This is a genomic window from Sedimentitalea sediminis (assembly GCF_042687825.1).
GTDB lineage: Bacteria > Pseudomonadota > Alphaproteobacteria > Rhodobacterales > Rhodobacteraceae > Sedimentitalea.
In genome coordinates this window covers 1-57671 of record NZ_JBHUQE010000020.1, presented here as the reverse complement: position 1 = coordinate 57671, position 57671 = coordinate 1, and the positions used below count along the sequence as shown (strand labels likewise).

Here is a 57671-nt window from a genome sequence, read left to right as displayed (position 1 = left end):
AGCGCATTCAGGGTTGCGGCGGCCGAAACGATGGCCGTTCCGTGCTGGTCGTCGTGAAAGACCGGAATGTTCATCTCTTCGCGCAGGCGCTTTTCGATGGCAAAGCACTGNTCGTCGATCTTTTTTCCGACCAGCTTCAGCGCATTCAGGGTTGCGGCGGCCGAAACGATGGCCGTTCCGTGCTGGTCGTCGTGAAAGACCGGAATGTTCATCTCTTCGCGCAGGCGCTTTTCGATGGCAAAGCACTGCGGCGCCTTGATGTCTTCGAGATTGATGCCGCCAAAGGTCGGTTCAAGCGGGCGAACCGCGTTGCAGAACGTGTCGACATCCGTGGCGTCGACCTCGATGTCGAACACATCAATGCCCGAGAATTTCTTGAACAGCGCCGCCTTGCCTTCCATGACCGGCTTGGACGCCAGCGGGCCGATATTGCCCAGGCCCAGAACCGCCGTGCCGTTGGAGATCACGGCGACCAGATTGCCGCGCATGGTGTATTCGCGGGCTTTCAGCGGGTCGGCGGCAATCTCTTCGCACGGGATCGCGACGCCGGGGCTATAGGCCAGGGCAAGGTCCTGTTGGGTCGCCATGGGCTTGGTGGGGACGACCTCGAGTTTTCCTTTCGGATCAACAGAGTGATAGTCGAGCGCATCACGTGACAACTGATCTGACATTGAATAATCCTTTTAAGTTTCCGGTGCCCGGCCTGTTCCAGGCACCGGAAGTTCCGTCCTATTTTGTTATGATTTCCGGCCCCATGAAGGTGTTGGGGAGGAAGGTTGAAAGGAACGGAATGTAGGTGACCATGATCAGGAAGACGAAGAGCACGGCCAGGAACGGCAGGGCGGCACGAACCACACCCATCATCGGCATGCCGGCGACGCCAGAGGTCACGAACAGGTTCAGTCCGACCGGTGGTGTGATCATGCCGATCTCCATGTTGACCACCATGATGATCCCCAGGTGGATCGGGTCGATGCCCAGTTCGATGGCGATCGGGAACACCAGCGGCGCAACGATGACCAGCAGACCCGAGGGCTCCATGAACTGACCGCCGATCAGCAGGATCACGTTCACAACGACCAGGAACATGACCGGTCCAAAGCCCGCGTTCAGCATGGAATTGGCGATGGATTGCGGCACCTGCTGTTCGGTCAGCACATGTTTCAGGATCAGCGCCGTGGCGATCACGAACAACAGTGTGACCGTCAGTTTGCCTGCCTCAAACAGCGTGTGCTTGGTGTCGGCATGGATGAACGCGGTGAACAGTGCGTGCGGCTTTTTCATCAGGCTGATCTTTTCGCCGCCCTCGGGGGCCGCCAGCGGCCCCATGTCCTTGTAGATGAAGCAGGCGATCAGAAAGGCATAGACGGCAGCCACGGCGGCGGCTTCGGTCGGCGTAAAGATACCGCCATAGATGCCGCCGAGGATGATGACGATCAGGAACAGGCCCCAGCCGGCTTCGCGCCCGCTTTTGACAACCTCGCCCCAGCCCAGCCAGTCGCCCTTGGGCAGGTTCTTGACCTTGGCCATGACATAGATCGTGACCATCAGCAGAAAGCCGGCCAGCAATCCGGGGATAACACCGGCTAGGAACATGCGACCGACCGAGACTTCGACCGAGGCGGCATAGACCACCATCACGATCGAGGGCGGGATCAGAATGCCCAGCGTCCCGGCGTTACAGATGACGCCCGCGGCGAAGTCCTTGGTGTAGCCCACCTGCCGCATGCCGGCGATCACGATCGAGCCGATGGCCACAACGGTTGCCGGCGAAGACCCGGACAGCGCTGCGAACATCATGCAGGCGAAGACCCCGGCAATCGCCAACCCGCCGGGCAGATGCCCGACACAGGCGATCGAAAACCGGATGATCCGGCGGGCCACGCCGCCCGTACTCATGAAGGAGGAGGCCAGGATGAAGAACGGGATCGCCAGCAGGGTGAAATGGCCTTCGAATGCCTCAAACAGTGTGCCTGCGACCGATGCCAGCGTTGCATCCGAATAAAGCAGCAGGAACAGGATGGAAGACAGCCCCAGGCTGACAGCGATCGGCACGCCGATCAGCAGCAGGCCGACCACCATTGAAAATAGCAGGATAACGTCCATCAGTCATGCTCCCCCAGTTGTTCGCGGACTTCCCGGATTTCGTCCTCTACCTCGTGACTGGCGACCAGGCGGTCGGTCTCGCCGCGCCAGATTTGCCCGGCTGCCTGCACGAACCGGTAGGTCAGCAGCAGCATTGAAATCGGCAGCACCACATAGGGCACGACTTTGGGCAGTTTCTCGTAGCTTTCGCCGTAGTTGATCGCGTCCTCCAGAAAGGCGAAGAGACCGATCATCGGAACGTCCTGAACCTCGTAAAAGGATTGGCTGCGGAATTCCTGTTCGAAACCGGTCGGGAACCAGCGCCCCGAGGTCGGCGGCAGATCGGCGAACACCGCCCAATAATCATAGGCCCCCTTGAGCATGAACACCGAGAACAGCAGACAGGCGGCGACGGACACGATGGCAAGCACTCGTGCCACGGGCGGCGACACCATGTTGATGATTGCGTCCACACCCAGATGCGAATGTTTCTTGACCGCATAGGATGCACCCAAAAGCACCAGCCAGCCGAACATGAAAACGGTCAGTTCCAATGCCCAGAGAATATTTGAATTGAAACCGAACCGGGCGATGACGTTCGCAAAGGTGATAGCCGTCATGAGCCCCAAAAGGATCGCGATCAGCGTTTCCTCGATCCGGTCCACAAAGGTATGCTTGTGTTGCATTTCCTCATGTCCCTGATTTTATTTGAAAAGGAGACGGGCCAGTTCGGCCCGCCTGATAGGTAGGCGCGCAGTCACGTGCCGTGATCACATCGCCGCGTTGATCGCTTGTGCGGCGTCAATGTTCTCTTGACCGACATCGTCGGCGAATTTTTCCCAGACGGGTTTCATCGCATCCACCCAGGCTTGACGCTGCTCGGGGGTCAACTGGCGCACGACACCGCCGGCGTCGATGATCGACTGCTTGGCGGCTTCGTTCACCGAGGTCGCGGCCGCGTTCCGTTCGTTGCTGACTTCGGTCAGGATCGTCATGAACTGGTCGCGCACATCGGCATCCAGGCTGTTGAACCAATCGACATTGGTCACGACCAGATAGTCGATGACGCCGTGATTGGTCTCGGTCACACCATCCTGAACTTCGAAAAACTTCTTGCCGTAGATATTGGACCAGGTGTTTTCCTGCCCGTCGACAACGCCCTGCTGCAGTGCGCCATAAACTTCGGAGAACGCCATTTTCTGCGGGCTGGCGCCGATGGCTTCCATCTGAGCCACCAGAACATCCGAACTTTGCACCCGGAATTTCAGGCCCTGCGCGTCGAACGGATCAACCAGCGGTTTGCTGGCGGACATCTGTTTCATTCCATTGTGCCAATAGGCCAGGCCCTTCAGGCCGCGCCGCTGCATGCTGTCCAACAGCGCCTGGCCGTTTTCGGAGCCCTGGAACGCGTCGACCGCAGCGATGTCCTTGAACATGAACGGCAGATCGAAAATCCGGAACTTCTTTGTGAATTTTTCGAACTTGGAGAGCGAAGGCGCGGCCAGCTGCACCTCGCCCTGCAGCATCGCTTCGAGCACTTTGTTGTCGTTGTACAGCGTCGAACTGGGAAAGACCTCCATGCAGGCTTTGCCGTTCATTTCCTCGTTGACGCGCTTTTCCAAAAGCGATGCGGCGATCCCTTTTGGGTGCTTGTCGGTGTTTGTCACATGGCTGAATTTGATGACGACTTCGCCGGCTTCGCATCCGGCCAGTACGGCCGTCGGTGCAGCGAATGTAGCTGCGATAATTGCAGCGCTGATATATGTTCTCATTTTTCCTCCTCTGACGTTAACGGTTCATCAAACGTCATGTGCATTAGAGAGGGCAGCGCCGAAGTTTTTGCCTAGACCTAATTTTGTGGCTTTTTTTATCGCTATAAAACAATGAGTTACAAAGTGCGCGGTTGCGTGAATCTCGGTTTTTCCGGGATTTCGGGCAAACGGCAGGTTGACGGATCTGCATTGGCGGCAGAGTTTGGATGCCTGCTCAGAGAGGGGTGAGTGCGCATGGAACAGGCGTTATCCAAGCTTCTGCTGGTCTATCTGTCATGCACCGGATTTGCGGGATATTTCTTCTATTCGACAACCTTCGAAGACCGGCTCGACCAGGCTTCGCAGATTGGTGAAACACGCGTCGAACAGGCCGCTGAACGTCTGGACAACCAACTGTCGCCCTTTCGCATACTGGTTAACGCGCTGGCCTCGGATCCCCGGGTAAAGCGGCCCCTGGAAACCCCTGAAGATGTGCAGAAACTGGAATCGCTGTTCATCCAGTACAGGCTGACCTACGGCATCGCCAAAATCGAGGTCGTCGACGCCCAGGGTCAAACCCTGGTGTCCACCGATCCAGGAACCGAGTCGCATTTCGGGTCGAACCGGTCTGCGTTGACTTCAGCCTTTTATGGTCAACTCGGTCTGGATCACGTGGTGACGGAAAATTCCCGGCACTTTGTCCTGGCCCGTGGTGTGGCTTCCGGCCCGGCCCGGCCCAGCGTGGCCATCGTCTTGTGGGTCAGTATCGCCGCGCTCGAGTTTGACTGGGCGATTGTGCCGGAAATTATTGTTTTTGCAGATAAAAACGATCTGGTCGTTGCGTCGAATCGCTCGGGTCTGTTGTTGAAGACACTGCGGCCCAAACTTGGATCGCGCAGGGATAACGAGAGCTTTCCTGCGCACGAAATTCAGAAGATCGGCGACCACACGATCTGGCGTTTTCCCTCCAAAAACAGCCTGCCCCGCGAGACGCTTTTCATCGAACGCGGTGTTCCGCGCGAACGGTTGCGGGCAATCGGATTCATCGACACGGCGCAGGCGCGCAGAGAGGCAAAGATACTGGCCCTATTGGCTGTCGCCACGACGACGGTGGTCGCGGCGGCCCTGTTGCTATTGCTGATTTGGCGTCACCGCGTGGCCGACAGAATTGCTATGGAAGAGGCCGCGAATGCGAAACTGGAGGAACGGGTCGAAGAACGAACCGCAGAACTGGTCGAAACCCAGAATCAGCTCATTCAGGCCACCAAGATGACCGTGCTTGGTCAGATGTCTGCGGGGATCAGCCACGAAGTGAACCAGCCCCTGGCCACGATCTCGAATTTTGCGGAAAACGGCAGCCGTCTGCTGAATGTCGGCCGGGATGCTGAGGCAAAGCAGAACTTTGAGCAGATCGCGGAACAAGCAGGCAGAATCGGCCGGATCATCAAGAATCTGCGCGCATTTGCCCGTGATGAAACCATCATTCTGGAAAGGGTGAATTTTGGGTCATGCGTGAAAGAGGCTCTGGCGCTTGCGTCGAACGCGCTTGAAAAAGCAGGGGTTTCCCTGTTCGTAGACATCCCGGATAGCGCGTTGGCGGTCGATGCCGGACGGGTTCGGTTGCAACAGGTCGTGATGAACATCGTCACAAATGCGATTGACGCCACGCGCAATCGCGACAGACCCGAAATCCATATCCGGCTCTGGAAGGAAGACGGTTCCGTTTGCCTGAGCATTCGCGACAACGGTACCGGGATCGAAGAACCGGACCGCGTTTTCGAGCCTTTCTACACCACCAAGAGTCTCGGCGCGTCCGAGGGTCTGGGTCTGGGCCTGTCGGTCTCTTACGGCATCATCGGAAGTTTCAATGGCGAGATTTCCGCGCATGACCACCCATCCGGGGGCGCGGTTTTTCTCATTCGCCTGCCGCTTTCTGAGAGAAGGAAAATTACATGATAAACAAAGTTCTGATCATCGAAAACGACATCGCATTGTGCAAATCGCTGACCCAGATGATCGAGTTGGCCGGACTCGCGCCTCTGCCCATGGCCAGCTTTGTTCAGGCGCGCCGAAGCATTCGCGCGGATTTCAATGGTGTCATTCTGACGGATATCCGCATGCCCAGGCAGGACGGTTTCGACGTGCTGAGTTTTGCGCAGAACGTGGATTCCGATCTGCCGGTCATTCTTTTGACCGGTCACAGTGATGTTCCAACGGCTCTGCGGGCAATGAAAAGCGGCGCCTATGACTATCTCGAAAAACCCTGCAGCACGGATCAAATGGTCGAGGTCCTGGAGCGGGCACTGGAACACCGGGCGCTGGTGCTGAAATCCCGAAAAATCCAACGGGTCCTGATGCGCAGCGATGTTGCCGCGATTGAGTTTCCCGGCGAATCCAGCGCGACCGCAACGTTGCGCGACACGCTGCGAAGCGTCGCGCACGCAAACATGCCGGTCCACCTGTGCGGACCGGACGGTGTTGGCAAACGCACCGCTGCGCACACGATCAACCGGCTCGCCGAAACCGCGCGCCCGTTTGTTCAGATCAACTTTTCGGGCGCTGCAGACACCGCGGTCAGCATTCCCGGAGTTCCAGAGAAACCCTTTGATCTTTTGGCAAAATTCATCGATCTCGCCACCCCCGATCAACAGCGGCAATTGATCGGCCTGATCCAAAGCAACCCGCAAATGCGCCTGATCACCTCATCCACCCGGGCGCTTGCCGATATTCGAAACAACATGGTGGTGGATGAACTGGTGGCGATGGATGGGGTGGCCGAAATCACCGTTCCCTCGCTGAACGAACGCCGCGAGGATCTGTTGGACATTTTCGAAACGATCCTGCACCAGACGGCAAACCGGTTGAATGCCGAGATACCCGAGCTTCACTTTGGGCTTGTCAGCGATATCATGGCCCGTTCGTGGGCGGGGAACCTGCCGCAGATGCGGACCTATGCCACGTCGATCCTGCTGGGCGGAAAACTGTGCAACGCGCCGGGCGACAGCCCGACCCTGGCCGAGCAGATGGACGCGTTCGAGCGGCTGGTTCTGAGCGAGACCCTGAAACAATGCAACGGCAGCGCGTCCGAGTCGGCCAAGCTGTTGGGCATGCCCCGAAACACGTTTTACGACCGCATTTCCCGCCATGGTATCACCCCAAAGCATTTCCGCAACAAGAACGCGAGGTAGTTCGCGTATGTATCTGGCCAATAACTGGGTTTCAGGTTTTCAGGTGGCCGTTTTCGGTCTGCCAACCCTTCCCGTTATACGGTCGGCTCTACCCTCTGATGAACCGGACGGGACCCCTCTGCCCCGCCCGGCGGCCGTCAGCTTATTCTGCCGGTTCCGCAGCCGGCGTGACGGCCTTTGCACGGACACCGTCGCGGTAAAGCGCCTTTGTCAGCGCCATGCACATCAGACCCATCACCATCGTGAACGGCAATGCGCCGATGATCATGGCATTGCGCAGGGCTTCCATCGGGTCGGCCCCGCCGGACTTGCCTGCGATCAGCAGCGTGCCGATCACCGCTGTCAGGATCAGACCCCAGACGATCTTGTGCTTGTTGCCGACCTCCTGATCGCCGCCTGACATGATGGTATTCATCACCAGAATGCCCGAATCCGCCGAGGTCACCAGAAAGGTCATGATCAGCACGACGCACATGATGGTGATCCCCGACAGGAACCCGCCCGAGATCATTTCGCCCAGGGTGACGAACAGCTTGGCGGTGTTAGAGGCCCCGACGATGGCTCCGTCCGCCCCGCCGGTCAGTTCCAGATCGATGGCGGTGCCGCCCAGGATGGCCATCCAGGCAAAACAGACCAGCGACGGCGCAAAGACGCAGCCGACGATGAATTCGCGCACCGTGCGCCCGCGTGAAATGCGGGCCAGGAACAGCCCGACAAAGGGTGAGAACGCGATCCACCAAGCCCAGTAGAAGGTCGTCCAGCCGGCCTGCCACGCAAATTGGCGTCCGGGTTCACCTGCGGCATAGGCTGCCGTCAGAACGTCTTCGGACAGGCTGGCCGCCTCGCCTTCCAACCCCGAACGGAACCCTTCGAACGATCCCCAGGCATTGGTGGCGCCGCTGCGCAGCGCATCGGCATAGGGGGCGGCATCCGCCGGCAGCGCCGCTTTGAATTCTGCGGCAGATTGCGGCCCATAGGCGCCAAAGCTGATCGAAACAAAGTGCAGGATATAGTCGACGAATGCCGTAGCATAGGTGGTCATCGCGAACAGGAACGAGCCAAAGATCACAAAGGTCAGCAGCAGGATCAAGGACAGGACCAGGTTCAGGTTGGACAGGTATTTGACCCCGCGCCCGACGCCGGAAACCGCCGAGATGATCGACAGGCCCATGATGACCAGCAACCCGGCGATCAGCCCGACCGTGCCCGGCGCCGGTGTCTCGCCGCCCATGTTCATCATCCATTCCATGCCGGTGATCGCGTACATGCCGTCGATGAACTGCGAAACGCCAAAGCCGATGGTGACCGACACGCCCAGGATCGTCGCGACCACGCCCAGAACATCGACGACATGTCCCAGCAAACCGTTCATCAGACGCCCGAACAGGGGTGTCAGGGCGGTGCGGATGGTCAGGGGCATATCCCGCGTATAGGCGTAATAGGCCAGCGACAGACCGGTGACGACATAGATCGACCAGGCATGCAGACCGTAATGCGCGAATGTATAGCGATAGGCCGAGGTCAGCGCCTGTTCGGTGTTCTTTTCGACCTCACCGGACAGCACCAACGGGTTCGATCCCCACAGACCCAGAGGTTCGGCGGTGGCAAAGACCATCAGTCCAACCCCCAGACCGGCGCCGAACATCATCGAGAACCAGGAGAAATTGGAAAACTCAGTGCCCTCTCCGGGGCGGCCCATGATGCGTTTTCCGGTTTGCGGCAAGGCGGCAATCACGATCAGGAAAAAGGCGAAAAATCCGACGATGACGATGTAGAAGCTGTTGAAACCTTCGAGGATCTTCCAGTTCAGACTGCCCAGCACGCCGTTGGCATTGGCCGGCCAGACCAGCGCCCAGATCACCAGAGCGACCATGATCGCCTTGCTGAACAGCGCGATCTCGACACTGTGGCCTTCGTAGAATCCCTTGGTGGATCGTCGGATTTCAAGATCCGTGAATGGTGGTTTGATGGACATTCTTTACCTCCCTTGTCTCGCTGTTTGCGCGCCGACATCAGCGGTCGGATCAGCGCAGTTTTTTGCGGAATCCGTTTTCCGCCTAGTGGCTCGCCGCGATTATTTCCCTGATCTTGCGCAGCGTCTCTGTGTTGACCGGCACGCCGGTCCGTTTCGCCCGGTGCCGATGGTTCCGACGTCCGTCGCCGGGCAAGTGTGCATTGTCCTGGCTGCAGATGGCTTGCACCAGATCGGACATTCGCGTCGCAAATACGTCGCCCGACGCCGCCCTGGGGTCGATGGCGATGAAAAGCTGGCCGGTGCGCGGCGGCCCGCCGGCCGTGCCGGAAAAGGGCGAAGCGTGGATACCCAGCTGTCCGCCGGACAGCGCGGCCGCCAGAACCTCGACCAGCAGCGCGATGCCGACCCCCTTGTAGCCGCCCGAAGGCGCCATCGACCCCTTGAGTCCGGTGGCCGGGTCCGTGGTCGGATTGCCCTCGGAATCCAGCGCCCACCCGACCGGGATCGGCTTGTTTTCGCGGGCATGTTTCATCACCTCGCTTTTGGCGATGGTACTGGCGCTCTGGTCGATCAGAATGCTGGGATCGCCGTCTTCGCCGGGCACGGCGATGGAAATCGGGTTGGTGCCGACCACGGGCCGCGCGCCGCCGGATGGTGCGATCGAGGCCGGGGCGTTGGTGAATCCCAGGCCCAGCAGCCCTGCCTGTGTCAACCGTGCCGTGTGATACCCCAGTACGCCGCAGTTATAGCTATTGTGTATCGCCAGCGCGGCAATGCCCTGTTCACGCGCCAGCGGGATCAGCCGGGCAAAGCCCATGTCAATGGCGGAATGGGCAAACCCCGTCGCCGCATCGGCACGCAGCAAACCCGGGCGCGGCTGCGTCAGGGTCGGTCTTGCGTCTCCGTCCACCTTGCCGCAGACCACATGTTCACAATAGATCGGGATATAGGCCAGCCCGTGGCTGGCAACTCCGTCGGCTTCGGTTGCCGCCGTCGCCACGGCCAGCGGTCGGGCATTGGCCTCGGATGTGCCGGATGCGACCAGCGCGCGAAAGGCGAGGTCTTCGATGTCGGCAAGGCTCAGTCGTTCGGTGTCGCTCATGGCATCCTCTGGTCAATCATTGTCGGACAGGCCGGCACCGGCCCCCTTGCGCCGCGATTCTTCGCTGGCCGGGGCAAAGGTTCGGCCTGCGAACCGGTTCAGGGTCGCGCGGATCTCTGCGCGCGGGTCTGCGCGGCTGCCGGTCCGGTTCGGTTGGGTCATTGCGCCGCCCGCCGAGACGGTCAGTTCCTGCGCGAAACCGTCATTTGCCAGGCCGTGCAAGGCCAGAGATTGGCCATCCGTGGCTGCCTTTGCCGCGCCCCAGGAAATATGGACAGGCACCCGCAGATGCCACGCGCACAGGGCGGCAAAGGGCAACAGCAAAAGCGGCCGCACAAGGGAAGCGATCTGCAGGTCGCCCCGGCCCAGAGAATCGGCGCGGTCCGACAGGGCGGCACCGGTGATTAGCGGGCATAACTGCCCTCCCCGCGCCCGCCATCCGGTGCCGCCCGGACCGGCATCGGGCGTCCAGTCCGCCAGGTCTGCGCCATCGGTCCGGGTAAGCAACGCGGCCAGTTCGGCGCAGCCATCGATCCCTTGCGCGCACAGCCAGCGGGTGGCTTTCGCGGCCTCTTCCGCCAATCCCCAGGGATAGCCGGCGCCACGCGCGGCCCGTTTGGCCAGAGCTTCGACCTCGTTCAGCGACAGGCTCATGCTTCTGCCTCCGGATAGACCCAGAGATCGGCGGTTTCGGGCGTCAGATCTTCGGGATAGGGCGCGCCGGCATACATGGAGATGCGCACCCAGCGGTCCGAGCGCGGGTCGAAATGGGTGGCGCCGAAAAACGACAGCTTGGCACGCAGCATGTCGATGGGCAGCAGGTCCTGGCCGATGGTGTTGTCGCGGATTTCGCCATAGGGCGCGCGGCGGCTCATCTGGGCGCGGCGGACGGTGTGCCGGTATTCCGGCCGAACCAGCAGAAAATCCGCCACCGTCGCGCTGTCCTCGACATCCGCCAGCGCCGCATGGGCCGCCGCCGCGTCCCGCGCCGGGGCCAGCGGCTGCTCATAGTCGGCAATCGGCTCTTCGAAACGTTCGCCCAGCCGGGGTTCCAGCTTTTCCGCAGAGACATACCAGGCGCGCGCGCAATTCTCGCGCGCCGTCCAGTCGATGTGCAGCGCCCAGCCGAAACTGGTCTCGATCAGACCGCGCAGCGCGCCGACCGTCATGGCGCCGTCGATGCGAAAGGCGATCGGGTTGGCGTCGGCCATGTCGTCGGCCAGTTCATCGACCAGGGCCCCGTAAGGTTCCAGGATCAGCGAGGCGACAAATTCCTGCCCCTCTTCGCTGCATCGGCTTTCGGCCCAATCCATCAGCCGGTTCCACGGCTGGTCGCTCTGCAGGTCGTCGCCTCGGACATGGTCGCTCAGCGCGTCGATGTCGCGGCGCAGTGCCGCCAGCCGCTCGATCTGGATCGGATGTTGCGAGCGCCAGGATCCAACCGAAGCGTCGGCCCGTCCCAGTACGGCCCGAAAGGCCGCCGCCGCCGCGGGTGTTGCGGTTTTTATGGCGCAGACCCGGGCGATCGCCTCTTCGCGCGCCATGATCCAGTTGTTGAACAGGACCGCATGGTTGAGGATGAACGGCGCCATGCCCAGACCGGTCGAATTACCAATGCCCAGTTGCCGGGCGATCACGGGGTCCAACTCGACAGTCGCAGCCCCTCCCCGGGCGCGGGCCATGTGCTGCACCAGATCGCGCACAAAGGTCCGGGTCAGATAGACCGACAGCATCTCGGCCTGAAACGGCACCCGCATCTCGGGCCGCGCCGCGATCTTTTCGCGGTCCGCCGCGCCGAACTTGCCCGATCCGTAGACCGCGGTGGTGCGCATCAGATAGCCGACATCGCGGATCTTGTCGGCATCCGGCTGCCGGCCCGACGCCAGCCGTTCGACCACATGGGTCCACAGGCGCACCGAGCGGTTGGCCCGCGACAGGGACAACTCGCTTTCCGTGACGCGCCCGGCCTCTTGCAGCGGCACGTTTTGCGACAGACGGTCGATGTCCTCTGGGGTGGGAATGCCGTCAAACAGCGCAAAAGTCGCGTCCCAGGCGGTGGCGATCACGCGGTCCGAACGCATCTCGTCAGGCAGATCATGGGCAAAGGCCACCAGCGAATAGCTGCGCGCGGGGCCGGTGGCGGTATAGACCGCATGGCCGACACCGCGGGTATCGATGTCAAATACAGGCCGGTCAAAAACCCAGCTGTCACGGGCCATGCGCCGGGTCAGAACCCGCATGAAACTCAGGCGGCACTGGTGCAGCGCGCCCAGACGCCGCAGGCGCATGACGCGTGCCGGGTCGCGGCGCAGGTTATGCGTCGCCCCCGACATCATTTTCCGCCGGGGCCGAAATTATCGGCAAAGAACCGGTACCAGTTCCGCCCCATGATGCCGACGATTTCGGCGTCGTCCATGCCGACCGCGCGCAGGCCGTCCGCAAGGTTTCCAAAATCGCGGTTGTCGCGGAACCAGGTGGGCATCGGCGGAAACCCGGGGTTGCTGGCCGAGCCCTCGCCATAGTCGATCTCGTTGCTCCAGCGCCCCACACGCATCCATTCCACCACGCTGTCGGGCTGGTCCTGGCACAGGTCCGAGCCGATCCCCAGATGCCGGGTTCCGAACCGGTCGGCGGTGCGCGCGATCATCTCGCAAAAACTTTGCAGCGTGCAGTCGGATTTATCCCGCAGATGATGCGGATACAGCGAAAAGCCCAACATGCCGCCATTCTGGGTCACGGCGCGGATCACGTCGTCTTTTTTGTTGCGCAAAGCCGGCGCCCAGTCATGCGGGTTCGCATGCGTGATGGCGATCGGGCGCGCGGACAGATCGGCAGCCTGAATGGTCGAACGGTCGCCGGAATGGCTCATGTCCACCACCAGGCCGACACGGTTCATTTCCCGGATGACCTGTCGCCCCATCCGGGTGATGCCGGTATCCTCGGTCTCGTAGCAGCCCGTGGCCAGCAGCGACTGGTTGTTATAACTCAGTTGCATGAACCGCGCACCCAGCATGTGCACGATCTCGACCAGACCGATATCGTCCTCGATCGGGCTGGGATTCTGAAAGCCGAAAAAGATCGCGGTCCGGCCGGTTTCACGCGCGGTGTCGATGTCGCTGGCCGATCGCCCCGGCAGGATCAGATCCGGGTGACGCTGGAACCAGCGGTTCCACTGCTCGATATTCAGAACCGTTTCGCGGAAATTCTCGTGATAGGCGATGGTCACATGAACCGCGTCCAGCCCGCCGTCGCGCATCTGGCGAAAGATTTTTTCCGACCAGTTGGCATATTGCAGGCCATCGATCCGCATCAGACCGGCGCTCCGGCGCTGATATAGGCGGTCTTGACCGTCGTATAGAACTCGGCCGCCGCCCTGCCCTGTTCGCGCGGCCCGTAGGAACTGTCGCCGCGGCCGCCAAACGGTACATGATAATCGGTGCCTGCGGTGGGCAGGTTGACAGTGACGACCCCGGTGCGCGCGTTGCGGCGGAAATGCGTGGCGCGCGCCAGATCGCGGGTGACGATCCCCGAGGTCAGACCGAAATTGGTGTCGTTGACCGTGGCAAGCGCTTCGTCATAGCTGCCGACCCGGATCACCGAGGTCAGAGGCGCGAACATTTCCTCGCGGTTGATGCGCATCTGGTTGGTGGTGTTCAGGAACACTCCGGGGGACATGTAGAACCCCTGTTGGGGCCGCTCCAACCGCTCCCCGCCACAGGCCAGTTCTGCGCCTTCGGTGCGGGCCAGATCGACATAGGCCAGATTCTCGGCCAGTTGCTGTTCGCTGACCACCGGGCCCATCTGGGTGTCCTCGGCCAGCGCATGGCCGACTTTCATAGCCTGCGCGCCGGCCACCAGCTTTTCGACAAAAGCGTCATGGATCGCATCGTGCACGATCAGGCGCGACGAGGCGGTGCATTTCTGGCCGGTGCCGCCAAAGGCGCCGCCCAGGGCCAGCGAAACCGCCAGGTCCAGATCGGCATCGTCCATCACCGCCAGAGCGTTCTTGGACCCCATTTCCATCTGCACCTTGGTCAGGTTCTGAATGGCCGCAGCGGCAATCCCCTTGCCCACGGGCACCGACCCGGTAAAGGAAATGGCGTTGACCAGCGGGCTTTCCACCAGCCGCTGGCCCACCGCCCGGCCTGCGCCCATAACCAGCGAGACCAGACCGCGGGGGATATCCTGACGCGCGATGATCTCGCACAGCGCCACGGCCGAGGCCGGGGTCAGATTGGCGGGTTTCCAGACCACGGCGTTGCCATAGCAGAGCGCGGGCGCGATTTTCCACGACGCGGTTGCCGTGGGAAAGTTCCAGGGCGAGATCACCGCGACGACCCCGACCGGCTCGCGCCGGACGTCGATCTCGACCCCGGCGCGGACGCTGTCAGCGTTCTCTCCGATCTGACGCAGGCATTCGGCGGCGTAATAGGTAAAGAACTGTCCGGCGCGAAAAACCTCGCCCCGGCCCTCGGCCAGCGGTTTTCCCTCTTCACGACTGAGCAGCTCGCCCAGTTCCCCGGAACGGGCCATCAGTTCGGTGCCGATCGCCATCAGCACGGCCTGCCGGCGTTCGGGACCATAGCTGGCCCATTCCGCCTGCGCCTCTTGTGCCCGCTGCAGCGTCGCGTCCAACTGGTCGGCGCTGGCCTGAGCGAACCGGCCGACCAGATCGGACAGGTCCGACGGGTTGCGGTTCTCGATCTCGGATTCGCCCGGCAGCCATTCGCCGGCAATGAGATTCAGGTTGGTATCTGCCATGACATATCCCGCGCAAGTGATGGGATATCGTGGACTTTGAGGGTTATATCAGTCAAACTTAAATAACTGAACCATATTTCAAGGAAACTGAAATTGGCAATCAAGATCGCAATGCTGCGCTGTTTCAGCACCGTGGCGCAGACGGGCAACCTGGCCGATGCTGCAATCCGACTGGGGCGCACCCAATCGGCTGTTTCCATGACGCTGAAACAGCTCGAGGAACATCTGGGCCGGCGCCTGTTCGAAAACGAGCGCAAGAACCGCCTGACGCCGCTGGGCGAAGAGGTGTTCGAACTGGCTCAGCAGCAGCTGCGGCAATTCGATGACACAATCAACGCCATACAAGCAACCGCCGGCGCGCCGCAAGGGCTGCTGCGCATCGCCTCGGTGCCGTCGGTTGTCGATCTGGTTTTCCCCGCCGCCATCGAGACTCTGACCCGGCGGCATCCGGGGCTGAATGTCGAACTGCGCGACGCCGACACCGAAATGGTGATCGATGCGCTGTTGCGCGGTCAGGCCGATCTGGGGATCGCGTCGGGTCAGCCGCAGCTGAACGGGATAAGGCAAGAGTTGCTGTTTAAGGACCGTTTCGGCCTGATCTGCGCACCGGATCACCCACTGGCGCGACAGTCCCGAGCGCCTGGCATACAGGACGTGATCGCCGCGGGTTTCGTGCGTAACAACCTGTGCCGCCTGATCGAGACGCCCGAAATCGCCGATGCGCTGTCCTCTGCTCGGGTCACGGCGCACAACACGCTGTCGCTGATCAGCATGGTACGCTCGGGCAAATGGATCACGGTTTTGCCCCAGACCGTCTTGCGGATCATGCCGGACCATCTGGTTTTTCGGAACATCAACGGGCTGACCGACCGCCGCTCGGTATCGTTGCTGATCCGCGAACGGTCGCCCTTTCCCCATCTGACGCAGGAACTGGGTGACATGCTGCGCGCGTTTGGCTGGTGAGACGGACCCCAGCCGCGCGCATTGACAAACCCAGGTGCCGACCCTACGAAGCCACGTCCTATTGTCGGCCCAAATTTCAACAACTTGATGGTGCGCCCTTGAAAAAGCCCGGAATTGCCCCCCCGGTAAAGAAAGCCCTGGAAATTTCGGAAAACGGCGTCGCCTTGCATTTTTTGTCCCAGGCCTCGATGCGCGCCGTCAAGGACAAGGTCTGCGTCCTGTCGCCGGGCAGCTTCAGCGACAACAGCAAATACATTTATTCCTATCTGCACGGTAATCTCAAAAAGATCGACCCGCGCCTGGAACTGTACTGGCTGTGCCACTCGGCAAGCGAAGTCCAAGCGCTGCGCGCGGTCGGCGTGAATGCCTATCAGTTCGGGCGCACCACGCCGATGCTGAAACGGCTGATCGAAACCAAATACGTCTTTGTCTCGACCCACCATCTGGCGCATTCCACCTATTGCTATCTGCAAATGGCCTTGTCCGGGGCCACAAAAATCCAGCTTTGGCATGGCGTGCCAGCCAAGAAAATCGCCTATCAGCTGCTGGATACGCAGCCGGTCAAGGGCTTTCCCTTTTATGCCTTTGACTGCCTGTCGGCCGACTACGTTTCGGCCGAGTCAAAGTCGGTGAAGCCGCGTTATCGCGAGGCATTTCCGAACGCCAAGATCATGGTGACCGGCAGCCCGCGTACCGACATCCTGATTGAGGCCAACCAGGGCATGCGGTTCAGCGAAATCAATACCGACCAGTCCATCATCGCGCGCATGCGCCAGACCCGCGCCAGCAAGGGGCGCACGGTGCTGTTCTGCCCGACGTTTCGCGCCCCGAAACAGGACCGCACCCGGTTCTATCGGGAAATCGAGCAGTTCATGGCCACCTGTGCCGCGCAGGAGGGCACGCTGCTGGTGATCAAGAACCACAAGGTCAGCGGCGACTCGCCCCAGATTGACGCCATGGCCGCCGGGCTGGCATCGGACCGAATCCTGATCGTCGACCCCAAGGACGACATCTATCCCTATCTCAGCGAGACCGACATTCTGGTCACCGACTATTCCTCGACCTATTACGATTACCTGCTGACCGGACGCCGGGTGCTGTTCTTTCAGCCCGATCGCGAAGAATATCTGGGGATTCGGGAAATCTATGACGAGCGCGACGTTTCCGGGCTGGAAGTGGGCGAATATTATACCGATGGCGCCGAATGCGCCGCAGCCCTCAATCGCGACGAGAACCCGCGCTGCGTCGAAGACCGCACAAAACTGCGCAAACAGATCTTTCGCTATGACGGCGGATCGGCCTGCAAGCGGGTGGTGGATCGGGTGATCGCCAAGCACTGGTCGCGCCTGCCGCTGGCCGTGCTGGACCGTGTCATCGGCCGGGGCTGATCGAACCTGTGATGCGCCGGGACATCCGGCGCATTTGCCATCCCGGTCTTGAACCACCGTGGCGCGAGGCCGGCCCGATCCGCGGGGCCGGGCGCAACTTCCTGCGGTCAACCGCTTTTTCACGACATCGATGGCAAAAAGATTGGACCCGGGATTCGCCTAATGGTAATGTAACCGGAATGTGACGGTTTTTCGACGGCTGGGCCAAAGGGGCGACGTACGCAATGCGCAAAGTGATTACCTACGGAACCTTCGACACCCTGCACTATGGCCATATCCGCCTGCTGCAACGTGCCCGGGACCTGGGGGACTATCTGATCGTTGCGGTATCGACCGACTCGTTCAACGCGCTCAAGGGCAAGAAATCGAAATTCAGCTTTGAACAGCGCAAGCGCGATCTGGAAGCGGTGCGCTATGTCGACCAGATCATTCCCGAGGAAAGCTGGGATCAAAAGATCAACGATGTGCTGACCCATGGGGCCGATGTCTTTGCCATGGGCGACGACTGGACCGGCAAGTTCGATTTTCTCAAGGAACATTGCGACGTCGTCTATATGCCGCGTACGCCCGAGATTTCCAGCACCTTGATCCGGGGCCGTGCCGCCGGCTGATTGCGCATCGTTGACGCCCGCGTCGTGCGGGTCTAAGCCCCCATCCAACCCCTTTTGACGCCGACTCTGCGCGCTGCGCCGGGCGTGAACCGGGACATGAGGGCAAACGACGACCGAGGCGATCATGCGCGCAGTTCTGCATCTGGGGACGTACAAGACCGGCTCATCAAGCCTGCAGAATCTGCTGCACGCCAACCGTGATCTTTTGCGCGACAATGACGTGTTGTATCCCGCCAGCGGGATGATCAACGACCCCAAGCTGGGCTATCGGCACTTTCCCCTGATCCGCGATTTCATGCAGGGCAAGACCGGTGTTCTGCCGCGCGCCCTGGCGCGGGAAATCACCGACTCGGGCTGTGACACCGTGCTTTTCTCGGCCGAAGCCTGGTCGGCACCGCTGCACCAGTCGCATCTGACCCGGTTCGTCTGCGCGCTGGAAGAATTCGGCTTTGACGATATTCAGGGCATCGTGCTGTTGCGCAACCTGACCGACTATCATGTCAGCCATTTCCGTGAATTCACCGTGAATCAGCGTAACGCGACGCCGTATCGCGACTATGTCCGGCGGCCCGCCGGCCTGTTTGACTATCTGTTTCTGCTGCAGGGCTATCGCGGGCTGTTCGGCCACCGGCTGCAGGTCATTCCCTATGACCGGGTTCCGGACGCCTGCGGCGCGGTGATGCAGGCCGCCGGTCTGGCCGATCTCTTTGACCGGCTGCAGCCCACGCCCAAGGCGAATGTCAAAAAGATCGACGCGCTGGATGTCGAGGCGATCCGGTGTTGCAATGCGCTGAACATCCCGGTCGAAAAGGGACACGCGGCGCTGGCCCGGCTGCGGGCCGAGGACCCCGCGATTGCTGCCGCCACCTGGAGCGAGCGCGGCACCGATGGGGTCATGCCGACCAATGCCGCGTATCGCCGACGCTTTGCGCAAGCATCGGGCTGGTCCCTGCCGGACGTCAACCGGTTGTTCAGCGTCCCCCCGTCCAGCGCGCGCAACGTTGCCGAGGTCAGCGACCGGCTGGCCGCCCTGATGGATCGCTCGGCCAGCCCCGCCGCCTAGAACAACCCAAGGGTTCTATTGGGGGATACCCGGCCAGGTGCCGGTCGGTTCAGGGTCCGGAATGTGCACCTTACGGCTGCTTTCCTGAAACTTGCTCATCGACATTGGCCAGACGGTACCGGGCCAGCGGATTTCCATCTGCTGTTTGCGCGGCCGATAGACGGCGGTGTACAGCGTGCCGAACCCGGCGGAAAAGGCCGTCGAATAGAGCGGCGGTTTCAGGAATGCCGAGATAAAGGTTTCCTGCGGGTCACGGTGCAGGGTCAGACGGTTCAGCAGGAACCGTTCGCGCTCGACCGTGGCGGTGAACCGGGCATGGCTGACCCATTCCACGGTTTCCTGATGGTTCGTCGCCACCGCCGCATGGGTGATCAGCGCCGGGCGGTCGGGCGCCATCATCGCCGTCAGATAGGTGCGCCGCTTGTCCAGAACGGTAACGTTATAGCTCATGTGGGTCGGGATCCGCGCCAGTGCCTCGCGCGCCTCTTCGGTGCTGCTGCAGGTCTGCAACACATAGCGCAGGATCAGCGGCACGCCGAACCCCTCGCCCACGATACGCCGCCCGCCAAAGGTCAGCGACACTGCCAGACCGGCATCATTCATGCCGTCCACCAGCCCCCACAGCCCGTCGGCAGTACCCATGACCCGGCGGCCCTGCCATTTGGTGTTCAGGACCAGGCTATCGAAAGCCTTTGGATTGTAGTCGTAATTGCGCACCAGTACCGGTTCCTTGCCGGTCCAGATCGCCTGGGAACAGCCGGCCAGATAGGGCGGCGGACAGTAAAAACTGAGAAATCGCGCGGCCTGGTCGCCGCCGCCGGCCAGATCGCACAGCTGGTCATATAGCGGCAAAAGCTCGGGCATGTGGGTGGCCAGCGCCCGGCGGCTTTCCATGAAGGGCGGGCGCATCTTGTCCCCCTCGCGCAACCACCAGCGCCGATAGGCCGGCCAGTAATCGCGGAACAGCCCGGCCCATTTCGGGCCGGGCGTGTCCTCGGTCAGTGCGCGCCAGAACATTCCCGATGTACCCTACAGGATCTTGAAGGCCGGATCGGCCAGCGCCGGGCCGGCCTCGGCCATTGGCAGCGCCTTGGCCGCAACGCCGGACTTGATGCCGTGGATCCACCGCTTGGCCCGATCATTCAACTGAAAGCTCTTGGTCATCGAGCGCCCGCGCGTCACCAGAATGCCTATATCGGCGCCCTCATAGCGGTAATCCCCCGGTTGCAGGATGCGCAGAAAGAACGCCTCGTTCTCGCTTTCCACCGCGCGCCGGTGATAGTCGAACCGGTCGAACACCACGCGCCCGTCCTCGAGCATCTTGTAGATTCCGGTCTCGGGTGACTCGGTGCAGATGTCGACGCTGTCCTCGGTGTGCTTGATCACCATCTGCGACCAGCTGTCGATCATGTCCGGGTTGGCCCAGCGTGCGTTCAGTTCGTCGACGTCCAGATTGAACTTCTTGCGCGAGAATTCCAGCAGGTGAAACAGGAACAAAGGCGCGTCCGCATGGGCAAAGGCCGCGTGATTGGTCATCGAACTGGCCCCGGTGATACGCGGATTCAGCTCGCCCAGCCACAGATCGCCGGATTTCTTGTCGATCAGGAAATCCAGCTCGAAATAGCCGCGATACCCCTCCTTGCGCAGCTGCTCGCCGAACTTGAAGGTCAGGTCCCGCGCCGTATCGCGCACCTTGGGCGGAAAGGCCGTGGACAGGATTTCATTGCCACACCAGCCGCCGCGATAGGGTGTCAGTTCCTTGAAGCCGACCAGTTCGGTCATCAAGGGGCCGACGATCGTGCCCTCCTTGGTGGCGCAGGCCTCGATCGCCGAGCCGCGGCAGTCGATCCGCTTCATGATCTTGATCTCGCCCTCGCCGATGATCTCGTGCTCGTGGCGGCGGAAATCGGCCTCGGATTTGATGAAGAATGTTGTGTGCCCGGAATCGCCAAAGGCCGATTGCAGCACCAGATCATGGCCGATCCCGGCCTTTTCACAGGTCTTGCGCAGGTCGGCGTAGGATTTGACCTCGGCCAGAACGTTGGGCACCGACGGCACCCCGGCCTTGTTGCCGATGCGCACGGTCTCGATCTTGTTGTCCATGGCCGTGCGCAGCTTTGCCTTGGGGAACCAGACATCGGCCCCCAGTTCCTTGGCCAGCCGCTCGGTTTCCTCGTCAAACATCAGGAACACGAATTTCGGCTTGCCGCCGCGCCGCTTGATGAAGTCGATCACCTCCTTGTGCTGCAGCAGATAGTTGTTGATGTCCTCGATCGACTGGAACTCCGCATGTGGCTGTTCGCTGGGACAGAACACGTTGGGATGCTTGCCGCCGTAGCAATCGATATAGCAGATATACTTGAAATTCCGCACCCATTCATCCAGCCCCAACAGATTGAAATTGGTCGCAGAAATGAAATAGATCGGGTCCTCGTTGCGGTGAAAGAACCGGCGGATTTCAGAGATGTTGTTCAGTACCTTGCTGGTCATCGCGAAATCCCCGTCTATTCAGCCGCATTGCTGAGTTTGAGTTGTGTGTTTCTGTCCAATGCCTCTTTGGTAAACACCCGCAGTCCCAGGTCGGCGCGGTAGCCGTGGATTTCATTGACATCCAGCGCCAGCATGAATTCCAGGATTTCCCGGCTGACCACCTGACCCGGCACCAGGATCGGAAACCCCGGTGGATAGGGAATGATAAAGCCCGCCGAGACCACCTCTTCGCCTCGGTCCAGCGCCTGTTTCAGCGATCCTTCCAGTTCCAGATAGTCGCAGTTTTCGCCATCATAGCTCAGGAAAAAGGCCGTCCGGATGTCTCCTTCGGGCGAGGTCGGATCGCCACGGAACGCGTCGTGGAACCGGCTGAAATCGGGCAATGGCGGAACGTCCTCCATCAGGTTCTTCACCCTTCGGTCAAAGGACAGACGCTCCATCCGGCTGGCATCGTCCAGCAGATCGTCCAGCTTTTTCGCAATCTCGACCAGAACTTCGATCAGATAGGCGACCGAGGATCGCGTGGTGCCGATATTGGTCATGAACAGCACGGTGTTGCGCGACGTCTTGTTGATCTGGATACCGTATTTGTCCATCAGGATATCGGTCTTGAATGTGTCGCCATCCCAACCGGTTCCCCCGACCGCCAGAGTGACGCGGGTGGCGTCCAGAACGAACTCGTCGTTCTCCCAGCAATCCCATATATCGGTCCAGCCCTGTTCGATGTCGAAATAGCTGGTGACGCCGCTTTCGCGATGCTTTTCCGGGATCATGTCGCCGGCGGACAGCACCTTGAAGTATTTCTGCAGCAGCGGGTGGCTGGCGATCGACCGGCGCATCGACATGGCGGCCTCGACCTGGCGCTGCACGAATTCGAACCCTTCCAGCTCGACCTGCCGGCGGCCGACATCCAGGCTGGCGATGATCTGATAGTTCGGCGACGTCGATGTATGGGTCATGTAGGCTTCGTGGAACGACTGTTCGACCTCGCCCTTGAAGTCCTGGTCATGCACGTGGATCATCGACCCCTGCCGCAGCGAGGTCAGGGTCTTGTGGGTGGATTGCGTGGCATAGACCCGCACCCGGGAATGGGGCGGCGGGATCAGCCGGGTGTTCAGCAGGGTCTCGTCATCGGCGCCGTCCAACTCTTCCTGCTGGGCGGCATAGGCCCTGGCATGGTCCTCGCTGCGGAACCGTTCGCGCAGCACCGCGGCGGCGTTCATCGCCGTGCGCTGCCGATAGGTCGGACCGAACCGGGCAAAGGCGAACCAGGCCTCGTCCCACAGAAAGATCAGGTCCGGCTTGATGGCCAGGCATTCTTCCATCACCCGTTCGACATTATAGACGATGCCGTCAAAGGTGCAGTTGGTCAAAAGCAGCATCCGCACCCGGTCCAGCTTGCCGGCGGCCTTCAGCGCCAGCAGCCGGTGCTTGATCTCGCGCAGCGGCACCGCGCCGTACATCGAGTATTCGTTCAGCGGATAGCTGTCCAGATAACAGACCTGAGCGCCGGCCAGCACCATGCCGTAATGGTGTGACTTGTGACAATCGCGGTCGATCAGCACGATATCGCCCGGACTGACCAGCGCCTGCACCACGATCTTGTTGCAGGTCGAGGTGCCGTTGGTGGCAAAAAAGGTCTGTTTCGAGCCAAAGGCCCGCGACGCCAGTTCCTGCGCCCGCTTGATCGGACCGACCGGATCCAGCAGCGAGTCCAGACCGCCGGACGTGGCCGAAGTTTCCGCCAGAAAGATGTTGGGCCCATAAAAGGCGCCCATGTCCTGAATCCAGTGGCTGCGGCTGATCGATTTGCCGCGGCTGATCGGCATGGCGTGAAACACCCCGGTGGGCTGCTTGGAATATTCCACAAGCGCCGTGAAGAACGGCGTTTTGAAACGGGACTTGACGCCGCGCAGGATATTCAGGTGCAGTTCCAGAAAGTCTTCCTGATTGTAGAACACCCGCCGGCAAATCCCCAGATCCAGCCCCGCGATGTCCTCGACCGAACGTTCGGTGATCAGATAGGCGTCCAGTTCCGGGCGCACTTTGGCGACCAGGCGACACAGTTCCGGACCGTAATCCTCGGCGTTCAGCGCATCCAGCTGTTCGACCCCGCCGGCACGGTTCAGGTAACGGGTCAGGATCGGCAATTCCATCTTCGAGCGCAAAGTCAATCCGGGGCGCACGACGATGGCTTGAATATTGTGGTTGAACAGAACCGCGATCAGAGCGTCCTCGAGGCTGGGCACCACCAGCGCTTCGTAGGTGAACGGGTCCTCGGGCCGGCGCATGCGCGTCATGTTGGACCGCAGCCAGCGTTCCTGCTGCTCGTTCACGTTGTCGACGATCAGCACCTCGAAATACGGTTTGCTCATCGCCCGCGCTTCGGGCGACAGCTGGGCCTCGTCTTCATGCTCTTCGCTGTCGACACTGTCGCGTTCCAGCGGGATATGGCGCCGCCGGTAGGCCCCGGTGGTCAACGCGCGTGTCACGCGTCTGACGGCAAAAGCCAGGTCCTCAAAATTCTCGTGCTCCAGCTGCCGGCGCATGTGGTCAAAGGCGGCCATGCCCGGAAACGCCCAATAGGGCTCGATCAGGGCCAGCGAAGAAAACAGCTGCGAAATTCGTCTTAGCAGAGCCGGCTCGCGCGCACCGGCGCTGCCATCCGCCAATGCCCCCGTGGCGTTGCGCAACGCGCTCCAGCGATCTGACCGCAGCTGAATCGCCGAATAATAGTCGTTTACTGAATGCATCGATCGTCCTCCCAGACACCGAGTGTCCGACCGATGCGAAAAAAAAGCAACTGTTTCGCGCTGCGCTCCGATTCAACGGTTTCAGGCGTTCGATATCTTTCCGGGAAACAGCGCCGTTTCGCTGCCGGTGTCCTCGATCCGGGGCGTTTCACCACCGGCCTCGACCATCGGCATGTCGACCTGCAGTCCGGCCCGGCTGCCCTGTCCCTGCATTTCCAGCGGGCCAAGCGTCTTCAGATAGGCATCGGCGCCACTGGACCGGTCATAGACCGAGAAATCGGTGGACCGGTCCCGAAAGCTCTTCAAGACCTGGCCCAGCCCCTTGAGACCGGTTTCGCGCTGGCGCCTGACCATGTCCAGGTCGACCTCGATCGGGAACAGATCCTCTTGTCCCGCCGACTGATGCAGCACCGTGGCCGTCGGATCCACGACGCAGGAGCGCCCAACGCCGCCGGCGCCCAATCCATTGACATCAAAAACATAACACTGGAACTGCGCCGCCGTAGCGCGGGCGATGGACAGCTCTGCCTCGCGGTCTGTGGTCCCGGTCAATACCGGGTGCAACAGCACCTCGACGCCCTGGCTGGTCAGTTGCCGTGTGGTTTCCGGAAACCAGATGTCATAACAGATCGACAGGCCGAACCGCCCGACTTCGGGCACGTCAAAGACGCAGAAATTCTTGCCGGGTTCGATGTCCGCTTCGTAGGGCAGGAACGGGAACATCTTGTCATAGCGCGCCACCTCTTCGCCCTGCGGATTGATCACCACAGAGGTGTTGCGGATCAGCCCGTCTTCGCCCTTGATGAACATCGAGCCGGGAATTAGCCAGACCTTGTGTCGATGCGCGGCCTCGCAGAACTGCTGAATCACCTCGTTGCGGACCGGCTGGGCATAGCGGTGCAAGGGGCCAAAGGGGGCGAGTTCGCTGAACAGCACCATCTGCGTCCAGGGGAATCGCAGCATCAGGATATCCAGCCGGTGCAGCATGGCTTCGACATTGGAATGAAGCGCGGCTACGTGCATCTGCACGCCGGCGATTGCAAAGGGGGTCATCTACGTGTTCTCCGGCTGCGCGGGGGTCTGGCGACCCGACAGGATGGGATATTAATCTGGCCGGGTTCCATATCCCTTTGCAACCGGAACCGGAACACCGCAACGCACGATTTTGTGCGCGCGCCGGTCTCAGCGGAACATGCCCAACCGTCGAAACCACAGCAAGAGACCAGCCGCCAACCCCAGCAACAGCCCGCAAACCACGGAAAAGGCCCAAGGGTTTTCCGCGCCCGGAATGCCGCCGATATTGGTGCCCAATAGCCCGGTCACCAACCCCAGTGGCAGGAATACCGCAGCCGCCACCGAAAGCACCAGCATCTGCCGGTTCATCCGTTCGGCACGCCGGTCCATGATCTGATCATGGACGATCTGGGCACGGTCGCGAATCGCGTCCAGTTCCTCGCCCAGCCTGTAGACCCGTTCCGCCGCTTCGCGCAGGCGGCTGCGGTCGCGATCCTGCAACCAGTCCGCATCCTCGATTTCCAGCGTGCTCAGGGCATCGCGCTGCGGCACGAAATAGCGGCGCAGGATGATCGCGCTGCGGCGTATTTCGGACAGATCGGCGCGGGACAGCCGGTCCGCGGGGTCCAGCACCTGCTCTTCCAGATCGTCGATGCGCTCGTTCAGCGCCGCGACGGACGGTTCGGCCCGGTCCGCCAGACGCAACGCCAGTTTCGCCACAAGGTCGCCGGGCGAGAGCGGCGCCAGATTGCGCCGGATGGCCGACATCTGATCGCGCACTGCCATCGTCGGGCGCACCCAAACGCTGATGACCCGGTGGCCTTCGATCCACAGGCGCAACGACACCATGTCTTCGGGTTCGGCGCCCGGGTTCAGGTTTACGCCGCGCAGGTTCAACAGCACACCGTCGCCGTGAACCGTGCAGCGTGGCCGGGTGTCCTGGGCGATCAGCGCCTCGGTCACGAATGGATCCAGCGCGCAGGCGTGCAACAATCCGGGGGTTCTGCCGGCTTCGCGACGAAGGTGCTGCCAGGCAAAGCCGGACGGCAGGTCCGCCGTCCCGAGCTGGGCAAAATCTTCGGAGGCAATAGATTGCCCCCCGCCCTGCCCGTCAAAGACAAAGGTCACGACATCTGGCAAGGGCTCTGGCGGTTCGATAGCCGTCATGTTCCGATCCATTGCTGTGGGATGGAGGCAAAACCGGACCATGCCATGCCCGATCTGCCAGGCTCTTTCTGTTCCAAGGGATCGGTCCTGCCGGATCGAGCATCCGAAAGCGGGGTATCCCGCAATCCGGATGGCCTTGCGCTACGTCGACGTCAGCCCCTTGAGCAGCTTGTCGCGCTCGTCAACCAGCCGAATACGATAACGGCGCATGGTCTTGCAGGCGAATTTGTTGTGCCGTGCCGCGTTGGAATTCGGGTCGCGTCTGGCATCGGCCTCGAGATCCTTGATACAGGTATCCACCTCTTCGATTTCCCGGATCACCTCTGCCAGTTCGTTTGCCGTGTCGTTCATGCCCTTGGTCCCCTGTCGTCACCGTACCTCGTTCCGTGCCAATCTAGGCCGGGCCGCGCTGCAGCTGCAAGGCCATGCCACGCCACGCCGTGAGCGGCAGGTCACCCGGTGCGCCCGCTCAAGCTGTTGATCAGGGCGTCGTCCGCGCCGAAATGGTTTCCGGCCTCGTGCAACACCCGGTGATCCAGCTCCGGCGGACCCAGTTCGACGCCCGGTGTCAGCACGTCCAGGATCTGTTGCATCGCCGCAATCCGGGCATGGCGTTTGTTGTTGGCCGAAATCACTGTCCAGGGTGCGAATTCCGTCGAGGTTTCCGCGAACATCTGGTCGATAGCGGCGGCATAATCATCCCAGCGGCTGCGGTTGCGAAAATCCTCGTAGGTCAGTTTCCACCGCTTGAACGGGTTGCGCAGGCGTTCACCGAACCGCGCCAGCTGTTCGTCCGGCGAGATATGGAAGAACAGCTTGACCAGCCGGATACCGTCATCCGCCAGCATCCGTTCGAAATGGCGGATCTCGCGATATCCGTCCTGCCAGCGCTGCGTCGGCGTCAGTTCCTCGATGCGCTCGACCAGCACCCGCCCGTACCAGGAGCGGTCAAAGGCCGAAATCGCCCCCGCCGGCGGCAGGCGTTCCATGAACCGCACCATGTAATGCCGGTCCAAGTAGTAATTTCGCGGTGCTCCGATTGGCCAGACCTTGAAACTGCGCGGGTCCAGCGCCGCCGATATCCGCCGGATCGCCCCGCCCTTGCCCGCCGCGTCCCAGCCCTCGAAGACCAGCACCGCCTTGTCGCCGGAGAACAGATAGGCCTGCTGAACCTCGGCCAGTTGCCTTTGCAGACGGGCCAACTTGGCGGCATAGGGCTTTTTGCCCAATTTTCTGGTCAGATCGACCGCGTCCAGACGCGGAGTCGCTTGTTTGCTCATATCGACCCTCCTTGCGGCTCTGTCCGGGTTCGGACGGGTTCCGGTTCACTGTACACGGATACCGCCAAAGAACCAGAATGCGGGCAAAGGATAGTCGGGAAAGGCGCGGCGACAGGCCTATAGCGCCTGTCGGAAACGGCGCGCCCGCCAATCGGTCCTGGCGGGTGCGCCTTTTCCGGCGGCCGGTCAGGCCCGGCGGCGACGGCCGCCGCTGCGCCCGGCCCGGCCGCGGCCCTCGTTACCGGCTTTCGGCGGGGCTTTGTTGGTGCGGATCCATTCCGATCCGTGCGGATCGTTGTCCGTCAGAAAGTTGGCGGCGCGAATGGCTTCCATTTCCGAGCCTGCGCGCGGCTTGGTCGAACCCAGACCGAACATCGTGACAAAGGTCTCGTCATCCATGTCGTCGGGCAGCACGATTCCGGCGGCGGCAACCTCGGCGCGTTTCTCGGCGATCTTTGAGGGCGGCACCGGCAGCGCCACCGGGTTCATGATCGCGCTGGTCATGCCGGCCCCCATCGCCATCGGCAGAAACGCGTTGTTGATGCCATGGCGGTTGGGCAGGCCAAAGCTGATATTGGAGGCGCCACAGGTGGTGTTGACCCCCAGTTCCTCGCGCAGGCGCCGCACCAGCGCAAAGACCTGCAATCCGGCGGTGCCCATGGCGCCGATCGGCATCACCAGCGGATCGACCACGATATCATGCGCCGGAATACCGAAATCGGCGGCGCGCTGGACGATCTTTTTCGCCACGGCAAACCGCACATCCGGGTCCTCGGAAATACCGGTGTCGTCATTGCTGATCGCCACCACCGGCACGTTGTATTTCTTGACCAGCGGCAACACCAGCTCCAGACGATCCTCTTCGCCGGTAACCGAGTTCAGCAGCGGCCGCCCCTCGGCAACCGCCAGCCCCGCCTCGAGCGCGCCGGGCACCGAACTGTCGATGCAGAGCGGCACATCGACCAGCCCCTGCACCAGCTTGATGATCTCTTGCATCAGCGGCGGTTCGGTCTCGTTCGGGTTGGGGTTCGAATTATAGACCACGCCGGCATTGATATCGAGCACCGTGGCCCCGGCCTCGACCTGCGCCAGCGCGTCCTTTTCCACCGTGGAAAAATCACCGGCCTCCAGTTCGGCGGCCAGTTTCTTGCGGCCGGTGGGATTGATCCGCTCGCCAATGACACAGAACGGCTGGTCAAATCCGATGATGGCAGTCTTGGATTTGCTTTCGACGATGGTGCGGGTCATGGACGTCCTTTCAGGATTGATTTGCAGGACGGCCCGAGGTGCCGCCATTGTTGATCGCCCAGGTGGCATTGGTCTTGATCCCGCCCAGCGGGAAGAAATGCACCTTGGTGATGTTGAAATCGGGATTGGCCGCCTTGTGCGCCGCCAGTTCGGTGATCACGTCGGTCGGCTCATAGGGCAACAGCAGCTTGCTGACATCCATCGCCCGCTTCTGCAAGACCTTCAGCGACGGTCCGACGCCGCAGGCGATGGCGAACTTGATCAGGGTCTGCAGCTTGGCCGGACCGGCAATGCCGATATGGATCGGCAGGGTGATCCCTGCCGCCGCCAGGCTGTCGGCCCAGGCGATGATCGGCTTGGCGTCGAAGGCGAATTGCGTCGCCAGCGCCATCTCGGCATCGGTACGTTCCGAGAAATCCTGTTTCCAGCGCAGCGCCGCCTCGACATTCCAGTTGCCGCCATCGGGGTCGATGTCGCGGTTGCCCTCGGGGTGCCCGGCGACATGCAGCCGCTTGAACCCGGCCTTGTCGAACAGGCCGGTCTCCATCAGCTGCATCGAGCTGTCAAAATCGCCCACGGGCCGGGCAACGCCGCCGGCCAGCAACAGCGCCTGATCGACACCGGCCTCGCCCTGATAGCGGGCGATCCAGTCGGCCAGCGTGGCCGCGTCCTTGATGATACGGGCCGGAAAATGCGGCATGACCGGGTATCCGTCGCGGGCCAGGCGGCGGGCGGTGGCGACCATGTCCTCGATAGGGGTGCCCTCGATATGGGCAATGTAGACGCGCGTGCCCTCGGGCAGCAGATCGCGGAAATTCTCGACCTTTTCGGCGGTGCGCGGCATCACCTCGATGGAATAGCCCTGCAGAAAGGCCTCGACATCACCACGAACCGGGGTGGTTCCCGGGGCTTCACGCTTCTTGAAGTTCAACAAAGCCATAGCGGCCTCCCAAATGGATGTCAGGCTCATGCCCACCCGTCATTGTCAATCAGGGCCTTGATCCGGTCCCCGTCATATTCCGCTTCCAGTCGTGCCGCCTCGGCTTCGGCCACGGCCTCGGGCTGCCCCTCGACCGCATAGGGCGCGGCCTTGCGCCACTCGGCCAGATAGGCGTCGGCGTCCCTGGCATTGACCTTCATCGCGGCCCGGTCGATTGCCTGTTCAAAACGCTCGGCCAACTGCCGCTTGGTTCCTCGGCGCCCCTTGCCGACGATCACCTGCGCCGGAATATCCCGCCAGTATACAACCGTGACATCAGGCATGACTGATTCCCTTCTCTCTCGGGCACTATGTACTGTACCGCAAACCGTCCCCGGCGCCTGTTTTCGACAGAACGGACGTGTCCTGCGACCTATGGGAACCTACCTAGATCAGCCGGCGGGTCGACTCCACCGCCGAGATCACCCAAAATCCTCATGAACATGATGAAACTCCGCCCCCGCCGGCGGAAAATTGCGGAGATTGGGGGCGTTTCCGGGGCCACGGCATCTTGCGCCCTTGACTTTGCGCGCCTATCCTGCCGGCAACACGAAATCGGAAGGGCGTGAATCATGGCGCCCAAGCGCATAAACGGTGCAGGCGCGTTCCCGAAAGCGGTCGAAAGCCCTGCGCCGAACCCGCCCGATCCGGCCGAGCTTTACGCCGCGCTGGATCTGGGCACGAACAGTTGCCGCATGCTGATTGCCCAACCCAAGGGCAGCGGCTTTCATGTGGTGGACAGTTTCTCGAAATCGGTCCAGCTCGGTTCCGGGCTGGAAAGGACGGGGCGTCTGTCGCGCTCTTCGATGGCGCGCACGGTTCAGGCTTTGCGCATCTGCCAGCAGAAACTAAAACGCAACCGGGTCCTGCGGATGCGTCTGGTCACCACCGAGGCCTGTCGGCGCGCGACCAACTCCAACGAATTCATCCGGCAGGTGCGGCGCGAAACCGGGCTGAAGCTGGAAGTGATCCAGCCCGAGGAAGAGGCCCGGCTGGCGGTGATCAGTTGTGCCCCGCTGGTCAGCACCAAGACCGAACAGCTGCTGGTGGTGGATATCGGCGGCGGATCGACCGAACTGGTCTGGATCGACATCTCGTCGGTGCCGCGCCGCGACCGCCCGCAGGCGATCATGCGGCTGCATGCCGGGTTCCACCCGCCCGACAGCCCGTTTCCGGCGGCCAAGGTGGTGGACTGGATCAGCGTGCCGTTGGGGGTTGCGACCCTGCGCGACCAGTTCAACGACGTCGAGGACGATTCCGCGCGCTTTGCGCTGATGAGCTGGTTTTTTGAGGAAAATCTGGCCGAGTTCGCCCCGTACAAGGATATCCAGGCCCGCGAAGGGTTCCAGATCGTCGGCACGTCGGGAACGGTCACCACTGTTGCCGCCAGTCACCTGGGGCTGAAACGCTATGACCGCACCAAGGTCGACGGGCTGCGCATGACCAGCGATCAGATCGACAAGGTAATCCGTGAATATCTCGATCTCGGCCCGGCCGGGCGGCGGCGCGACCCGCGCATCGGCGAGGACCGGCAGGCGCTGATCATGTCCGGTTCGGCGATCCTGCAGGCGCTGCTGCGCTGCTGGCCCACCGACCGGCTGTCAGTGGCGGATCGCGGTCTGCGCGAGGGGCTGCTATATGCCCAGATGAGCGCCGATGGGGTGCTCGAAGACGGCCCGTTCTGATCCTGCCCGCCGGCCCTGGTCGTCCCGGGGGGGGCAGCGGGATGGGGATTTCGCCGTTTCCCGCAGGGGCGTTTTCCGGCACAAGGGCCGCGGCAGCGGTAAAGGTTTGACGCGATGGCAAAGACACCTACAGGCAAGAATACATCCGGGCGCGGGCAGCGCGATCTCAAGGTCAAGGTCAAATCCGCGCGCGGCCGCAAGCTGAGCTCGACCCGCTGGCTGCAGCGGCAGTTGAACGATCCTTATGTCAAACGGGCCCAATCCGAGGGCTATCGCGGGCGCGCGGCCTACAAGATACTGGAACTGGACGAGCGCTACCGCTTTCTGGTGCCCGGCGCGCGGGTGGTCGATCTGGGCTGTGCGCCCGGTGGCTGGCTGCAGGTGGCGGTGAAACGCATCAATGCCCTGGGCGAGAAAAAGGGCAAGGCGGTGGGTCGGGTGCTGGGGGTCGATCTGCAAGAGGTCGAGCCGGTGGCCGGTGCCGAGATCCATCAGCTGGATTTCATGGCCGACGACGCCGATGAACAGGTCAAGATATGGCTGGGCGGCAAGGCCGATGTGGTGATGTCGGACATGGCCGCCGCCTCGTCCGGGCACAAGCAGACCGATCACCTGCGCATCATCTCGCTGTGCGAGGCCGCCGCCTATTTCGCCTTTGACGTTCTGGAAGACGGCGGTACCTTTGTCGCCAAGGTGCTGGCCGGCGGCGCCGAGGGCGAGTTGCAGAAACTGCTGAAACAGAAATTCACCAAGGTGGCGAATGTCAAACCACCGGCCTCACGATCGGACAGCTCGGAAAAATTCGTCGTCGCAACGGGATTTCGCGGCTGAGACCGTCTTTGCCGCTAATTTCCCGGGGCGCTGCCATGACCCGATGGCGCGCCGACGCAGGCGTTTTAGGTCTCTGGGATCGCCCCCACCGGTCCTCTCGTCCCGGTGGATCTGTTGGCGCAGCAGGGCGAACAGCAAAAAATGCGGATCGGTATCGGCGGGTATTGTCATCTGTTGCATCCAGGATGAGGCCGTTGCCAACCCTGTCTGGGCGGCAAGGATGCGCTGAATATGGAAAACCCGGGACAATGTCGCGGCGGCAGGCGATTTCTCAGGCGCGTTGGCTTTCCGAATGAAGCCGCGTCAGCGCGCCATTGAACTCGGCGCCCAGGATCAGGATGGCGGCCATCAGATAGAGAAAGATCAGCGCCGACATGACCCCGGCGAGCCCGGCATAGGTGGCGGAATAGCTGGCAAAGCGCGACAGGTAATACGAAAATCCGCCCCCAGCCAGCGCCCACAAGAGAACCGTCAGCAGAACGCCCGGCATGATCTGCCTCAGCGAATGCAGATGCCCCGGCAACCAGCGGTGACAGGCCGCGACGCCACCGGTCAGCAACGACAGCGCCACGAAGGTGGTCATCGCCTCGCTGCCCAGCCAGCGCACCAGCTGGCCTGGCACCGCATCGGCGGCAAAGTGGAAATACAGCGGAATCGCCACCCCGACCCCGGCCGCCACCAGAACCGTTGCGCCGCCCGTCAGCACGAAGAGCACGCACAGCAACCGGGTCTGCCAGAAGGGCCGCGGATCGTCGTCGCGATAAGCCCGGGTCATCGCCTGACGTATCGCGTCCACACCGTTCGAGGCAAAATACACCGCCAGCACACCGCCAATGGTCAGCAACTGCGAATTCGCCTCGGCCAGAACCGCGCGCACCTCGGCGGTAATCGGGCGGGCGATCTCGTCCGGCCAGGAGCCGAAGACCAGTTCGATCAGCCGGTCGACATCGATGTCCTGAGAAAGGGTTGCAGCCAACGCGACGATGAACAGGACAAAAGGAAACAACGCCAGCATCAAGGACATCGCCACATGGCTGCTCATGGCCCAACCGCCCTTGCGGTTGAACCGCGACAGCGCGTCGATGAACGCCCGGGGCATAAGGGCGATCCGGCTGACCGCGGCCTCGCTCACCGGTCGGTCGGGCCTGTGATGTCAAACGATTTCACGGGATTATCCTTATGCTGCCGGTGGCAAACTTGCACGGGATCGCGGAACGATGCAACATCAAGCGGATGATCGCCGTCACGGGAAGGGTCGGAACCGGACATGCCAGCGCCACGGCCAGACAGAAGGCGGCTTTGCCCGCGGCCCGTGGCGGGGCCGTCATGAGCGCCCCCGCAGGCGGCCCCGGAACGCCGCGCTCTGATCCGGCATCGGCCGTATCACCGCTGACTCGACGGTCGCGCCTGGCCTATTGGCGGGACGTATTGCTGATCGCCACGCTGTCCATCGGCGGCCTGCATGCCGGCGCCGGCTTTCTGATCCCCCTGACCCTGGCGCTGCTGGTTTTTGTTCTGGTCACCGCTGTCAGCGACCGGGTCACGATCCTGCGCCCGGGCGGAGTCACCCTGCCCCCGTGGCTGGGATATCTGATCGGTGCCAGCGCCGTTCTGTCCGGCCTGTTCGCGGTGATGTTCGTGCTGGGTAACCAGGCCACGCAATTCGCCCGTGCCCTGCCGCAATACGAAACCCAGCTGGACTCTGCGCTGACCCGCATCGCCGGCCTGCTCGGCACCGACCTGGTGGATTTCATCCGGGTCAATTTCATCGAGATCGACATGTCCCGTCTGGCGGTCAGCGCCCTGGGCGAAGCCCGCTCGTTTCTCAGCACCTTTCTGCTGATCTGTCTCTATGTGGGTTTCATGATCGCCGAACGACCGATGCTGTCGGGCAAGATCGCCATGGCCACGCGGGACGACCGGCTGCGGCGCGACATTGACGCCATCACCGCCGCGATCTCGATCAGCCTGCAGCGCTATGTCGGGGTCAAGACCTTTGTCAGCACGTTGACCAGCCTGATCAGCTATGCCGTGTTTCATGCGCTCGGGCTGGAGTTCGCCGAGACCTGGGCGGTGTTGACCTTTGCGCTGAATTTCATCCCGTCGATCGGATCGGTTCTGGCGGTGATCCTGCCAGCCCTGGTGGCGTTGCTGCAATTCGACACGCTGGTCCCGTTCCTGATTATCGTGCTGGGCTGTGGTGGCCTGCAATTCCTGATCGGCAATTTCCTCGACCCGGCGCTGACCGGCCGGTCGCTGAACATCTCGACCCTGATGGTAATCCTGGCGCTGACCTTCTGGACGGCGGTCTGGGGTATTCTGGGGGCATTCCTGAGCGTGCCCTTGACCGTCTGCCTATTGATCATATTCTCCCAGATACCCGCGACGCGGCCACTTGCGATCCTGGCTTCGAAGGACGGGCATCTGGACCTGCCCGGCGCATCGCCGGGCGACGGCGTTAAGGACAAGGGAGCGCAATGATGGCGACCAAGGCAGAACTCGAAGCGGAGCTGGCGGACTTGCGCGCGGAACTGGAACGCAGCCGGGAACGTCTGGAGGAGACCGCGGCCGACGCTGCCGCAGCCGCCACGTCGGTCGTTCAAGAGGCACCGGCGGCCCTGGTCGATCTGCTGCGCGCCCAGGGTGTCGGCGCCGACGAGATCGCCGCGCTGTGGCAGCGTTTGTCCGACGAGCTGGGCGGCCTTCCGCAGAACAAGCCGCTGCTGACCGCGATCGGTGCATTCGGGCTGGGATTCCTGTTGGGCCGGATGTCCAAGTCATGAGCCAGAACGCACCGGATTTCGACCGTATCAGCCGCAACGTCTCGATCCTGTTGCGTACCGAACGCATGATCGCGCGCCGCCAGATGGCGGTGCTGCGCAGCCAGAGCGGTCTGCTGTTGCTGGCCGGGCTGATCGCAACTCTGGGGCTGGTCATGCTGAATATCGCCGCCTTTTTCGCCCTGAACGCCGTCATGCCGGCTTGGGGCGCGGCCTTTCTGATCGCGCTGGCCGATGTGGCGCTGGCGGCGCTGGTTGCCGGTCTGGCGCTGCGTCTGGATGCCAAGGCCGACCTGGCTCCGGCGGTCGAACTGCGCGATCAGGCCATTGCCGATCTCGAGGCCGAGGCCCGTGACACGCTGGCTGAGGCCGGCAAGGTGACGGCCGATCTGCGCCGCATCGCCCGCGACCCGCTGGGCAGCCTGCTGCCCGGTTTGCTGGCACCGCTGCTGTCGTTGCTGCTGAACAGCAAGAAGAAGCCGTGAGCTTGCGACAACCCGCCCGCGCGAACCGCTCTGCATCATCTGCCCCGAACATGTCGTCACCGGTGCAAGCGCCGGTCTTTATCGGCGCGCGCATCTATCGCGGGTCCAGCTATGGCGACCGGCATCCGTTGGCGATTCCGCGTGTGCCCACGGTCATCGATCTGTGCCGCGCATTGGGCTGGCTGCCGCAAGCGTGTTATCGCAGCAGTCCGCGTGCCAAGCCCGAGGCCTTGACGGCCTTTCACACGCCGACCTATGTCGCGGCTCTGCAACGGGCCGAAGACACGCAATCGGTCAGCCCGCAGATCCGGCTGCGGCACGGGCTGGGCACATTGTCCAATCCGGTCTATCCCGAGATGTTCCGGCGTCCGGCGACGTCCGTGGGCGGCGTCCTGTTTGGCAGCGCCCTGATCGCCGAGGGCGGCGTCGCCTATGTGCCCGGTGGCGGGACGCATCACGGGCTGGCGGATCGGGCCAGCGGGTTCTGCTATTTCAACGATCCGGTTCTGGCCATCCTGGCGCTGCGGCGGCAGGGGCTGGATCGCATCGCCTATGTCGATATCGACGCGCATCACTGCGACGGGGTCGAAACCGCGCTGTCGGGTCATGACGGCGTGCGCCTGATCTCGGTGCATGAAGAGGCGCGCTGGCCCTTTACCGGCGCCCTGGAAAACACCGCCGGCGGTGTCGCGTTCAACCTGCCGGTGCCGCGTGGGCTCAACGACACCGAATACCAGATGATTCTGGAGCAGTTCATTCTGCCGGCTGTCCAGTCCTATCGCCCCCAGGCCATCGTTCTTCAATGCGGCGCCGATGCGGTGCTTGAGGATCCGCTGTCGCGCCTGGCCCTGTCCAACACGTGTCATTGGTCGACGGTGTCGGCCCTGCGGCCTATGGCTCCGCGTCTGCTGGTGCTGGGCGGCGGCGGCTACAATCCGTGGTCGGTGGGCCGCCTGTGGACCGGAGTCTGGGCAACGTTGTGCGGCCACGAGATTCCAGACCGGCTGCCGGCGGCCGCGCAATCGGTGCTGACCGCGCTCAACTGGCACCGTCGCGCCGGGCGCCCCCCTCTGGCGCATTGGACCACCACCTTGCGCGACGCCCCGCGTCCGGGTCCGATCCGCCCCGAATTGCGCAGCCGAATCAAACGTTTGCGGGGGCGACTGTTGACGGAAACCGGTGCTGTCACAGTGAACTAGCGCTGGAACGTCGGCGACAAACCGGTATTACTGGACAGGACCGATCGGACGGCGAGGTATGTCATGTGGGCAACGTTGGGTGGCCTTCTGGTCTTTCTGACCTTTGCTGCGGGCGCCTATTGTGCCCTGCGCGCGGCACAGACGGCCCGCACTGCACAAGGCGCGGTCGGCTGGGTGGTATTTCTGATCGCCGCCCCCTACCTGGCTCTGCCCGCTTATCTGTTTCTCGGCCAGCACCGCTATCGCGACTACCGCACCGCACGGCGCGAAAGCACCCAGGTGCGCCAGCGCATCGAGAATTTTGCAGTCAGCAACGCGCCGGCACCCGACAGCACCGACCTCGCTTTGGCGCCGTTTGAGTATTGCGCCAACATGCCGGCTTTTCGCGGAAACGGGGCACGGCTGCTGATCGACGGAGAGGCGACATTTCAGGCCTTGTTCGCGGCCATCGACGCGGCGCAGACCTATGTGCTGGTTCAGTTCTATATCGTACGCGACGACGATCTGGGACGGGAACTGCAACAGCGTCTGCTGGCCGCAGCGCGGCGCGGCGTCACCGTGCGGTTCATGACCGATGCCCTGGGCAGCGCCCGGTTGCCGGACAGCTATTGCGACGCGCTGCGGGCCGCCGGGGTACAGGTGATGGACCGGCATGCCGCCAGAGGCGCGCGGTTCCGCTTTCGCATCAATTTCCGCAACCACCGCAAGACCGTGATCGTCGACGGGGTGACCGGGTTCACCGGCGGTCTGAATGTCGGTGACGAATATTTGGGGCGCGACCCGGACCTGGGCCCCTGGCGCGACACCCATGTGCAACTGCACGGTCCGATGGTGTCGCAGTTGCAGCTGATCTTTGTCGAGGACTGGCACTGGATCAGCAACGAGACGCTGATCGGCCAATTGAACTGGCAGGCCCCTTTCGCGCCCGAGGATGCACCGGGGCTGATCGTCGCCACCGGCCCGGGCGACATCACCGAAACCGGCGGGCTGATGTTCTTTTCCGCGATCGCGGCGGCACGACGGCGGATCTGGCTGGCCTCGCCTTATTTCGTGCCCGATATCGACATCCTGACGGCGCTGCGCCATGCCGCTTTGCGTGGCGTCGATGTGCGCGTTCTGGTGCCCGACATGGCCGATCACCGCATCACCTGGCTGGCCGCCTTTGCCTATTTCGACGATATCCGCGAGGCCGGCGTGCGGGTGTTCCGCTATACCGGCGGCTTCATGCACCAAAAGGTCTTTGTCGTCGATGACGGGCTGGCCGCTATAGGCACCACCAATCTGGACAACCGTTCCTTTCGCCTGAACTTCGAGACCATGGCGCTGTTCTTCGATCCGCCGATGGCCCGGCAGGTCGACGCGATGCTGCGGCAGGATTTCCTGCGCAGCTATGAGCTGACCTGCGCGTTGGACCAGCAGCACGCATTTCTGCGCTATGGCGCGCCATTGGCCCGCTTGTTCGCGCCGCTGCTCTGATCGTCCTGCAAGACCTTCTGCAGCACGCGTCCGGCGATCGCCACCAGAAACGCCGTGCTCAGGCCGAACCCCAGCAGGCCGGTCACCGACCCAAAAGTGGCAAAGATGCGCGCCTCGGGGCCCAGGACAACGTCGCCATACCCCAGTGTAGTGAATGTGACCATCGAGAAATAGACCGCCGTGTTCCAGTCCGGCAAAATGCCATAGCCGATCCAGACCAGCGACCAGATCCAGACCTGAATGGTCAACGCCAGGATCAGCACCACCAGCGTCAGCGCCATGGATAACCCGATATGCAGCGCCGGGTGCAGCGACGCGGTGCGATCGGCCACATTGGTCAGCATCTGTGCACACAGGGCCAGACAGACGACATGCAGAAACATGCACAGGCCCAGAAAACTGCTGCCCCAGAAGATCTGTTCTGCCAGACTCATGCGCGCCCCCCCTATTTTCACAGCGTCCACGGGACAGCCATCAGCGATGTTGAATGCGACTCATTCCGCCGGTCCCGGCACCCGGTGTCAATGGCAGTCCTTGCCCCGCTGCGAAAGGCGCGACATCTTGGCCGCACCGGCGCGCCTGTCTGGACACGGCCACGGGCCGCGCCATCTTGTCGTCACAGGCGAAACCGCAAACCCGGGGAAAGACAGTATGTTGCTGGACGTTCGCGCAGTCACCAAGACCTATCCCGGCGCCGGGGCACGGCGGCCCATTCTGGACGGGCTGTCGCTGCGGCTGGATGCCGGCGAGACCCTGGCGCTGACCGGTGAAAGCGGCAGCGGCAAAAGCACCCTGTTGCACCTGATCGGCGCGCTGGACGGGTTTGACAGCGGCGAGATCCTGTTTCAGGGCACGGCCCTGTCCGGCCTGGACGATGGAGGGCGCGCGCAATTGCGGCGCGGATCGGTGGCCCTGGTGTTTCAGCAGTTCAACCTGATCTCGTCGCTGACCGTGGCGCAGAACCTGGCCTTTCACGCCCGGCTTTCGGGGCGTGACGATCCACACCATCTTGCCGCCCTGACCGAAAGGCTGGGCCTGAGCGGGTTAGAGACGCGTTATCCCGAAGCGCTGTCGGGCGGACAGCAGCAGCGCGTCGCCATCGGCCGGTCGCTGGCGGCGCGACCGAGTCTGCTGCTGGCGGACGAACCGACCGGCAATCTGGACGAGACCGCCAGCGCGGCGGTTCTGGATCTGATGCTGGACCTGGTGCGCGACGCCGGCACGGCGCTGTTTCTGGTCACCCATTCCAGCCGCATCGCCGCGCGTCTGGATCGTAGTCTGCACCTTGCCGGCGGCCGCGTCGCATGACGCGCACCGCCTTTCTGGGCCTGGTGTCCCATTGGCGCCGGCAGCCGCTGCAGCTGGCGACGCTGGTGCTGGGACTGGCGCTGGCCACCGCGTTATGGTCGGCGGTGCAGGCCCTCAACGGACAGGCCCGCGCCAGCTATGCCCAGGCCGCCCGGCAACTGGCAGCGGACCAACTGGCCAGTCTGAGCCCGGTCGCCGGGTCGATCCCGCTGGCCACCTATGTCGGGCTGCGGCGCGCGGGCTGGCAGGTGACACCGGTGCTCGAAGGGCGCGCCCGCATTGGCGGACGCTGGGTCACGGTGATGGGCATTGATTTCCTTGGTCATCCGGTGGCACCGCAACTGGCCAGCGAACTGGAAGACGAAGCGGATGACGATCCGGGTGCGGACCGGCCCCGCCTGACCCCGGCGCAGGTTCTGGGCGCTCCGGGACGGCTGTTTCTGCATCCGGACACGGCGGCACGCATCGATGCCGCGTCCGCGCCGGCGCCGCTGATCACCACCCGGCGTCTGCCCGTCGGCATCGTTCTGACCGATATCGGCGCCGCCGAACGCATTCTGGACAGGCCGGGTCAGATCAGCCGGCTGCTGGTCATGACGGATCAGGCCCGCGATCTGCCGGCGCTGTCCGATCTGGCGCCGGACCTGACCCATGGCGCACCGCAACGCGACGCCGGTGTCTCGCGCCTGACCGACAGTTTTCACCTCAATCTCACGGCCTTTGGGCTGCTGGCCTTTGCGGTCGGACTGTTCATCGTGCATGGCACGGTGGGGCTGGCCTTTGAGCAGCGCCGCGCGATGTTTCGCACCCTGCGCGCGCTGGGGGTGCCGCTGAGGCTGCTGGGGCGGCTGTTGCTGGCCGAGTTGCTGACGCTGGCGCTGATCGCCGGCAGCATCGGCCTGGTTCTGGGATATCTCATTGCCGCTGTCCTGCTGCCCGATGTCAGCGCCACGCTGCGCGGGTTGTATGGCGCGCCGGTCGGAAATGACGGGCTGACCCTGCGTCCGCTTTGGGTCGTCAGCGGGCTGGGCATGGCTCTGATCGGTGCGCTGCTGGCCGGCGCGCAGGGGCTGTGGCGGTTGCGCCGCCTACCGATATTGTCGGTGACCGGGACACAGGGCTGGCAGCGCGGAGCGGTGGCCGACATCCGCATCATGGCACTGTCCGGTGCAGGGCTGATCGTTGCCGGGGGCCTGTGCCTCTCGCTGTTTGACGGGTTGTGGGGCGGGTTCGCCCTGCTGGGCGGTCTTATGCTGGGGGCGGCGTTGCTGCTGCCGCCGGCTCTGGCGCTGTTGATCCGCGGAATTCGGCGGCGTGCGCGGGGCGTGGTGGCGCAATGGGTCTGGGCCGATCTGCACAGTCAGTTGCCCGGCCTGTCGCTGGCGCTGATGGCGCTGCTGCTGGCTCTGGCCACGAATATCGGTGTCGGCACCATGGTGTCCAGTTTCCGCCTGACCTTTGAAAACTGGCTTGACCAGCGCCTGGCCGCCGAGCTGTATGTCACCGCGCGCGACGACGATCAGGGCCGGCGCATCGCGGCCTGGCTGGCGCCGCGCAGCGATGCGGTTCTGCCGATCCGCTATGCTCAGGGGCGGCTGGACGGGCAACCCGTGCGCATCTACGGCATCGTCGATCACGCCACCTATCGCGACCACTGGCCGCTGATCGCGGCGCTGCCGCAGGTCTGGCCGCGGCTGCATGCCGGGCAGGCGGTCCTGATCAACGAGCAACTGGCCCGCCGCGCCGACCTGTGGCCCGGGGATCCGCTGACGCTGGCGCCGGGTTGGCAGGTGCCGGTCGCCGGGGTGTATTCCGACTATGGCAACCCGCACGGCCAGGCCATCCTGTCCCTGCCCGCCCTGCTGCGGCAGTTCGGGTCGGTGCCCGAACAGCAGTTCGGCATTCGCATTCCGCCTGCACGCGCGCCGGATCTGGCGCAGGCGCTGCGCGCGGCCTTCGATCTGCCGGCAGGTGCGGTGGTCGATCAGGCCGCGATCAAGCGGCAGTCCCTGAGCCTGTTCGAAAAGACCTTTGTGGTCACCGCGGCGCTGAATGTTCTGACCCTGGGCGTGGCCAGTTTTGCCATTCTGACCAGCCTTTTGACGCTGTGGACTCTGCGCCTGCCGCAACTGGCGCCGGTCTGGGCGCTGGGGCTGACCCGACGGCGATTGGCGGGGCTGGAACTGGCGCGCAGCGTCGCCCTGGCGGCGATGACGGCGCTGCTGGCCCTGCCGCTGGGGCTGATGCTGGCCTGGATTCTGCTGGCGGTGATCAATGTCGAGGCGTTCGGCTGGCGACTGCCGATGCATCTGTTTCCGCTGGACTGGCTGCGTCTGGCGGTGCTGGCGGTGCTGGCGGGCGCGGTGGCCGCTGCCCTGCCCGCGCGCCGGCTGCAACGGACGCCGCCGGCGGATCTGTTGAAGGTGTTTGCCAATGAACGTTAAGGCTCTGTTCCTGGTGCTGTCCCTGATCCTGCCAGCACCGGCTGCGGCGCAGGGGTTCGCCGATCTCGGCAGTGCGGCGAACGCGTTTGCCGTGCCGCAGCCCGACACCGTCCTGCGCTTTCCCGCCGATCATGGGGCGCATCCCGATTTCCGCATCGAGTGGTGGTATCTGACGGCGACCTTGACCGGCGCGGATGGCCGGCCTTACGGCGTGCAATGGACGCTGTTCCGCTCGGCCATGCGCCCCGGCGAGGCGCCGGGCTGGCGCTCGCCGCAATTGTGGATGGGTCACGCTGCGCTGACGTCGGCAACCGAGCACCATGTCGCCGAACGCGTTGCCCGCGGCGGCATCGGCCAGGCCGGCGTTCAGGCCGACCCGTTCCGGGCCTGGATCGACGACTGGACGATGCAGGGCACGGATAAGGGCGGATTGAACCGCCTGAGCCTGACCGCGCGCGGCGCCGCATTCCGCTATGAGCTGGACCTGCAGGCCGATGCGCCTTTGGTGCTGCATGGGGACCGGGGCTATTCGGTCAAATCCGCCGCCGGTCAGGCCAGCCATTATTACTCGCAGCCCGCCTATCGGGTCAGCGGCGTACTGCACCTGCCGGACGGGCCGGTCGAGGTTAACGGACAGGGCTGGCTGGATCGCGAATGGTCAAGCCAGCCTCTGGCGGCGGACCAGACCGGGTGGGATTGGTTCTCGCTGTCCTTTGACGACGGCGCCCGGATGATGGGGTTCCGGCTGCGCGATTCCGGCGCCGGATATACCTCGGCCACCTGGATTTTTCCGGACGGGCGCAGCCTGTCCCTGCCGGACGGCGCCCTGGCAATCACCCCGCTGCAGACCCATGCGGTGCAGGGCCGGTCGATCCCCGTCCGCTGGCAGGTGTCCCTGCCTGCCCGGGGATTGCAGGTCGAGGTGACGGCGCTGAACCCGCAAAGCTGGATGAACACCTCTTTTCCCTATTGGGAAGGACCGGTCACCGTCGCCGGCAGCCATGCCGGACGGGGCTATCTGGAGATGACCGGCTATGACTGACCGGATGTTGGTCGGGACGGTTCAGCGCACGATATAGACCGAGCATTCCGAGTGGTTCGCCACCCGCGTCGCGTTCGGCCCCATCAGGAAATCCTTTACGTCGGGCTTGTGTGCGCCCATCACGATCAGGTCGCTGCCGGCGGCCTGCGCAGCATGCAGGATCTCCTTGTAGGCGGTCCCGGTGGCCACGATATGGCGCACCTTGCTGTTGCGCTCTTCGCCCAGCGTCGCGACGCACAATTCTTTCAGATGGGTGGCCGCTTCCTCTTCGGCATGGGTGTGAAACCCCGGTTTGAAATATCCGGCCACCAGACTCTTTCCATAGTCGGGCAACACGGTGATGACATCCAGTTGCGCTCCGTCCAGATCGGCCAATTTGGCAGCCATTTTCAGGACGGGGCTGTCGACGCTGCCGTCGCTGACATCGACGGCGCATAGAACGGATTTGATCATGCGGGAACTCCTTGGCGGGATGCGCGGGCGCGCTGCAGAAAAGCGATCAGCCCCAGCAGCACCAGCGACGGAATGAAAATCAGTTCCTTGGGCAACTGGCTGGCCGGAACGCGCACGGCGGTGACTTGCACCGGGTCGTCGGCATAGAAATCAAAGCTTTCCATTTCCGTCGCGATGTCCGTGCCAAAGAGCGGTTCCTCCAGTTTGGCGACACCGTCCTCCAGCATCAGGATCACGCCCATCGCCTCCAGTTTCTCCTGCCCGCTGGGTTCGGACCCGACAACCAGCAGCAATGTGGTTTCCTTGGTTTCGCCGGTATCGAAATCCGGTCCGCTGACCACCATCCGCACCTCTTTTCCGGGTGCCGCGTTTTCAAGTCGCTGCACCAGCTCTGCCGGATCAACGTCCTGGAACGGCGGCTGAATCCGATTCATGAAAAAGTCGGGACGGAACAAGGCAAAGGCAATCAGGATCAGCGCGACGCTCTCGTAGATCCGGTTCTTGGTCAGGAACCAGCCCATCGTGCCGGCGGTAAAGATCAGGATCGCGATCGTGGCGGAGATGAACACCAGAATGCCCTGAAGCCAGCCGACATCGATCAATAGAAGGTCGGTATTGAAGATGAACACGAATGGCAGCGCCACGGTGCGCAGACTGTAGAAGAATGCAACGAACCCGGTCCGAATTGCATCGCCCCCCGACACCGCGGCGGCGGCGAAACTGGCCAGGCCCACGGGCGGCGTCACATCCGCCATGATCCCGAAATAGAACACGAACAGGTGCACCGCGATCAGCGGAACGATCAGGCCCGATTGCGCGCCCAGTTCGACCACCACACCGGCCATCAGAGAGCTGACGACGATGTAGTTCGCGGTGGTCGGCAGGCCCATGCCCAGCACCAGGCTGAGCAGGCCGACCATAACCAGCATCAGGATCAGGTTGCCGCCGGACAGGAACTCGACCAGGTCGGCCATCACCTGTCCGACGCCGGTCAGGGTGACAGTGCCGACGATCACCCCCGCTGTCGCGGTCGCCAGCGCGATGCCGATCATGTTGCGGGCACCGTCGATCAGGCCCTGCCACAGATCGGACACGCCCGACTTGAAGGTTTCGACCATGTTGCTCTGACCGCGGAAAATCGCCTTGAGCGGTTTCTGCGTCAGCAGAATGACGAACAGCAGCGAGGTGGCCCAATAGGCCGACAGGCCGGGCGATTTCTGCTCGATCATCAGGAAATAGACCAGCACGATGATCGGCAGCAGATAATACAGACCGGCCTTGTAGATCTCGGCCACCACCGGCAGTTCGACCTCTTCGGCATTGGGATCATCCGGCACCAGATCGTCGGTGCCCGCCGCCAGCCACAACAGCGCGACATAGGCCAGAACCACCAAGGCGGCCAGGACCGCCCCGGACGCCCCCGGCATGATCGCGATCACCGCCTTGACCGGATATTGCACGCCATAGCACAGCGCCGCGAAGCCGACGAAAAAGGCCGCCATGCCGCCGATCGTCTTACCCATCGACACGACGCGGTTGCCCAGCGTCGGCATGTTGCGTTTCACCGCTTCGAGATGGACGATATAGACCAGCGCAATGTACGAGATCGTCGCCGGCAGAAAGGCGTGGGTGATCACCTCGACATAGGAAATGCCGACATATTCCACCATCAGGAACGCTGCGGCACCCATCACCGGTGGCATGATCTGGCCGTTCACCGAACTGGCGACCTCGACCGATCCGGCCTGTTCGCTGGAAAACCCGACCCGCTTCATCAGCGGGATCGTGAACGTGCCCGTTGTCACCACGTTGGCGATGGACGATCCGGAAATCAGACCGGTGGCGGCCGAGCCGACCACGGCGGCCTTGGCCGGACCGCCCTTGAGATGGCCCAGAGCGCCGAACGCCATCTTGATGAAGTAATTGCCGGCCCCGGCCTTGTCCAGCAAGGCCCCGAACAGGACGAACAGGAACACGAACTTGGTCGACACCCCCAGCGCGATGCCAAAGACTCCTTCGGAGGTGATCCACATGTGGCTCATGGCCTTTTGCAGCGAGGCACCCTTCCAGCGGATGACATCGGGCACCCATGGCGAGGAACCGAAGAAGACATAGAGCAGGAAAATGGTGGCGATGATCGCCATGGCCGGACCTAGCGCGCGGCGCGCGCCTTCGAACAGCAGGATCAGACCGGCCAGCGCGAACCACTTGTCGGTGTCATCCGCAAGCCCGCCGGATTTCACGATCTTGTCGTAGAAGAAATACCCGTAAAGCGCGATGAACGACCCAACGATCCCCAGCACCCAGTCCTGGATCGGGACGTAGTGGCGCGGCGAGCTTTTCAGGGCCGGATAGGCCATGAAAGCCAGGAAAATCGCAAAGGCCAGATGGATAGACCGGTCGTTGTTGATGATGGAACCGGGCAGTAACATATTCGAGAGAGGTGAAGCCAGGATTACCTGGAACACCGACCAGACGACGGCGATGATCGCCAGCAGCGTTGCGACCGGTCCGACCGGATTGCGGGCACCGGCATCACTGGACGCCACGAGTTCCTGCAGTTCCTCTTCGCTTAGCGGACCTTTTCCTGACGTTTTTTCGGCCATCATTCACTCTCCCTGGTCACCACGTTGGCGCGGTTGTGTTTGTTCGTTGAATGGCATTGCCCCGGGGGCGGCGTACCGCCCCCGAAACCCGAGCTGGATTATTCGATCCAGCCCTTTTCCTTGTAGTACTTGGCCGCACCGGGGTGCAGCGGCGCCGACAGGCCAGCCGTGGCCATTTCCTCGGGTTTGAGGTTGGCAAAGGCCGGGTGCAGCTTTTTGAAGGCATCAAAATTGTCAAAGACCGAGGCCACCACGGCATAGACCGCATCGTCGCTGACCGCGGCCGAGGTCACGAATGTCGCGCCCACGCCAAAGGTCGTGACGTCGGCGTCGCTGCCTCTGTACATACCGCCCGGGATGGTCGCGCTCCGGTAGAACGAGTTTTCGGCGATCAGCTTGTCGATTTCAGGCCCGGTCACGTTGACCAGCACACTGTCACAGGCGGTCGAGGCTTCCTGGATCGAGCCCGACGGGTGTCCGACGGTATAGATCATCGCGTCAATCTGGTTGTCACAAAGCGCCGCCGACTGCTCGGCCGCCTTGAGTTCGGATGCCAGCGCCAGGTCGGATGTGGACCAGCCCATGGCCTGCATGACGACTTCCATGGTGCCGCGCTGGCCGGATCCCGGGTTGCCGATATTGACCCGCTTGCCCTTGAGATCGGCAAAGCTGGAAATACCGGCATCGGCACGCGCCACCACGGTGAAGGGTTCGGGGTGCACCGAGAAGACCGCGCGCAGATCCTCGAACGGGCCAGCCTCGGCAAAATCCGAGGTGCCGTTATAGGCATGGTACTGCCAGTCCGACTGCGCCACGCCGAATTCCAGTTCGCCGGCGCGGATGGTGTTGATGTTGTAGACCGATCCACCGGTCGATTCCACGGAACACCGAATGCCGTGGTCCTTGCGGCCCTTGTTCACCAGCCGGCAGATGGCGCCCCCGGTGGGATAGTAGACGCCTGTCACGCCGCCGGTGCCGATGGTGATGAATTCCTCGGCAAAGGCCGCTGGCGCCATGAACGCCGCTGTGACCAGCGCGCCGAGGGTCAGCTTGGATTGATATTTCATTGAGACACTCCCTTGGTCTTCGCAAATGTTTTCCGCTTCTTGTCGTGGGGCACAGGAACAGCGTTAACCGGAAATGCGAATACCGCCGGTTTTCCCTAGACTTTCAGCATTTTAGGCGTCCTGACCTTGCGCCCCCCCGAGAGTTTTGAGGGTTCCATCCGTTTCTTCACTTGTCAAGTCCACAGGTCGGTTCACGCGCCCCGGGATCGATTGAATTCGCCGCCAAAAGGGTGCGTGCGCCCCGTGCTTGGCCCACATGCGGCGTGGCGCGCCACAGCCTCCGGCACCGGAAACCTCTCCGGTTAGGGTGGTCGTTCGGTCGCAAGAAACCGCCGATCCCGACGCTGAGGAATACAACCCACACCAGAAAATACATCGAAAAACAATAGATTGCACGGCGAAGTGCATTTCGATACACTTTCGCTACATTGCGCCGCCTCGATCCTGGTCCAGAACAGGGTTGAATATTGCAGGCAACTGAATTCTGATAATCCTAGTGGCTTAATGCCCTGGGTATCCGGTGTATGAACATGAAACGGCGCATTTTGCATGACGATTCCAAGGTTCCGCACGAGTGGGCGTTTCTGGCGCTCGGTATTGCGCTGACCGGTGCTGTGGCACTGACTCCTGTCACCGCCCGGGCCAATGACCCCTGGCTCTATGACGCCACGGTGGACACGGTATTTGACATCATCCGCGAGGATGACCCGTCCAGCTATATCTGCATGTCATACGAGGGCCGCGCCACACGGCAGATGTGGGACAAACGCCGTAACAATGAATTCGATCTGAACGTGTTTCTGTTCAATGCCTATTTCGAGGACATGCCACCGTTCGAGATCGTGGTGAACCCGGAATACGAAAGCCCCGAGGCGGCCCGCGCCGAGGCCGACCGCTACGGTCGCCGGATCGGTCAGGTGCCGCTGGTGTTCCGGCACGGCATCACCCGGTTCGGTATCCATATGGGTGCCGAGGGTTTCCACGCCGGCGCCGGCAAGATATTTGTCTACAGCGAGACCAGCACCCGCCGGATCGAGGACGACCATCTTGAGGAATCGCTGCTGCACGAGGCGGTGCATGCGACGCTGGACTCGCATTATCGTCTGGCGCCCATGTGGGTGGCGGCCCAGCAGGCGGACGGCCGGTTTCTGACCGGATATGCCGCCGCCTATCCCGAACGCGAGGACCTGGCCGAGACCGCGCTGTTCGCCTATGCGCTGCTGCGCCATCCCGGGCGCATCCCGCCGGCTGACAGCATGGACATTCTGCGCACGGTTCCCGCGCGCATCGAGGTTGTCAAAGCCATCCTGGACGACATCCCCACGCTGCCAAGGCCGCCCACACCGCCGCCCGGATGCCGATGACGACATGAGATTTCTATTACAAGCCTTTTTAAAACCGGCGAAACATCGCTTTTTGACCGATCTGACCTCCCGAAATAATAAGACCAGCAGGAGACTCCAATGACCCGAACCATAGCCCAACTGGAAACCGAAGGCGGACAGGACGAACTGCGCCGCGACGACTATTTTCCGACGCTGGTCTATTCCACGATGCTGCATGACGCCGAAGACATGAACAAGGAAATCCTGGCCGCGATCTATGACGAGCGCGACAAGGATTCCAAAGGCATAGAACGGTCGAACTATCGATCTCTGGGCGGTTGGCACAGCCATAACAACCTGCACAAGGATGCCAAGTTCAGCCGCCTGACCCGGCGGATTCACGCGATCCTGGCAGGGATCAACAGCAATCTGGGATATGATCCCGCGCGGCATCTGCGGGTGACGACGATGTGGTCGATCACCAACCCGCCGCTCAGTTCGAACCGGGCCCATATCCATCCCGGCGCACTATGGAGCGGAGTCTATTATGTGCAGGCCCCCGAGGGCGCCGGAGCGATCGACTTTACCGATCCCCGCGTCGTGACGATCATGAACAGCCCCAGCTTTATTCCCAACAAGCGCCGCAAGACCGAATGCTGGACCAAGGTCAAGGTCAAGCCTGTCGCCGGCAAGATGCTGTTCTTTCCAAGCTGGCTGTATCACAGTGTCGATCCGAACCTGGCCGAGGGCGACGGCAAAGAGGCCGAACGCATCATCATCAGCTTCAACATCAGCCAGTTGCGCAAACCGAAATAGGCCAATATCGCGCCCGGTCCGCCATCGCCGATGTCGCCGCCGGGCGCCCGCCAGCCCCTGACCTGTCTCGGGGATGTCTGCAGACCCCTGCGAGCCGGGCTAACGCGCCATCGCCTTGAGCCGTCGGTTGGCGATCAGCGACAGCACCACCGTGGCCTTTGATATGCTGAGCAGAACGACAACCGGGGCGACCGAAAACAACGAGGTCGACACCAGCGAATCCTCCATGCCGATCGACATTTTCTGAAACCCGGCCGCGATCGGAAAGGCGTACGAGGAAAATATGATCAGAAAGGCGATCCCCATACCGATATCCTGGGACAGGCGGGTCCGGGCCTGGGTTTCGCGCACCTTGCCCTGCAGGTCGGCGTGGCGACGCATGCGGTCGCGCAGCACCTCTTTCTTGGCGTTGCGCAGGCTCGGCGGAGCCAGTCGGTCATTGGTCGCACGAAACGACAGATAGGATTGTTCGAGCCGCGTTTCAGTGCGGTCAAAGGCAATGCCCAGAACGCGCAACGCACCGCGGTCGCTAACGATCAGGGTGACGATGATCAGCGCCACGATCACCCCGACAACGACAAGCGACGAAATGAAATAGACAAAGCACATCAATAGCATAAAGCCGAAAATGGCCGCCTCTTCCTCGCGGTCGCGTTCATTTTCGCGCAGGATTCCGGTTAGCGTGTTTACCGTCAGCGGGGCGTGATCGGCGCGGCGGTATTCGAACTGAAACTGCTCGCATGCGCGCGTCAGCGCCTCGTGGTTCAGGACCTTGCACCGAGCCCGCATGCCGATCGCTATCAACCCGATCCCGATGGCCAGCGCCAGGATCAGGGCAAAGGGTTCGATGGCGTTGGTCTCGACGCCAGAGCGCACGGCAAAGAACAGAACGATGATCGACAGCACCGACAGCGCGCGCGACGACAGCCGATAGACCTTGGACTCGCGCATCTCCCGTTGCAGCAGCCCGAACAGGCGCTCGCTCAGCGCCGCAGGGGTTGTGACATTCCCCAGCAAAATACCGCGCAGTTCGATGATGCTGCAGGCCGGGACAGCGTCTTTGGGCGTGGCAAACCTGTGCACCGTGACCCAGCGCCCGCCACAGGACTGCCAGCGGGCCAGTTCGCCGTGCCCGTTCTCGCGATGCAGGCGCAGGGCATAGGCGGATCGCGGCGCGGCAGAGGGATCATCGGTCACGGTCCATTGCGCGGCGGTGATACTGCTGCCGGCGGGATCACCAAAGAACGCATCGACCGACAGCGGCGCCAGTTCCGGGGGAACCGCAGCTTCGCGATAGGGCCAGATGTCGCCAAGAATGGGATAGGTCGCGCTCATGGGTCAGGCCGCCTCGACAAGGGTCAGTCGTTTCATGGTCAGATGCCCGGCCCGCGTGAGGCCCAGGTCGTTCAGCCGCGCCTGCAGCTCGGTGACCGCCAGCCGCTCGCGGTAGTCCCAGAATACCGGGAAATCCCCAGGTTCGCAGCTGTGCAGATCGCGCAACACCCGGTCCCCGGCGCCATCCTTGAACACCTTGCGGGCGTTCGCCGGCGCAGGCAGGGTCTGCCCCTGGCGGGTTTCGCGGGCGATCATCAGATGTTCGAAATCCGCCTGATTGGCGTCCTGTCCGGGTCCAAAGATGCGGATCGGACCGAACTTGGGACGGGCGGCGCCGTCAACGGGCAGGCTGTTCAGCGTATAGCGCACCGCATCGGCCATGATCAGTCGCTGTTCGCGCACCGTCAGGTCCGGTTGCTGCAGGTTTTGCATCAGCGGTGAGATGCCTTCGATACGTGTCAGCCCCGGCTGGTCCTGTTGCACGGTCAGATCGACAGGCCCGACGATCTGTTGCGGGCGCAGCGGTACCTCGCTGGCGGTCAGGGCCGAGACCGGCTCGCGCGCCGCCAGTGCCGGCGCCAGCTGCATCGCCCGCCGAAAATCGTTTGGCACGATCTGCATCGACGTGAGGATCCAGAACATCAGCGCCACCGCCGGCAGATCGTTCAGCAGCACGCTAAAGCCGGCAAATCCGATCACGGTCCACTTTGCGATTTCAGCGATCAGATCAGGAGCCGAAACCGCGCTGATCAGGTCGCGCCCCAGACTCAGCTTGCTGTAGCGCCCGATACCGCCCTGCACCGAACGGCGACAGACCTGCACCGCATCCAATTGAACAACCGTCATGACTAGTCCGAACAGGAATAGGTAGACCAGCGCCACCGCCGGATGCAGCAGACACAGCAAGACCGGCACCGCGACGACCGATCCCAGACTGGCGGGCAGCTGAGAACGCTGCGGTACGGAAACGCTGAGCCCCTTGCGCAGGGCGCCGGACACGTCGCGTTCCAGCCGTCCGCGAAACCCGCTGAGATCGCGGCCGCGCATGGTCGCACGCAGAACCCCGCGCCACAGACGCGACTGGGCGCGGCGAATCCATCGGTCTTCGGCATCAAAGCGCACCTGATGGGCCACCAGCAACAGACCGCCGCAGACCGCGATCAGACCGAACGCGGTCAGCAGCGACGGAAAGCTGGCCTGATTCAGCACCAGGTACAGAACCGCCACCAGACAAAGCAGCAGCGCCGCCTCAAGCAGGCGCGTGGCAAAGCCGACAATGAACAAAGCCACCGGCTCGATGCTGCGCCGGGTCGCCCCCCCGACAACTGCCGCCGCCGTCGACGCTCGGCCGTTCCGCTTAGCCGGAATGGCCGCACTGCCCTGCCCGGCCGGCGCGATCTGCAAAAGATGACCGGAATAGAGACTGGCGAAATCGTCCGGGGCGTAAAACACCGGACCCATCGCCGGATCAAACACCAGAACGCCGTTGCGCCCGGCCCGCAGCAACACAACATAGTGCTGCTGCGCCATGTGCAGAATGATACGGCCCTGCAGGCCGGCCACCCGGTCCGGCGGTACTGACAGAGCCTTGGCCTGCAGACCGTGCCGGTCGTGAAAATACCGGCGCAGCGCCTCAAGGCTGGTCCCGCTGCGATCCGGGTCCAGTTCCTCGACCGCCGCCACCGGATCGGCTGGGCGCGCCAGCAGGCGCAGCACCGTCAGCGCGCTGGCGACGCCGCAATCGGTGCGCCCGGTCTGGCTGACAAAGCTGCGCGCGCTGGTCGCCAAAGTCCACTGCGCGGCGCACCAGAACAGACTAGATCGCAGCATTTCGGGCCAACAAGAAGCTGAAGAGGGATTGCCGCGCCAGCGGGAAACTCAGATGTACCACCGCGCCGGGCAGATGTTCGATCTTTTGCGCCGAGGACGAGCTGACCCCGACCACGACCTGTGACAGCACCCCGCGCTTGATGATCTTTCCGGCCAGCGATTCATTGCCCAACCGGATACCCAGTTCCTTGGTGTCCACGGTCGAAAAATCGCGGTCAAGCAATTGCGCGTCAAAAACGATCTCGGTGCCGGTTCGGGTGTCGCTGATCGAGCCGCGCACCATTTGGCCGGGTTTCAGCACGACCGCATGGCGGTTTTCGAGAAAACCGACAATTTCATGCGTGCCGCCTTCGGCCTGATCCGAGTCCGACTGCTTTGGCAGGTTGATCATGCTGGTGACCAGGATCGGCAAATCTTCGGCGTCGCGGGCGGTGGCCGCGGCGACGGTCAGGCGCTGTTGCGGTACCTGCGCCAATTCGACAAAGACCGACAATACATCGACCGAGGCGATCATCTGGCGGTCGATATATACCTGAGCTACATCCAGACCGCCGGCGCGCAGGGCGGTCTCGATCTGCGCCGGATCCGGCGGCAGGCCCAGGTCCAGGGTGTGGCTACCATACCGCAACCGGACCTGGCCGGTTGCCGGCGCACCATAGACCAGCAGTGCGATCCCGATTGCCGGATCGTCGCTGGCCAGCAGGCGCAGCGCATCGCTCTTGTCGACATCGGCGCGGCTGGCCTGCAGGGTCCGCATATCGACCGACACGCCGTCCGATATCGCCACCTGCGGGATCACCGCCTTGGCCAGAAAGCGCGCCTCGGCTTCGGCACGCGTGGTCTGACGCAGCGTTTCGAGCTCACGCATCTGCATGGCCAGATTGTCCAGCCGGTCGGTCAGGATGTCGACCTCGGCGGCGTCGATGGAATTGCCATAGTTCAGATCGTTCAGCGCCTTGATCAGTTCCAGCACCTTCTGGTCAGTCGAAAACCTTGTTCCCTTGCTGGTGATCACCGACAGGCGTTCGTTCTGGATGTCGTCCATCATCGCCGCCTGTTTCTGGGCCGGCAGGGCCGAAATTTCACCCGAGCGTTTGACCAGACCTTCGAGCCGCGCCAATTGCGCCAGCCGTTCCTCGTTCAGCGCGTCGATGTCAGAGACGGTGCTGCTGTTGAAATCCTGCAGCGCGGCCAGCACGTCGGCCGTGTCATTCTTTAACGCGGTGCGCGCCGCCAGGCGCTCGACCGTGGCGACCCGCTTGGCCCGGTCGCGATCCAGATCCAACTGCAGTTTCGAGACCTTCTCCAGATGCTCGCTTTCGATCTTGGCCAGTTCACGCCGCATCGTGCCTTTCAGCAGGTCGTTGGTCGCGACCGCGCCGCGGCTGCTGACCGCCGTCATGATCTGGCCGGGCATGAACCGGCCGTCCCGCGACGGGAAATGATGGACGACGCCGGGATCGCTGGCGCGGATCGTGCGCACCCCGCCGGGATTGACCACCAGGCCGAACCCGTCGACGGAAAACGACACCGGCACATAAAAGACGCCCAGCGCCGCCAGCAACAGTCCAACCGAGACAGATAACAGTTTCATCGTTCAAGCTTTCCAGTATAAGATACTGTCTATATTACATTTTCACCAATAATACAATCTTCGGACGCGACCGGTTTCGGATGCCGGACACTCATAGCGCGTCCAGATCCAGTTTCTTCATGTGATAGCTGGCAATCACCCAGCGCAAGATCGCCATCAGGGTCATGATGTCGGTTTCCAGCTCTACCGCCGCCAGCTGATCGGGCCGCGAGACCACGCGGACGCCATCGGCATCGATCATCAGAATGCGCCGCACCGAGCCGTCGATCAGGAAATCGACGAACCAGCGGTCGCGCCCGGATTGCGCCAGCTTGTCGGCGCGAAAGAACCGCGGCAGCAATTCTCCGATCAGCAGGTCCAGCTTTTCCGGTGTCGGCAGCGTCTTGAAATCGAGCCGCTCATTGATGTCGCGGTCAAAGGCGTTGGCCTCGGCCAGCACCGGTCGGAAACAGCGGGCCACCGCGGCGCCGCCCTCGGCCACGGTCAGCCGGGCGCGCCCGCCGGCGATCGCCTTTTGCAGCGACAGGGATTTCACCGAATAGGCCGGGGACTGGTCAATGAACTGCATGTCGGTCGTCATCCGTCTGTGATTGTCGTGACCGGGGCGGCGGTGATCCGTCCTGGCCGTTCGCAAGCGCAGCGCGCCCTGTCGGAACAGAAAATGCAGGGCCATCGCGGGTCCTGCATTGTGGGCCGGTTCGCCATTCTGGCGGATTTGGCCAAACCGGACCCCCTGCGATGCAGCGGGTCCGGACAGATGCGGTCTGGACCGGGTCTGTCCGGCAGGGCGATGGCGGTTTGCGCAACGCCCTGCGCGTTTCTCCGGTCAGGCGGCGGACCGTCCCTTAGATGGACGTATCCAGGTCGAGGCCACCCGCCAGGTCAGCCCCGGTCGTGTCGCCATCGTCGTCGGCACCGGCGGCTCCGCCAGCGTCGATCGCACAGGCATCCGCGCCGCAGGCATCGTCAAAGCTTTGCTCCGCGCCGCCATCGGCACCGCAGGCATAGCCACCACACGAGCCGTCATCGGCTGCCGCGCCGCCCGAGACGACAACCTCGTTGCCCTCGTTGCCTTCGTTGCCTTCGGAGTCGATCTCGTTGCCTTCGTCGCCTTCGTCGTTTGGCGAGGCCTCGTTGCCTTCGTTGCCTTCTTCGCCTTCGTTGCCCTCGTTGCCTTCGTCGCGTCCGGGCTCGTCGCCTTCGTTGCCTTCGTTGCCCTCGTTGCCTTCGTCGCGTCCGGGCTCGTCGCCTTCGTTGCCTTCGTTGCCCTCGTTGCCTTCGTCGCGTCCGGGCTCGTCGCCTTCGTTGCCTTCGTTGCCCTCGTTGCCTTCGTCGCGTCCGGGCTCGTCGCCTTCGTTGCCTTCGTTGCCCTCGTTGCCTTCGTTGCCTTCGGAGTCGCTCTCGTTGCCTTCGTCGCCTTCGTCATTTGGCGAGGCTTCGTTGCCTTCGTCGCCCTCGTCGTTGGGGGTGACCTCGTTGTCTTCGTTGCCTTCGCCGTTTGGCGAGGCCTCGTTGCCTTCGGTGCCTTCGTCGCGGCCGCCTTCGTTGCCTTCGTTGCCTTCGGAGTCGATCTCGTTGCCTGCGTCGCCTTCGTCATTTGGCGAGGCGTCGTTGCCTTCGTCGCCCTCGTCGTTGGGGGTGACCTCGTTGTCTTCGTTGCCTTCGCCGTTTGGCGAGGCCTCGTTGCCTTCGGTGCCTTCGTCGCGGCCGCCTTCGTTGCCTTCGTTGCCTTCGTCGTTTGGCGAGGCCTCGTTGCCTTCGTTGCCTTCGTCGCGGCCGACTTCGTTGCCTTCGTTGCCTTCGTCGCCTTCATTGCCCTCGTTGCCTTCGTCGCGGCCGGGCTCGTCGCCTTCGTTGCCTTCGTTGCCTTCATTGCCCTCGTTGCCTTCGTCGCGTCCGGGCTCGTCGCCTTCGTTGCCTTCGTTGCCCTCGTTGCCTTCGTCGCCTTCGTCGCGACCGGCTTCGTTGCCTTCGTTACCTTCGTCGCCTTCGTTGCCTTCGTTGCCCTGATCGTTAGAGCCAACTTCGTTGCCTTCGTCGCCCTCATCGCCGCCGGGCTCGTTGCCCTCGTTGCCTTCGTCGCGTCCGGGCTCGTCGCCTTCGTTGCCTTCGGTGCCCTGATCGTTAGAGCCAACTTCATTGCCTTCGTCGCCCTCATCGCCGCCGGGCTCGTTGCCCTCGTTGCCCTCGTCGCCTTCGTTGCCCTCGTGGCCTTCGTCGCGACCGACTTCGGTGCCTTCGTTACCTTCGTCGCCTTCTTTGCCTTCGTTGCTCTGATCGTTAGAGTCAACTTCGTTGCCTTCGTCGCCCTCATCGACGCCGGGCTCGTTGCCCTCGTTGCCTTCGTCGCCTTCGTTGCCCTCGTTGCCTTCGTCGCGACCGACTTCGTTGCCTTCGTTACCTTCGTCGCCTTCGTTGCCCTCGTTGCCTTCGTCGCGACCGGCTTCGTTGCCTTCGTTACCTTCGTCGCCTTCGTTACCTTCGTTACCTTCGTCGCGACCGGCTTCGTTGCCTTCGTTGCCTTCGTCGCCTTCGTTACCTTCGTTGCCTTCGTCAAAGGGCGACGGTTCGTTGCCCTCGTTACCCTCGTCATTCGGGGTGAACTCGTTGCCTTCGTTGCCTTCGTCGCCTTCGTTGCCTTCGTTACCTTCGTCGCCTTCGTTGCCTTCGTTACCTTCGTCGCCTTCGTTGCCTTCGTTACCTTCGTCGCCTTCGTTGCCTTCGTTACCTTCGTCTCCTTCGTTACCCTCGTTACCTGCGTCGCGACCGGCTTCGTTGCCTTCGTGACCTTCGTCGCCTTCGTTACCTTCGTTGCCTTCGTCAAAGGGCGATGGTTCGTTGCCCTCGTTACCCTCTTCATTCGGGGTGAACTCGTGGCCTTCGTTGCCTTCGTCATTCGGGGACGGCTCGTGGCCTTCGTCGCCTTCGTCGACCGCAGAGGCCTCGCTGCCTTCGTTGCCTTCGTTGGCTGCGTCGCCCTCGTTGCCCTCATCGCCCTCGTTGCCGGCAAAGTCCGAGTCAACGGGCTCGTTGCCCTCGTCGCCCTCGTCATTCGGGGCCGCCTCGTTGCCTTCGTTGCCTTCGTTGCATTCGTTGCCTTCGTTGCCTTCGTCGCCTTCGTCGCCCGCAGCGGCCTCGCTGCCTTCGTTGCCTTCGTTGGCTTCGTCGCCCTCGTTGCCCTCATCGCCTTCGTTGCCGGCAAAGTCCGGGTCAATGGGCTCGTTGCCCTCGTCGCCCTCGTCATTCGGGGCCGCCTCGTTGCCTTCGTTGCCTTCGTCATTCGGGGACGGCTCGGTGCCTTCGTCGCCTTCGTCGACCGCAGAGTTCTCGCTGTCTTTGTTGCCTTCGTTGGCTGCGTCGCCCTCGTTGCCCTCATCGCCCTCGTTGCCGGCAAAGTCCGAGTCAACGGGCTCGTTGCCCTCGTCGCCCTCGTCATTCGGGGACGCCTCGTTGCCTTCGTTGCCTTCGTCACCCGGGGTGCTTTCGTTGCCTTCGTCGCCCTCGTCGTTCGGGGTGAACTCGTTGCCTTCGTTGCCCTCGTCATTGAGCGAGGATTCGTTGCCCTCGTTGCCCTCGT

48 protein-coding genes and 1 pseudogene (1 of these 49 running past the window's edge) are annotated in these 57671 nt (G+C 62.7%); 18 read left to right on the top strand and 31 right to left on the bottom strand.

Annotated elements, in window-relative coordinates; genetic code table 11:
- From ACFMPD_RS14540 to ACFMPD_RS14520, 5 genes and pseudogenes are all read right to left on the bottom strand, one after another.
- Window positions 1-74, bottom strand: partial view of a phosphate acyltransferase gene (locus ACFMPD_RS14540; protein ID WP_380995823.1) — the 5' portion only. The gene continues 1738 nt to the left of window position 1, outside the view; 74 of the gene's 1812 nt are visible here — the first part of the coding sequence; it begins with the start codon at window positions 72-74; its stop codon lies off the left edge, out of view.
- A gap of 99 nt (window positions 75-173) precedes the next feature.
- A pseudogene (locus ACFMPD_RS14535) lies at window positions 174-671 on the bottom strand (NADP-dependent malic enzyme); the annotation flags it as partial.
- Between the two features lie 58 nt (window positions 672-729).
- Window positions 730-2106 carry a TRAP transporter large permease gene (locus tag ACFMPD_RS14530; protein ID WP_380995815.1) on the bottom strand — a complete coding sequence of 459 codons (1377 nt, stop codon included), beginning with the start codon at window positions 2104-2106 and terminating at the stop codon, window positions 730-732.
- The gene (locus ACFMPD_RS14525) at window positions 2106-2771 is read right to left on the bottom strand and encodes a TRAP transporter small permease (protein ID WP_380995812.1); all 666 of its coding nucleotides are present in this window, start codon (window positions 2769-2771) and stop codon (window positions 2106-2108) included. The genes ACFMPD_RS14530 and ACFMPD_RS14525 overlap by 1 nt, the downstream gene beginning before the upstream one ends.
- 84 nt (window positions 2772-2855) lie before the next feature.
- A complete protein-coding gene (locus ACFMPD_RS14520) occupies window positions 2856-3857 on the bottom strand; it encodes a DctP family TRAP transporter solute-binding subunit (RefSeq protein WP_380995809.1) in 1002 nt (333 codons plus the stop codon).
- Window positions 3858-4091: 234 nt separating this feature from the next.
- On the opposite strand from ACFMPD_RS14520, the gene ACFMPD_RS14515 reads away from it, so the two are divergent.
- Together ACFMPD_RS14515 and ACFMPD_RS14510 are read left to right on the top strand one after the other, a co-directional pair.
- Window positions 4092-5792: a sensor histidine kinase gene (locus ACFMPD_RS14515; protein ID WP_380995806.1), complete on the top strand. Its 1701-nt coding sequence runs from the start codon at window positions 4092-4094 to the stop codon at window positions 5790-5792.
- The gene (locus ACFMPD_RS14510) at window positions 5789-7024 is read left to right on the top strand and encodes a sigma-54-dependent transcriptional regulator (protein WP_380995803.1); all 1236 of its coding nucleotides are present in this window, start codon (window positions 5789-5791) and stop codon (window positions 7022-7024) included. The genes ACFMPD_RS14515 and ACFMPD_RS14510 overlap by 4 nt, the downstream gene beginning before the upstream one ends.
- A gap of 142 nt (window positions 7025-7166) precedes the next feature.
- Here ACFMPD_RS14510 and ACFMPD_RS14505 read toward each other — a convergent pair whose 3' ends face one another.
- From ACFMPD_RS14505 to ACFMPD_RS14480, 6 genes are all read right to left on the bottom strand, one after another.
- Window positions 7167-8999 (bottom strand): BCCT family transporter, encoded by a 1833-nt coding sequence (locus ACFMPD_RS14505; protein ID WP_380995801.1) that lies wholly within the window; start codon window positions 8997-8999, stop codon window positions 7167-7169.
- Between the two features lie 82 nt (window positions 9000-9081).
- Entirely contained in the window at window positions 9082-10101 is a 1020-nt protein-coding gene (locus ACFMPD_RS14500) for an Ldh family oxidoreductase (protein ID WP_380995798.1), read from the bottom strand.
- Between the two features lie 12 nt (window positions 10102-10113).
- Window positions 10114-10755 (bottom strand): DUF3726 domain-containing protein, encoded by a 642-nt coding sequence (locus ACFMPD_RS14495; RefSeq protein ID WP_380995796.1) that lies wholly within the window; start codon window positions 10753-10755, stop codon window positions 10114-10116.
- Window positions 10752-12434, bottom strand: coding sequence for a hypothetical protein (locus ACFMPD_RS14490; protein ID WP_380995794.1), 1683 nt, complete (start codon window positions 12432-12434; stop codon window positions 10752-10754). Before ACFMPD_RS14490 ends, ACFMPD_RS14495 begins: the two co-directional genes overlap by 4 nt.
- Window positions 12434-13411, bottom strand: coding sequence for a membrane dipeptidase (locus ACFMPD_RS14485; RefSeq protein WP_380995791.1), 978 nt, complete (start codon window positions 13409-13411; stop codon window positions 12434-12436). The genes ACFMPD_RS14490 and ACFMPD_RS14485 overlap by 1 nt, the downstream gene beginning before the upstream one ends.
- Complete coding sequence (locus tag ACFMPD_RS14480; RefSeq protein ID WP_380995789.1) at window positions 13411-14862, bottom strand: aldehyde dehydrogenase family protein; 1452 nt, start codon at window positions 14860-14862, stop codon at window positions 13411-13413. The genes ACFMPD_RS14485 and ACFMPD_RS14480 overlap by 1 nt, the downstream gene beginning before the upstream one ends.
- A gap of 93 nt (window positions 14863-14955) precedes the next feature.
- Here ACFMPD_RS14480 and ACFMPD_RS14475 point away from each other — a divergent pair, with 93 nt between their 5' ends.
- The 4 genes from ACFMPD_RS14475 (at window position 14956) to ACFMPD_RS14460 (ending at window position 18887) form a co-directional block, all read left to right on the top strand.
- The gene (locus ACFMPD_RS14475; protein WP_380995786.1) at window positions 14956-15825 is read left to right on the top strand and encodes a LysR family transcriptional regulator; all 870 of its coding nucleotides are present in this window, start codon (window positions 14956-14958) and stop codon (window positions 15823-15825) included.
- Between the two features lie 164 nt (window positions 15826-15989).
- Window positions 15990-17213, top strand: a complete 1224-nt coding sequence (locus tag ACFMPD_RS14470; protein WP_380995783.1) for a CDP-glycerol glycerophosphotransferase family protein — start codon at window positions 15990-15992, stop codon at window positions 17211-17213.
- 224 nt (window positions 17214-17437) lie between these two features.
- On the top strand, window positions 17438-17824 hold the full coding sequence (gene tagD / locus ACFMPD_RS14465; RefSeq protein WP_380995780.1) for a glycerol-3-phosphate cytidylyltransferase: 387 nt from the start codon (window positions 17438-17440) through the stop codon (window positions 17822-17824).
- A gap of 124 nt (window positions 17825-17948) precedes the next feature.
- Window positions 17949-18887: a hypothetical protein gene (locus ACFMPD_RS14460; RefSeq protein ID WP_380995777.1), complete on the top strand. Its 939-nt coding sequence runs from the start codon at window positions 17949-17951 to the stop codon at window positions 18885-18887.
- A 15-nt stretch (window positions 18888-18902) separates the two neighbouring features.
- On the opposite strand, the gene ACFMPD_RS14455 is transcribed toward ACFMPD_RS14460, so the two are convergent.
- The 10 genes from ACFMPD_RS14455 to ACFMPD_RS14410 all read right to left on the bottom strand — a co-directional run bounded on the left by ACFMPD_RS14455 (window position 18903) and on the right by ACFMPD_RS14410 (window position 30102).
- A complete protein-coding gene (locus ACFMPD_RS14455) occupies window positions 18903-19904 on the bottom strand; it encodes a C45 family autoproteolytic acyltransferase/hydrolase (protein ID WP_380995774.1) in 1002 nt (333 codons plus the stop codon).
- Between the two features lie 12 nt (window positions 19905-19916).
- A complete protein-coding gene (locus ACFMPD_RS14450) occupies window positions 19917-21377 on the bottom strand; it encodes a biotin carboxylase (RefSeq protein ID WP_380995771.1) in 1461 nt (486 codons plus the stop codon).
- 14 nt (window positions 21378-21391) lie between these two features.
- Complete coding sequence (locus ACFMPD_RS14445) at window positions 21392-24130, bottom strand: aminotransferase class I/II-fold pyridoxal phosphate-dependent enzyme (RefSeq protein ID WP_380995769.1); 2739 nt, start codon at window positions 24128-24130, stop codon at window positions 21392-21394.
- 81 nt (window positions 24131-24211) lie between these two features.
- Window positions 24212-25183, bottom strand: coding sequence for a carbon-nitrogen hydrolase family protein (locus ACFMPD_RS14440; protein ID WP_380995766.1), 972 nt, complete (start codon window positions 25181-25183; stop codon window positions 24212-24214).
- 129 nt (window positions 25184-25312) lie between these two features.
- Window positions 25313-26311, bottom strand: coding sequence for a zinc transporter ZntB (locus ACFMPD_RS14435; RefSeq protein ID WP_380995763.1), 999 nt, complete (start codon window positions 26309-26311; stop codon window positions 25313-25315).
- Between the two features lie 141 nt (window positions 26312-26452).
- Window positions 26453-26662 (bottom strand): hypothetical protein, encoded by a 210-nt coding sequence (locus ACFMPD_RS14430; protein ID WP_380995761.1) that lies wholly within the window; start codon window positions 26660-26662, stop codon window positions 26453-26455.
- A gap of 101 nt (window positions 26663-26763) precedes the next feature.
- Window positions 26764-27591, bottom strand: coding sequence for a polyphosphate kinase 2 family protein (locus ACFMPD_RS14425; protein ID WP_380995758.1), 828 nt, complete (start codon window positions 27589-27591; stop codon window positions 26764-26766).
- 186 nt (window positions 27592-27777) lie between these two features.
- A complete protein-coding gene (locus ACFMPD_RS14420) occupies window positions 27778-28839 on the bottom strand; it encodes a methyltetrahydrofolate cobalamin methyltransferase (RefSeq protein WP_380995755.1) in 1062 nt (353 codons plus the stop codon).
- Between the two features lie 10 nt (window positions 28840-28849).
- Window positions 28850-29779 carry a methylenetetrahydrofolate reductase gene (locus ACFMPD_RS14415; protein ID WP_380995820.1) on the bottom strand — a complete coding sequence of 310 codons (930 nt, stop codon included), beginning with the start codon at window positions 29777-29779 and terminating at the stop codon, window positions 28850-28852.
- Window positions 29780-29805: 26 nt separating this feature from the next.
- The gene (locus tag ACFMPD_RS14410) at window positions 29806-30102 is read right to left on the bottom strand and encodes a virulence factor (protein ID WP_380995752.1); all 297 of its coding nucleotides are present in this window, start codon (window positions 30100-30102) and stop codon (window positions 29806-29808) included.
- Between the two features lie 288 nt (window positions 30103-30390).
- Between ACFMPD_RS14410 and ACFMPD_RS14405 the strand changes: the two genes are divergently transcribed.
- Both ACFMPD_RS14405 and ACFMPD_RS14400 read left to right on the top strand, forming a co-directional pair.
- Complete coding sequence (locus ACFMPD_RS14405) at window positions 30391-31503, top strand: Ppx/GppA phosphatase family protein (RefSeq protein WP_380995750.1); 1113 nt, start codon at window positions 30391-30393, stop codon at window positions 31501-31503.
- 114 nt (window positions 31504-31617) lie between these two features.
- Complete coding sequence (locus ACFMPD_RS14400; protein WP_380995748.1) at window positions 31618-32334, top strand: RlmE family RNA methyltransferase; 717 nt, start codon at window positions 31618-31620, stop codon at window positions 32332-32334.
- Window positions 32335-32605: 271 nt separating this feature from the next.
- Here ACFMPD_RS14400 and ACFMPD_RS14395 read toward each other — a convergent pair whose 3' ends face one another.
- Window positions 32606-33466: a YihY/virulence factor BrkB family protein gene (locus ACFMPD_RS14395; protein WP_380995745.1), complete on the bottom strand. Its 861-nt coding sequence runs from the start codon at window positions 33464-33466 to the stop codon at window positions 32606-32608.
- A 194-nt stretch (window positions 33467-33660) separates the two neighbouring features.
- On the opposite strand from ACFMPD_RS14395, the gene ACFMPD_RS14390 reads away from it, so the two are divergent.
- The 5 genes from ACFMPD_RS14390 to cls all read left to right on the top strand — a co-directional run bounded on the left by ACFMPD_RS14390 (window position 33661) and on the right by cls (window position 38274).
- Window positions 33661-34815 (top strand): AI-2E family transporter, encoded by a 1155-nt coding sequence (locus ACFMPD_RS14390; RefSeq protein ID WP_380995743.1) that lies wholly within the window; start codon window positions 33661-33663, stop codon window positions 34813-34815.
- The gene (locus ACFMPD_RS14385; RefSeq protein WP_380995740.1) at window positions 34815-35117 is read left to right on the top strand and encodes a hypothetical protein; all 303 of its coding nucleotides are present in this window, start codon (window positions 34815-34817) and stop codon (window positions 35115-35117) included. The genes ACFMPD_RS14390 and ACFMPD_RS14385 overlap by 1 nt, the downstream gene beginning before the upstream one ends.
- Window positions 35114-35599 (top strand): hypothetical protein, encoded by a 486-nt coding sequence (locus tag ACFMPD_RS14380; protein WP_380995738.1) that lies wholly within the window; start codon window positions 35114-35116, stop codon window positions 35597-35599. Before ACFMPD_RS14385 ends, ACFMPD_RS14380 begins: the two co-directional genes overlap by 4 nt.
- 50 nt (window positions 35600-35649) lie before the next feature.
- Entirely contained in the window at window positions 35650-36798 is a 1149-nt protein-coding gene (locus ACFMPD_RS14375) for an acetoin utilization protein AcuC (protein WP_380995736.1), read from the top strand.
- Between the two features lie 63 nt (window positions 36799-36861).
- Window positions 36862-38274 (top strand): cardiolipin synthase, encoded by a 1413-nt coding sequence (gene cls, locus ACFMPD_RS14370; RefSeq protein WP_380995733.1) that lies wholly within the window; start codon window positions 36862-36864, stop codon window positions 38272-38274.
- Here cls and ACFMPD_RS14365 read toward each other — a convergent pair.
- Window positions 38232-38708 (bottom strand): potassium channel family protein, encoded by a 477-nt coding sequence (locus tag ACFMPD_RS14365; RefSeq protein ID WP_380995730.1) that lies wholly within the window; start codon window positions 38706-38708, stop codon window positions 38232-38234. The genes cls and ACFMPD_RS14365 overlap by 43 nt on opposite strands.
- A 217-nt stretch (window positions 38709-38925) precedes the next feature.
- On the opposite strand from ACFMPD_RS14365, the gene ACFMPD_RS14360 reads away from it, so the two are divergent.
- From ACFMPD_RS14360 to ACFMPD_RS14350, 3 genes are read left to right on the top strand one after another with little or no spacing between them, the layout of a single operon-like run.
- Window positions 38926-39582 carry an ABC transporter ATP-binding protein gene (locus ACFMPD_RS14360; RefSeq protein ID WP_380995727.1) on the top strand — a complete coding sequence of 219 codons (657 nt, stop codon included), beginning with the start codon at window positions 38926-38928 and terminating at the stop codon, window positions 39580-39582.
- Window positions 39579-42026: an FtsX-like permease family protein gene (locus ACFMPD_RS14355; protein ID WP_380995724.1), complete on the top strand. Its 2448-nt coding sequence runs from the start codon at window positions 39579-39581 to the stop codon at window positions 42024-42026. The genes ACFMPD_RS14360 and ACFMPD_RS14355 overlap by 4 nt, the downstream gene beginning before the upstream one ends.
- On the top strand, window positions 42016-43068 hold the full coding sequence (locus tag ACFMPD_RS14350) for a lipocalin-like domain-containing protein (protein ID WP_380995721.1): 1053 nt from the start codon (window positions 42016-42018) through the stop codon (window positions 43066-43068). Before ACFMPD_RS14355 ends, ACFMPD_RS14350 begins: the two co-directional genes overlap by 11 nt.
- A gap of 21 nt (window positions 43069-43089) precedes the next feature.
- Here the strand turns inward: ACFMPD_RS14350 and ACFMPD_RS14345 are convergent, their stop codons facing one another.
- The 3 genes from ACFMPD_RS14345 to ACFMPD_RS14335 all read right to left on the bottom strand — a co-directional run bounded on the left by ACFMPD_RS14345 (window position 43090) and on the right by ACFMPD_RS14335 (window position 47194).
- Window positions 43090-43521 carry a universal stress protein gene (locus ACFMPD_RS14345; protein WP_380995719.1) on the bottom strand — a complete coding sequence of 144 codons (432 nt, stop codon included), beginning with the start codon at window positions 43519-43521 and terminating at the stop codon, window positions 43090-43092.
- Window positions 43518-46127: a TRAP transporter permease gene (locus ACFMPD_RS14340; RefSeq protein ID WP_380995817.1), complete on the bottom strand. Its 2610-nt coding sequence runs from the start codon at window positions 46125-46127 to the stop codon at window positions 43518-43520. Before ACFMPD_RS14340 ends, ACFMPD_RS14345 begins: the two co-directional genes overlap by 4 nt.
- A 98-nt stretch (window positions 46128-46225) precedes the next feature.
- Window positions 46226-47194 carry a TAXI family TRAP transporter solute-binding subunit gene (locus ACFMPD_RS14335; protein WP_380995717.1) on the bottom strand — a complete coding sequence of 323 codons (969 nt, stop codon included), beginning with the start codon at window positions 47192-47194 and terminating at the stop codon, window positions 46226-46228.
- Window positions 47195-47724: 530 nt separating this feature from the next.
- On the opposite strand from ACFMPD_RS14335, the gene ACFMPD_RS14330 reads away from it, so the two are divergent.
- Together ACFMPD_RS14330 and ACFMPD_RS14325 are read left to right on the top strand one after the other, a co-directional pair.
- Entirely contained in the window at window positions 47725-48558 is an 834-nt protein-coding gene (locus tag ACFMPD_RS14330; protein ID WP_380995714.1) for a hypothetical protein, read from the top strand.
- A 99-nt stretch (window positions 48559-48657) separates the two neighbouring features.
- On the top strand, window positions 48658-49335 hold the full coding sequence (locus ACFMPD_RS14325) for a TIGR02466 family protein (RefSeq protein WP_380995711.1): 678 nt from the start codon (window positions 48658-48660) through the stop codon (window positions 49333-49335).
- A gap of 99 nt (window positions 49336-49434) precedes the next feature.
- On the opposite strand, the gene ACFMPD_RS14320 is transcribed toward ACFMPD_RS14325, so the two are convergent.
- From ACFMPD_RS14320 to ACFMPD_RS14300, 5 genes are all read right to left on the bottom strand, one after another.
- The gene (locus tag ACFMPD_RS14320; RefSeq protein ID WP_380995709.1) at window positions 49435-50670 is read right to left on the bottom strand and encodes a hypothetical protein; all 1236 of its coding nucleotides are present in this window, start codon (window positions 50668-50670) and stop codon (window positions 49435-49437) included.
- Window positions 50671-50673: 3 nt separating this feature from the next.
- Window positions 50674-52500 carry a cysteine peptidase family C39 domain-containing protein gene (locus tag ACFMPD_RS14315; RefSeq protein WP_380995706.1) on the bottom strand — a complete coding sequence of 609 codons (1827 nt, stop codon included), beginning with the start codon at window positions 52498-52500 and terminating at the stop codon, window positions 50674-50676.
- Window positions 52487-54094, bottom strand: a complete 1608-nt coding sequence (locus tag ACFMPD_RS14310; protein ID WP_380995703.1) for a hypothetical protein — start codon at window positions 54092-54094, stop codon at window positions 52487-52489. The genes ACFMPD_RS14315 and ACFMPD_RS14310 overlap by 14 nt, the downstream gene beginning before the upstream one ends.
- 91 nt (window positions 54095-54185) lie before the next feature.
- The gene (locus tag ACFMPD_RS14305) at window positions 54186-54767 is read right to left on the bottom strand and encodes a hypothetical protein (RefSeq protein ID WP_380995701.1); all 582 of its coding nucleotides are present in this window, start codon (window positions 54765-54767) and stop codon (window positions 54186-54188) included.
- A gap of 172 nt (window positions 54768-54939) precedes the next feature.
- A partial coding sequence (locus tag ACFMPD_RS14300; protein WP_380995699.1) for a putative sodium/potassium/calcium exchanger occupies window positions 54940-57671 on the bottom strand: 2732 nt, incomplete at its 5' end.

Excerpts from the sequence above, each read along its gene's own strand:
- ACFMPD_RS14440 (WP_380995766.1), bottom strand. The coding sequence starts at position 25,183 with ATGACCCCCTTTGCAATCGCCGGCGTGCAGATGCACGTAGCCGCGCTT.
- ACFMPD_RS14400 (WP_380995748.1), top strand. The coding sequence starts at position 31,618 with ATGGCAAAGACACCTACAGGCAAGAATACATCCGGGCGCGGGCAGCGC.
- ACFMPD_RS14335 (WP_380995717.1), bottom strand. The coding sequence starts at position 47,194 with ATGAAATATCAATCCAAGCTGACCCTCGGCGCGCTGGTCACAGCGGCG.
- ACFMPD_RS14415 (WP_380995820.1), bottom strand. The coding sequence starts at position 29,779 with ATGGCTTTGTTGAACTTCAAGAAGCGTGAAGCCCCGGGAACCACCCCG.
- ACFMPD_RS14495 (WP_380995796.1), bottom strand. The coding sequence starts at position 10,755 with ATGAGCCTGTCGCTGAACGAGGTCGAAGCTCTGGCCAAACGGGCCGCG.
- ACFMPD_RS14410 (WP_380995752.1), bottom strand. The coding sequence starts at position 30,102 with ATGCCTGATGTCACGGTTGTATACTGGCGGGATATTCCGGCGCAGGTG.
- ACFMPD_RS14455 (WP_380995774.1), bottom strand. The coding sequence starts at position 19,904 with ATGTTCTGGCGCGCACTGACCGAGGACACGCCCGGCCCGAAATGGGCC.
- ACFMPD_RS14420 (WP_380995755.1), bottom strand. The coding sequence starts at position 28,839 with ATGACCCGCACCATCGTCGAAAGCAAATCCAAGACTGCCATCATCGGA.
- ACFMPD_RS14355 (WP_380995724.1), top strand. The coding sequence starts at position 39,579 with ATGACGCGCACCGCCTTTCTGGGCCTGGTGTCCCATTGGCGCCGGCAG.
- ACFMPD_RS14360 (WP_380995727.1), top strand. The coding sequence starts at position 38,926 with ATGTTGCTGGACGTTCGCGCAGTCACCAAGACCTATCCCGGCGCCGGG.
- tagD (WP_380995780.1), top strand. The coding sequence starts at position 17,438 with ATGCGCAAAGTGATTACCTACGGAACCTTCGACACCCTGCACTATGGC.
- ACFMPD_RS14310 (WP_380995703.1), bottom strand. The coding sequence starts at position 54,094 with ATGAAACTGTTATCTGTCTCGGTTGGACTGTTGCTGGCGGCGCTGGGC.
- ACFMPD_RS14350 (WP_380995721.1), top strand. The coding sequence starts at position 42,016 with ATGAACGTTAAGGCTCTGTTCCTGGTGCTGTCCCTGATCCTGCCAGCA.
- ACFMPD_RS14320 (WP_380995709.1), bottom strand. The coding sequence starts at position 50,670 with ATGAGCGCGACCTATCCCATTCTTGGCGACATCTGGCCCTATCGCGAA.
- ACFMPD_RS14380 (WP_380995738.1), top strand. The coding sequence starts at position 35,114 with ATGAGCCAGAACGCACCGGATTTCGACCGTATCAGCCGCAACGTCTCG.
- ACFMPD_RS14445 (WP_380995769.1), bottom strand. The coding sequence starts at position 24,130 with ATGCATTCAGTAAACGACTATTATTCGGCGATTCAGCTGCGGTCAGAT.
- ACFMPD_RS14330 (WP_380995714.1), top strand. The coding sequence starts at position 47,725 with ATGAAACGGCGCATTTTGCATGACGATTCCAAGGTTCCGCACGAGTGG.
- ACFMPD_RS14490 (WP_380995794.1), bottom strand. The coding sequence starts at position 12,434 with ATGTCGGGGGCGACGCATAACCTGCGCCGCGACCCGGCACGCGTCATG.
- ACFMPD_RS14425 (WP_380995758.1), bottom strand. The coding sequence starts at position 27,591 with ATGAGCAAACAAGCGACTCCGCGTCTGGACGCGGTCGATCTGACCAGA.
- cls (WP_380995733.1), top strand. The coding sequence starts at position 36,862 with ATGTGGGCAACGTTGGGTGGCCTTCTGGTCTTTCTGACCTTTGCTGCG.
- ACFMPD_RS14510 (WP_380995803.1), top strand. The coding sequence starts at position 5,789 with ATGATAAACAAAGTTCTGATCATCGAAAACGACATCGCATTGTGCAAA.
- ACFMPD_RS14315 (WP_380995706.1), bottom strand. The coding sequence starts at position 52,500 with ATGCTGCGATCTAGTCTGTTCTGGTGCGCCGCGCAGTGGACTTTGGCG.
- ACFMPD_RS14480 (WP_380995789.1), bottom strand. The coding sequence starts at position 14,862 with ATGGCAGATACCAACCTGAATCTCATTGCCGGCGAATGGCTGCCGGGC.
- ACFMPD_RS14385 (WP_380995740.1), top strand. The coding sequence starts at position 34,815 with ATGGCGACCAAGGCAGAACTCGAAGCGGAGCTGGCGGACTTGCGCGCG.
- ACFMPD_RS14530 (WP_380995815.1), bottom strand. The coding sequence starts at position 2,106 with ATGGACGTTATCCTGCTATTTTCAATGGTGGTCGGCCTGCTGCTGATC.
- ACFMPD_RS14325 (WP_380995711.1), top strand. The coding sequence starts at position 48,658 with ATGACCCGAACCATAGCCCAACTGGAAACCGAAGGCGGACAGGACGAA.
- ACFMPD_RS14305 (WP_380995701.1), bottom strand. The coding sequence starts at position 54,767 with ATGGCCCTGCATTTTCTGTTCCGACAGGGCGCGCTGCGCTTGCGAACG.
- ACFMPD_RS14500 (WP_380995798.1), bottom strand. The coding sequence starts at position 10,101 with ATGAGCGACACCGAACGACTGAGCCTTGCCGACATCGAAGACCTCGCC.
- ACFMPD_RS14450 (WP_380995771.1), bottom strand. The coding sequence starts at position 21,377 with ATGACCAGCAAGGTACTGAACAACATCTCTGAAATCCGCCGGTTCTTT.
- ACFMPD_RS14365 (WP_380995730.1), bottom strand. The coding sequence starts at position 38,708 with ATGAGTCTGGCAGAACAGATCTTCTGGGGCAGCAGTTTTCTGGGCCTG.
- ACFMPD_RS14520 (WP_380995809.1), bottom strand. The coding sequence starts at position 3,857 with ATGAGAACATATATCAGCGCTGCAATTATCGCAGCTACATTCGCTGCA.
- ACFMPD_RS14340 (WP_380995817.1), bottom strand. The coding sequence starts at position 46,127 with ATGGCCGAAAAAACGTCAGGAAAAGGTCCGCTAAGCGAAGAGGAACTG.
- ACFMPD_RS14460 (WP_380995777.1), top strand. The coding sequence starts at position 17,949 with ATGCGCGCAGTTCTGCATCTGGGGACGTACAAGACCGGCTCATCAAGC.
- ACFMPD_RS14515 (WP_380995806.1), top strand. The coding sequence starts at position 4,092 with ATGGAACAGGCGTTATCCAAGCTTCTGCTGGTCTATCTGTCATGCACC.
- ACFMPD_RS14375 (WP_380995736.1), top strand. The coding sequence starts at position 35,650 with ATGTCGTCACCGGTGCAAGCGCCGGTCTTTATCGGCGCGCGCATCTAT.
- ACFMPD_RS14345 (WP_380995719.1), bottom strand. The coding sequence starts at position 43,521 with ATGATCAAATCCGTTCTATGCGCCGTCGATGTCAGCGACGGCAGCGTC.
- ACFMPD_RS14485 (WP_380995791.1), bottom strand. The coding sequence starts at position 13,411 with ATGCGGATCGATGGCCTGCAATATGCCAACTGGTCGGAAAAAATCTTT.
- ACFMPD_RS14435 (WP_380995763.1), bottom strand. The coding sequence starts at position 26,311 with ATGACGGCTATCGAACCGCCAGAGCCCTTGCCAGATGTCGTGACCTTT.
- ACFMPD_RS14390 (WP_380995743.1), top strand. The coding sequence starts at position 33,661 with ATGAGCGCCCCCGCAGGCGGCCCCGGAACGCCGCGCTCTGATCCGGCA.
- ACFMPD_RS14405 (WP_380995750.1), top strand. The coding sequence starts at position 30,391 with ATGGCGCCCAAGCGCATAAACGGTGCAGGCGCGTTCCCGAAAGCGGTC.
- ACFMPD_RS14430 (WP_380995761.1), bottom strand. The coding sequence starts at position 26,662 with ATGAACGACACGGCAAACGAACTGGCAGAGGTGATCCGGGAAATCGAA.
- ACFMPD_RS14525 (WP_380995812.1), bottom strand. The coding sequence starts at position 2,771 with ATGCAACACAAGCATACCTTTGTGGACCGGATCGAGGAAACGCTGATC.
- ACFMPD_RS14505 (WP_380995801.1), bottom strand. The coding sequence starts at position 8,999 with ATGTCCATCAAACCACCATTCACGGATCTTGAAATCCGACGATCCACC.